The sequence below is a fragment of the Shewanella sp. YLB-07 genome (assembly GCF_009377275.1).
In genome coordinates this window covers 173,015-230,685 of sequence record NZ_VOQB01000011.1, presented here as the reverse complement: position 1 = coordinate 230,685, position 57,671 = coordinate 173,015, and the positions used below count along the sequence as shown (strand labels likewise).

The following is a 57,671-nucleotide window of genomic DNA, read 5'->3' as shown; positions in this document are numbered from 1 at the left end:
TAGCTACTGCACGTTCAAAACGCGCAAGACCTTCGGCGATATCGGCCTCTGGAATGACTAATGACGGAGTGAAGCGAATAACATTTGCACCAGCAATAAGGCTCATCAGGCCTTCGTCAGTACCGGCAACCAAGAACTCTTTAGCACGTCCCTGGTATTTATCATTGAGTACTGCACCAAGTAGTAGACCTTGACCACGAACTTCTGTGAACACATCATACTTGTCGTTTATCTTCTTTAGTCCATCACGCAGTAACTGCTCACGAACCTTAACGCCTTGCAATACTTCCGGAGTATTAACTACATCCAAAACCGCATTAGCGACAGCACAAGCCAGTGGATTACCACCATAGGTAGAACCATGAGTACCTATCTTAAGATGAGCGGCAATCTCTTTAGTGGTCAGCATAGCAGCGATAGGGAATCCACCACCTAAAGCTTTAGCCGTAGTCAGAATATCTGGTACCACGTCACCACGCATGTATGCGTATAGCTCACCTAAACGGCCAACACCCGTTTGTACTTCATCGAATACCAGCAGTGCATTGTGCTTATCACAAAGAGCACGTACGGCTGTTAGGAATTCAGGATCGGCATCTACGATCCCGCCCTCTCCTTGAAGAGGCTCCATCATGATGGCACAGGTCTTATCTGAGATAACCGCTTCAAGAGCAGCAATGTCATTGAATGGTACGTGAGTAATGCCCTGGGGCTTAGGACCGAAGCCATCTGAATACGCAGCCTGACCACCGACACTTACGGTGAAGAAAGTACGACCGTGGAATGCCTTGTCGAAGGCGATGATCTGATCTTTCTTAGCACCAAACTTATCCATGGCATAACGACGAACAAGTTTTAAAGCAGCTTCGTTTGCTTCTGCACCTGAGTTTGCGAAATATACACGATCGGCAAATGTCGCATTGACTAACTTAGTCGCGAGTTCGAGTGCCGGCTCGTTAGTCATGACATTAGATAGATGCCAAATTTTTTCACCTTGCTCTTTCAATGCACCAACAAGGGCAGGATGACAGTGGCCTAAACAGTTAACGGCAATACCGCCTGCAAAATCGATGAACTCTTTACCTTCTTGATCCCAGACTCGGCTGCCTGCACCGCGGACAGGAATAACTGCCGAGGGCGCATAATTAGGCACCATTACTTCATCAAATTGGGCTCTTGTCAGTGTGTTGTTGACGCTCATACCTTCTCATCCTTTATTTTCGTTAATGGCTCTGTGAGCCACTATTGCCGCCTTCTTATCATTAGAAAACTCTTACTGGCGGTACTTGTTTGCATTGCTTAAGAGTCATTAATAGCGAAAATGTGATCAAAATACCAGTTTCTTACACTCATCATAGACGAGCCTCGCATATTTAATGCATAAAGATTGGTCTTTAAGAATTATACAAGCGTTTATAGCGGGGGTTTACAGCATAACTAGTCATAAAAAAAGTTACTAGAGCCATAAACAGCTAGTTATTCATCATATATGAATAGTTAACCGAACTATAACTGCTACTATGACTAAGATAATTGAATAATGCTTATAAATAACTCACTCATCATCAGCGGATAAAAGCCCTTTCCCCAAATGCTACAATCCGGCGAGTTCTGAGTAAATTATTTGCTAAAACCAAGAAAAATGACAGCTTACTAGATGATGTTGAGCTTCTTGTAATTCTGTCCCTTGAGACGAATGACCTCTTGTTCAGATAACTCATAATAGTCAAACATCATCCGCTTCTCCTGAGGAGCAATTTGACGCAACTCTTCCAATAAGACGACCTTAGCGTAACAATTGGCTCGGGCAACCATAGCAGCATCCTCGGAAAGATCTTTATAACTCAAGTTATTATCTAGCTCGGCTAAGACTTTAGTCATTGCACTATCTTTGAAATCGAGATAATGAAGCAGCTGCCAATTGAGCTTATTTCCATGCTCCAGGACCAGGTGGTAGACTTTTTCTGCAGGGAACTCAGTTGCAACGACCGCATCGTAAACTTCTTTGTCCCTACTGCCACTGGCCTCTCTTAGCCAGGTTCCCCAGGTCTTTTCAAACAACTTAGCGCTATTTTTCAGCACAACAGAGGGGCCAAGCTGACTGAGTAAGGTACAGGTATAGACAAAGGAACCGTCCTTCTCGTGTAATTTAGCCAAAGCTTGAGCGGCAATAGCACTCACGACCGAATACCGCCACAGTTTTCGAGTGGTCCAGAGTAAGTTAGCATGCCCGGTAGGCAACCAATTTCGAATACAAAAATAAGGGATCAATAGCTTAATATTTTCGATGCCGATAAAATTAAGCACTAGCTTAATATCGGTGACTTTCACATCGGAACGCTGGGGGCGACGATGACGAAAAGAGGCACTATTAACCATATTAATCAGATCACGAACTAGCCATGACTGCTCTTCTATCAGAGGTTTAAGACGATTGATGTCTATGTTTTTACCTTGCAACAACTCTAACATCAACAACTGATTTTCGTTGATGCCTGAATGCTTCAACACCTGTTCAGGAGAAGAAAGCCTATGTTCTACGGCATTATTAACCGTATTGATAAGTTGTTCCGATACCTCCTCAAACACCTGCTTCGCTTGGATCTGCTTAGCTAATCGCTCTAAAACCGCCTCTCTCTCAATAGCCAATTTATTTGCATCATTTTCAAGCTCGGCATCGAGTTCATCAAACATGGAGTTCGATTTCTGTTTACCGACAATAAGTTGTTGATACAACCTGTGCTCAATCTCAATAATTTTTCCAGGCCTTACACCACCGGCTACCGATATTGCCACGTTTAGCTACTTCCTCACAAAAAATCTATATAGTTACAATTTAGCATTAATCTGATTCATTTAGCAGAAATTACAGAGAATTAACTGTGTTTGAATACTTTTTGCCTTACGATTAACCATCGAATTTGGGCTTGCCACCCATCCACTTAAAATGAGTGGCCACATTCTTCCCTAGAGTAATATTTGTCTTCGGGAAAGAGCCCGTCAACAGACAACTTATCTCAATAGATATAAGTGCCTGCACTAAAGTTCATTATAAAAAACAGGCCTCATAGAAGAGGCCTGTAAAATGATTCTAGATAAGATTATTTAAGCTCTTGCTCAAACAGTTTATAGATACGACGATACTCATCCAGCCAGCTCGATGGCTGCTTGAAGCCATGGGGCTCCACCGGATAGATAGCCGTTTCAAACATAGGCTTCTCAAGTTCAATCAAACGCTGCACCAGACGTACGCTATCCTGGAAGAAGACATTGTCATCGAGCACACCAGACATGATAAGCAGCGGCTTTTCCAAGCCTTGAGCGTGCTCTATAGGGGAGCTACGTTCATAGGCTATGGCATCGACATCCGGCGTATTTAAGATATTTGAAGTATACGGCGCATTATAATGAGCCCAATCAGTCACAGGACGCAAGGCTGCTCCAGCCTGAAATAACTCTGGCTCGGTGAACAAGGCCATAAATGTCAGGAAGCCACCGTAAGAGCCACCATAGGTTCCCACCTTAGCCGTATCGACATTGGTATTGGCTGCCATCCAGCTCACACCATCTTTAAGGTCTTCCACTTCGGGATGACCCATGTTGCGGTAAACCGCAGTGCGCCAATCACGGCCATAGCCTTTAGATCCCCGATAATCCATATCCATTACCACATAACCTTGCTGAGTAAGCAGGTTATGGAACATGAACTCTCGAAAATAACCGGAAAAGCCGTAGTGAGCATTTTGCAAATATCCGGCACCGTGATTGAAAATCACCGCTGGGTATTTTTCAGCTCGAGTCTTATCATAACCTTGTGGCAGATATACCCGGGCATATATATCATCCGCTCCATGGGTGGATGGGACGGCAACCACTTCGGGAGCCTGCCATGGATAATTCTTAAATGCCTCACTGGTATAATGAGTTAACTGCTTACGATCGCCACCAATCACTTTTAGAAACAGTTCAGCGGGTTCGGTGCGGCGAGAGGCATTGAGCAAGAGGCTATTGCCGTCAGGACTGAGTTCATAATCGAGCTGGCCATCCCACTGAGTCAGCTGCTCATCTTTACCCGTGACAATATTGACGCGATAGACATTATCTATGCCAGGATGCGCCTTGTTTGCCTTGTAATAGATGAACTGGGCCTTAGGGCCTAAGGTTACGCTACTCACCACAAACTTACCTTGGGTCAAAGGCTCCGCCTGTTTTCCTTTCTTTTTTAAATAAAGATGGGAGTAGCCAGTTTCTTCCGATAGATAATAAAGAGAATCGGTACCCGTTACCCAACCGAACTGGTTAAAAGTGTAATTAACCCAGGCATTGTCATGAAGTCTGTGCTCAGTCTTCAATGAGCCATGCTCCATATCAAGGCTAGCAATCCATCTGTCTTTGTTATCTAGGGCTTCAAGCATGATAACCAGGTTATGGCCCGAGCCTTGCCATTGAATCGCGCTCTGTGACCAGCCCCAGTCTTGCATCAACTGGATCTTACGCGGCGCCTTCTCACTCTTATAAGACTCACCCTTCGCCTTGGCATTTTCGCTCTTTACTTTAGCCAGTACGTCTTCATCGAAGTCGATTAACCCTTCGATTGTGATGTCTTTCTTAATGTGATTGTCCAGATCCAGCAACACCAACCTCTCTCCCGGAGGATTGTCTTCTGCTACACGCGCTCTTGCAGGGACAGCATCCACATAACCATCTTTGCCCAAATAATTAGGCATGATGTCATGCTCGCTTCGCCAGCTGTACTCCTTGTCGATCAGAGACAAGAGCACATAACGCCCATCGGGAGAAAGACTTAAGTCGGACACTACTTCCTTGTCGCCTAAGTACCAGGTATTAGATGCCATGCTTGGATCGACCTTGTTGAGATCTTCCTTGTATGCTTGTTTCCTTTTGGCTTTATCCTGTTGCAGGGCAACGTATTGAATCAATCTTTGCTGCTGTTTAGCAATATAGCTCTCTGGCTCTTGAACACCTTTTGGCTTAGCTGCCATCTCAATATTAGCAATTTGTTCCAACATTCCGCTATCTTGATGAATTCGAAATATCTGATCGCCTTGCCAAAAAGCTAAGTCACCGCCATCGAGGAAACGAACTCCATCGACGTTAGTGTTCTGCCTGGTTAACTGAGAGATCTTTTCCGAAGCCAACTCCTTAACGAACAGGTTACCTTGATAGATATAGGCTTTACGTGTCTTTTCTCGATCGATAACTCCATCTTGCTGATCTGCAAGATGAAGCTGATTTAGCGATAACGGGGAAGCAATTGCTTGATCCACGCCTTGATTGTAATAGTCTTTGATAGGTGAAGCGTGTGCTTGACGGGCAAAATACACTGACTGGCTGTCATCACTCCAATAGGCCCCCTTGGCGAATAGCCCCATCCAATCAGGATCTGCCATGATCTGATTTAGCGTGAGTAGCTCATCGACTTGAGGAGGGGTTGCGAGTGCCGGATTGACCACGGCTTGATTCACTTGGGCAAGAGACTGAGTATTAGAGTTAGAGTCTGATACCGCACAACCACTTAAGATGGCGATTGTGAGTACACTAAGAGCTGAATTTCGCAGCAAACCTGTCATTATCCTTCCTTCTGTTATTTCAATGATCCTGACTCGCTACTAATAAGTAAGCCATACTTGGTCATTGATATTATTTTGCAAATATTTATATCACAAAAGGGATAAGGATTAGTTAGTGTTTTTTAGAAAACTTGTAACAAGCTAACAAGTTTTAGGATTCATGAATCTGCAAAGAAAGTAATAAAGGCAGGAAAACCATCAAGGCTAGCAAGTTCTGGTTTGAGTACCTAGATCGAGAAAATTCTGTAATAGCTCAAGTCCCTGCTGAGTGAGTACAGATTCAGGGTGAAACTGAACACCTAATATAGGCAGGCTTTTATGACTCATGGCCATGATCTCTCTTCCATGCACAGGATCATCGAACCAGGCATCTAAGATGAAATCTGCGGGTATAGTTTCAACAATCAATGAGTGATAACGTGTCACAGTCAAGGGGTCGTTCAGGGAGGAAAATAGACGAGTATTTGTATGGTTAATCAGACTTGTCTTACCGTGCATGACTCGCTGAGCCCGAATAACCTTGGCACCGAATACCTGAGCGATAGCCTGATGGCCAAGACAAACACCTAATATCGGCAGTTTCCCCGAGAAATACTCGATAGCAGCAAGAGATATCCCAGCCTCATTCGGTGTGCACGGTCCGGGAGAGATAACCAAATATGAAGGATTTAAAGCCTCTATCTCTTCCAAGGTGATCTCATCGTTACGCTTAACCAAGATCTCTTGACCTAGTTGCTGAAAGTACTGCACTAAGTTAAAAGTAAAAGAATCGTAGTTATCGATCATCAACAACATGGAACAAGTTTTTCCTAACAATTAAAGCCGGCGGCAGATGCTATCACAGCCACAAATAATAAAAAAGCCAGTCATATGACTGGCTTTAGTGATTCACATGTAAGTATTACTTAACAAGTGTCAGATGACCTCGACGCTTAGGCTCTGGATCTGGCGACGTCTTATCAGAAGGAGAGTCAGCTGCTGGAGTATCACCTAGTGAAGACTCGACAGACGATAACTCACTCTTTGTATCTGTTAATGGGGCTTGTTCAGGCTTCACCACAGATAAACCAGCTTCTTCAGACTCAGCCTCGACTTGATAAGCATCTTCCATATCGAAGACTGTTCCGGCACCATTCTCTCTCGCATATATTGCTACAATCGCAGCCATAGGCAAGACAACCTGCTGAGGAACACCACCAAAGCGAGCATTAAACTCAATAAAATCGTGACCTATCTGTAGGTTACCTACAGCGGTCGATGTGATATTGAGCACAATCTGACCATCTTTCACATATTGTTGTGGAACCTGAGTCCCCGGCACATAAGCGTCAACGACGACATGTGGGGTAAGATCATTATCCATCAACCAATCATAATATGCTTGCAACAAGTATGGGCGATTTGGTGTCATAGGCTTCATTAGATACCCATGCGCATTTCGCGCTCGGTCTCAGTAAGAGAAGCTTTAAATGATTCACGATCGAATAGACGTGTCATATAGGCTTTTACTTCTTTAGCCGCACGGTTATCTAATTCGATTCCCAGTACAGGTAGGCGCCATAATAATGGCCCCAAATAACAGTCGGCTAGGCCGAACTCTTCAGCCATAAAGTAAGGCATCTCGGTAAATATCGGTGCAATTGCAGTTAAGCTTTCCTGCAACTCTTTACGAGCCGCATCGGCACGATCGCCACTTCGGATTCGCTCAACCAGCGAATACCAATCATTTTCGATGCGGTGCATCATCAAACGAGTCTGGCCACGCGAAACCGGGTATACAGGCATAAGTGGTGGATGCGGGAAACGCTCGTCCAAGTACTCCATGATGATACGTGAGTTATAAAGTATTAATTCACGATCGACCAGAGTAGGAACTGTATTGTATGGGTTTAGCTCGATCAGATCTTCAGGCATCTCACTTGGGTCCGCCTCCAGTACATCGACGGTGACTCCTTTCTCAGCCAAGACGATACGAACTTGGTGACTATAAAGATCGTCAGCACCTGAATACAGGGTCATGATTGAGCGTTTATTGGCAGCAACAGCCATTGATACCCTCCGGGAATTTGATGTCAAAAGCAAAAAACAGAAAGCAAACGAGGGGCAATGCCCCCCGTTTACAATATGCGGATGATACATTCTAACCTTTAAAGGGGTTAGTGTACATCTCTCCAGTATTCTTTCTTCAACAAGTAAGCTAACACGAAGAAGATAAACAGGAAGCCCATCACCCATAAACCTAAGCTTTCACGCTCAAGTTTTACCGGGTCGCCAGAGTAAACCAGGAAGCCGGTGATATCACGAACCACTTGGTCATATTCTTCGGCATTCAGAGATCCACCAGTCGCAACTAGCGTACCATCATCTTGCTTAACCGGGATGCCTTGCAGATGCTCAAGCACATGAGGCATACCCACCGACGGGAACACGATATTGTTCACGCCAAATGGACGATTCTCATCTTTATAGAAACCTTTAAGGTAAGTGTAGATCCAATCTTCACCACGAACACGGGCGACCAAGGTGAGATCTGGTGGCGTTGCACCAAACCACTTAGCCGCAGCATCTTCTGGAATCGAATTTTCCATCAGGTCGCCAGGCTTAGCATCTTTATCGAACATGTATTTTGTACGCATGTCGTCGAGAGAAATACCTAAATCATCGGCTACTCGGCTGTATCTCTGATATTGAGTGCTATGACAACCCGCACAGTTGTGCTGGAACAAATCAAGACCACGTTGTAATGACTCTGTGTCATTGAGATCTATGTTAGCACTCTCTAGATGGACCGACGAACCCGAAGCAAATGCCAATGTGGGTACTAAGGCAACTAATGCAATAAGTAATTTTTTCATTAGTGAGTCAACCTCTCTGGTACAGGTTTAGTCTTCTCGTTCTTACTGTAGAGCCAAAGGAAGAAGAAGAAGCCGAAGTAAGTCAGAGTAAAGATACGCGCAGCAATCGTTAGCTCAGGCGTCGCCGGAACAGCACCTAAATAACCAAGGATGACGAATGAAATCGCAAACTGAGCTAAGTTCAGCTTATGTGTCAGGCTACGGTAACGAACAGACTTAACCTTACAACGATCTAACCAAGGCAGTACAAACAGTACAGCAATCGCTAGTCCCATGCCCATTACACCGATCAGCTTATCGGGAATCGCACGTAATATCGCGTAGAAAGGCGTGAAATACCAAACCGGTGCAATATGCTCTGGGGTCTTCATCGAGTTAGCCGCTTCGAAGTTTGGTCCTTCGAGGAAGTAACCGCCACCTTCAGGCATAAAGAAGAGCACATAACAGAAGACAATCAGGAAGCCAGCGGTGCCAAAAATGTCTTTGACTGTGTAGTAAGGGTGGAATGGGATACCATCGACAGGCCATCCATTTTCATCCTTATTCTTCTTGATCTCGATACCATCCGGGTTATTTGAACCCACTTCGTGCAAGGCAATCAAGTGCAGGAACACCAAGACAACTAAGACCAAAGGCAGTGCAATAACATGCAGCGCGAAGAAGCGGTTCAGAGTCGCGCCGGAGACAACGAAGTCACCACGTATCCAGAGTGTCAGGTCATCACCAATAAAGGGGATGGCACCGAACAATGAGATAATAACCTGAGCGCCCCAGTATGACATCTGTCCCCATGGCAGCAGATAGCCCATGAAAGCTTCGGCCATCAGCACGAGGAAGATAAGCATACCGAATAACCAAAGTAGTTCTCTTGGCTTCTGGTAAGATCCGTAAATAAGACCACGGAACATATGCAGATAGATCACCACGAAGAATGCCGAGGCGCCGGTGGAGTGCATATAGCGCAGCAACCAACCATACTCGACATCACGCATTATGTATTCGATTGACGCGAATGCGCCTTCTGCTGTTGGCACATAGTTCATTGTCAGCCAGATACCTGTCAGTAACTGGTTAACCAGAACTAGCATGGCAAGTGAGCCGAAGAAGTACCAAAAGTTAAAGTTTGTTGGCGTCGCATATTGACCCACATGACGGTTATAAGTCGCCGTCATCGGGATGCGAGCATCGATCCAATCAACTAGATTCTTAATCATTACGCTGCCCCTTGATCGACACCGATGATGACATTGCCTTCATCGATATACTGATGTGGTGGAACAACTAAGTTCAACGGTGCTGGTACACCTTGGAAGACGCGACCAGCCAAATCAAACTTAGAACCATGACACGGGCAATAGAAGCCTGAAGGAACGCCTTCAACTTGCTCACTGAACGTATCCGGTAAATAGGTAGGAGAACAACCTAAGTGAGTACATAGTCCCACCGCGATAAAATACTCCGGATTGATCGAACGAACCGCATTTTTAGCATAAGAAGGCTGTTGTTCTTCTGCCGATGCTGGATCGCGGAGTTGACTGTCGAGTGTGGCAAGATTTGTTAAAATCTCTTTAGTACGACGTACAACCCAGACAGGCTTTCCACGCCATTCGACACGGATTAACTGACCTGGCTCTACTTTACTGATGTTTACTTCAACCGGTGCACCTGCAGCTTTCGCTTTGGCACTCGGATTCCATGACTTTATAAAAGGAACCGCTACAGCGACGGCACCTACACCACCTACTACGGCGGTTGCTGCGGTCAGAAATCTGCGACGTCCGGTATCGACTGGCGCATTGCTCATCCACTTATCTCCAGAGAGTGTTGGAATTTTTGTTTTAAATTATTTTTAAAGTTGGGGGTTTACCCCAAAACTCAAAAACGAAACTTGAGGCGGGGCTCATTATAGCCAAAAATCAGAAGCAGATCATAGTAAATCGAATAACAAAGTTAACTATGTTAGGAAAATAGCCTTTCCAGCGCATTAAATAGTCATCTAGTTATGGAATTAAAGATCATATATGCACAGATAAGTGAAATAAATAAATAACATAGGATGCTAAATTAGTGACTTGGAAGTTTAAAGTAAAAAAAACCCGGCATACGCCGGGATTTTCATCCAAATAGACTTATTTGCCTAAAGGGCTCTTCATATATTTGAAGAAATCACTGTCAGGCTCAAGCACCATGACATTCGAACCACCTTCGAAACTGACCTTATAAGCCTCTAAGCTACGCAAGAAGCTATAAAACTCAGGATCTTGGCTAAATGCATCTGCGTATATCTTAGCCGCAGTCGCATCGCCTTCGCCTCGAACTTCAAGCGCTTTACGTTGAGCCTCGGCTAACATGATAGTGACCGAAGCATCTGTCTTAGCCTTGATGATCTCAGACTGTTCCATGCCTTGTGCTCTGTGCTCTTTCGCTACCGCTGTACGTTCTGCACGCATACGTTGATAGATACTCGAACTCACATTAGCCGGCAAGTTAATCTGCTTGACTCGCACATCAACCACTTCGATGCCTAAGTCTGCCGCACTCTCAGATGCATTTCTCAATGCATCTTGTTGTAGCTCATCACGACTTCCGGAAACAATCTCCTTAATCGTGCGACGGCCGAACTCGGTGCGAAGGTCGTTATTGATCTTACGCTGTAGTAACGACTCGGCGTTAGCCTTGATGCCACCGTTAGTCGACAAGTAGTATTTCTCGAAGTCCTTAATACGCCACTTCACATAGGAATCGACCATAAGATCTTTCTTCTCTGAAGTCACGAATCTGTCTGCTGCACCATCCATAGTCTGGATACGTGAATCAAGAAATTTGATCTTATCGATCATAGGTATCTTGATGTGCAAACCAGGCGCGTAGATACGAGTGATCCCATCATCCTTTAGGATCTTACCGAAACGTGAAACGATCGCTCGTTCACCTTCGTTAACCACTAAAATTGACGACAAGAATACAGCCACTAGCACGGCAGCAATAACCGCTATTAGTCTACCCATGATTAATTCCTCCCCTGACGTTCGCCACGAGTCGGGCGTGTATCCAACGGAACATTAGTTTGAGCCGAAGAGCTATAAGAAGAACTCGTAGTAGAACTAGAGTTTATACTTCTAGGCTTAGTATTCGACTGGCTCTTCTGCATCAACTTATCTAAAGGAAGATACATCATGTTGTTGCTATTCTTAGAGTCAACTAGCACCTTACTGGTGCCGCTCAATACGATTTGCATAGCGTCTAAGTACAAACGCTCACGTGTCACATCGGGCGCAGCCTTATACTCAGGTAACAAGAGGCTGAATCTAGCCACTTTACCTCTAGCCTCTAAGACTTCACGTTCTTTATAGGCTTTAGCTTGCTGCTCCATGCGCTGAACTTGGCCACGAGCCTTAGGCTCGATAGCACGGGCATATGCCTCAGCTTCACGAATGAACCTTTGCTCATCTTCTTGTGCCGAAATCGCATCATCGAAAGAAGCTTTAACTTCTTCAGGCGGGCGAGCAGGCAGGAAGTTCACATCGACAATGGTAATACCTAACTTGTAAGGCTCGATAATACGCTCTACTTCTTCCCAGGTATCACGACGGATCTTGTCTCGGCCTGTGGTCAAGATATCATCCATACTATTATGGCCAACAACATAACGCAGCGCACTGTCCGTCGCCTCACGTAAGCTCTCATTCGCATCGACTGCACTGAACAAGAAATTATATGCGCTGGTCACTCGGTATTGAACGTCAAGCTCAACCAAAACCACGTTTTCATCTGTCGTCAACATGCTACCAGAGGCAGGAATTGAACGAACAGTATTCACGTTGACAGGGAACACTTCATCGATAAACGTCGCTTTCCATTGAAGACCAGGATCGACCTCACCTATGTACTCACCAAATCTAAGTGCGACACCTTTCTCGGCTTCTTTTACCGTATAGAAACCAGAAAGGCCCCATACGACAACGGCTATGCCTAAGACAATAATAAGGGCGAATGAACTAAAAACAGGCCCCTTACCATTCCCTTTACCACCGCCGAAACGCTTCGAAAGATTACGAAAAACTTCATCTAGATCTGGTGGTCCCTTATCGTTACCACTTTTATTTCCCCAAGGGTCTTTATTTCCCTTGTTACCGGGCTCGTTCCAAGCCATTTATCACTCCATAGGTGTATGAATTAAACGAGATTAAAAAATTACTCTACCGCCGAGTCTTCGACAATAAAGTCCTCTAAGTCCCCTTGGCTCTGCTTCACTAATCGGAGCCAATCGGCCTCCAATAAACGAACAGATAAGATACAGTCCCCCAGATCATCAAACTCTTTCTGCTGTATCGCGTCAAGTCGGTAAAACTGACCAAGATAATGCCCGGCTGTTGCCGGGATCCGCAAAGTCAGCTCCAAAGTAGCCCTACCAACGATGTCGTTGATGGCCTCTCTAAGCTGATCTAAGCCTTTTTGTTGCTGCGCCGAAACCCAGACTCTGGTGGGTACACCTTCGTCGTTATAATCTATCCTTGGGTTGACATCCTCTAACAGATCGATCTTATTACAGACAATCAGCTGAGGAATTTCATCGGCACCTATCTCTTTGAGCACCAACTGAACTTGCTCAAAGTTATCCCCCATATTCTCATCATGACAATCGACAATATGAAGTAACAGATCCGCTTCGCGGGTTTCTTGTAACGTCGACTTAAACGCCGCCACTAAATCATGAGGCAAGTGACGAATAAAACCTACGGTATCGGCCAAGACAATCGCGCCATCCGGTAGCTCTAACTTTCTCAAGGTAGGATCTAAGGTGGCAAACAGTTGATCTGCAGCATATACCTCTGAAACTGTAAGCGAGTTGAACAGAGTTGATTTACCCGCATTAGTATAACCGACTAATGAAACCGTAGGCTGCTCACTGCGACGCCTTGCCCTTCGACTCTGTTCTCTCTGTTTATCTACCTTCGCCAGACGCTTGTTGATGGTGCTCATTCTGCCACGGAGTAGACGTCTATCAGTCTCGAGCTGGGTCTCCCCAGGTCCTCTCATGCCAATACCACCTTTCTGGCGCTCCAGATGAGTCCAACCCCGTATTAGACGAGTCGACATATGGCGTAACTGCGCTAGCTCCACCTGCAACTTGCCTTCATAGGTGCGTGCTCTCTGGGCAAAGATATCTAAGATAAGTGCTGTACGGTCCAAGACCCTACATTGGCAAATCATCTCAATATTTCTCTCTTGAGCAGGACTCAATGCATGATTAAAAATCACCACATTCGCTTCTGTCGCTGCGACCAAAGCAGCGAGCTCATCAGCCTTCCCCGAACCAAGGAAGAATTTTCGGTCCGGTGAACGACGGCTCGCAGTGATCAAACCGACTTGCTGAGCACCTGCCGAATCGACTAATAATTGTAGTTCGACTAAGTCTTCCCTACGGTCTTCATCGGCAAAGTCGATATGTACCAAAATGGCATTTTCACCCGCCTCATAACGATCAAACAAAAAGCATACTCCTCAACAACTACTCGCTCGCCTCATCTTGCTGACCATTAAAGCCAGCGGCTTGAGTTGGTGTCGCGTGATGGGTGCTTACAGTGAATGGACGCGCTGGCACAACTGTAGAAATAGCATGCTTATATACCATTTGGCTAACCGTGTTTTTAAGCAAGATAACAAATTGGTCAAATGACTCAACTTGTCCTTGTAATTTAATACCATTAACAAGATAAATTGATACAGGAACGCGCTCACGGCGAAGTGCGTTCAAAAATGGGTCTTGTAAAGATTGCCCCTTTGCCATTTTATAATTTCCTTTTTATTAAAAATAAGTAGTAAAACTAATACAACATAACTTTCTTGTTTAGATTTAGTATTATATAGCGAGGATGAATTAGCTAGCGACAATGTCGCAATACACTCGTTAGATTTGAATCTAACCCAGTTTCCAGCCAATTTAACTCAGACCATCCTCTTAACCATGTTAATTGACGCTTAGCTAATTGCCTAGTAGCAATTACCCCCTTATCGACCATAGTATTATAGTCATAGTCACCATCAAGGTACTGCCAGCACTGCCTATAGCCTACACATCTCATTGAGGGAAGCGCTAAATGCAGATCATTTCGCTGCCTAAGCGTACGAACTTCTTCAACGAAACCTTGATTTAACATCAATTTGAATCTTTCTTCTATAGAAAGATGTAACACTTTTCGATCTTTCGGTGAAATTGCAAATTGAATAACCTCATATGGCAGAGGAGGAGACTTAATTTGCGTCAGCTGCGTTAAACTTTTACCACTGATCCTAAATACCTCTAACGCCCTGGATAATCGTTGAGGATCATTAGGATGAATACGCTCGGCCGAAACCGAATCGACTCGCGTTAACTCATCATGCAGATGTTGCCACCCATGGGTCTGTGCTTCAGCGGCGATCTCAGCCCTTATAACTTCGTCGGCTGCCGGTAGGGGTGATAATCCCTCTAGCAGAGCCTTAAAATAAAGCATGGTGCCCCCTACAAGCAAGGGCGTTTTACCGGACTTTACAATATCGGCAATCTCTCTAAGCGCATCGGTTCTAAAATCCGCCGCAGAGTAACTCTGCAAAGGGTCGCGTATATCGATCAACCTGTGCGGCGCTACCGCGAGTTCTTCTGCCGTCGGTTTAGCGCTGCCTATATCCATGCCACGATAGATAAGAGCCGAATCGACGGAGATGATTTCACAATTGTGCTCTTTGACCAGCTCAATCGCTAACGCCGTTTTCCCTGAGGCTGTGGGGCCCATCAGAGTAATAATTTTCGGTAAACTCGCTTCACTCACTCGTATATACTTCCAACGTTCCAGTACCTAACAAAAAATAGACTCAGTAAATCAGTGCCCTTTTTCCAACCAAACTTGCCAGGGTAAGCTAATGACGTCCGTCATCAACTCCTCTCTCAGGCTCTGTTCCGCTAACATCAAGTCTTGCCAGATTTGAGCCGGAGACTCGAAATTTATTTCGCAATGCTTGGCAATCCAGCTTGCCAACGCCTCCTGGCCTGGCTCTTCAAAACGAAACCACTGTAATAGCTCGGGGATCACACTGACCAACTGACTCTGTCTTAAATATGGGGGCACTTTCTTTATTATCAACTGCCCTAGGCGAATTGTTAGCTCAATTCCTATCTTTCTTAACACTAACTCTCTGTGCTCAATCGTCTCCTTCCAGTCATCATCCATAGGTATTGAGACTGGCATCAGCAGCGGCTGACTGATCAAGCCGCCATCGAGCTTAGCGAATATGCTTATTTGTAAGAGTCTGGAGGCAATTGCTTCTATCGATAATAATGTGAGTTTATCCCCTTGGGTTAACACCCAATATCTAGCGTCCAATACTGGTGGCATGGCTTGCTGCTCATTAGCAAGCTCACTACGCCCTAAGGATGGAACCACAGGAGTGGTCAATAAGGCCCCATAAGAAGCGATAGCCGCAGCCGAAGGTAACTCAGCTTGTGGGCGTGCAGTAGAACTTGGCCTTAAGCCACTTTTGCTTCCAGAGTAGGATGAAGACGATGCAATCGAATACTCATGCTGAGAACCCACAGGGCTTGTACTTGGCCCTTTATCCAAAGGAAGATGAGCTGTAGTGCTGACCTTGCGGCCATCTGGTTCGTTGACTCTCTGAGATTCCTGCACGCCTGCTTGATAAGAGCTTGGGAAAACCTCTAGGTTGCCCTGTTCTTCTGCAGAAAAGACGGGGTTGCCGACTTGTGAGAGTGCCGATTGCAGTGCCTGTAAAATATAATCATGGACATAGCGGCTCTGATGAAACCTCACTTCATGTTTAGCCGGATGCACATTGACATCGACTTGATGAGGATCGAGTTCGAGCATCAGCACATAGCTAGCCTGAGCTCCGGTAACATGCTCGGCGAAGGCTTGTCTAACAGCATGATTGACGAGTCTGTCACGAACCAGTCTGCCGTTCACATAGAAGTATTGGGTGTCACTGGCCGGGCCCTCGAAGTAGGGCGACTGAATATAGCCTGACAAATTCAAACCTTCATGTTCGCACTTGACCTCTAGTGCCTGCTGCGCAAACTTCTTACCACTAATCTGAGCTAAGCGTTGAAGATATTGATCTGAGGTTTTTGCCGGTCGATAGTTTCTCACTACCTTGCCATTGTTTTTTAACGTGAAATGTATGTCTCCTCTCACCAAAGCAATGCGTTTAAGCCACTCATCGATGTGAGTAAATTCGGTCTTGTCGCTTTTAAGAAAACGTCTTCTGGCTGGAGTATTAAAAAACAGATCCACGGCCTCTACAGTTGAACCTACTGGGTGGGCCGCAGGGATCACCTTAACGGCCATATCAGAGCCTTCGGCATAAGCCTGCCAAGCTTCACTCTGCTCAGCCGTGCGTGAGGTCAAAGTTAATCTGGAAACAGAGCTGATACTCGCTAACGCTTCACCGCGGAAGCCAAAACTTAAGATAGCATCGAGATCGTCTAAGGTGCTGAGCTTAGAGGTGGCGTGTCTGGACAGAGCCAAGCTCAGCTCTTCTTTCGGGATCCCCGAACCATCATCATGAATTTTAATCAGTTTACTGCCGCCCTTCTCGATCTCTATATCGACTCGGGTCGCACCAGCATCTAAGCTATTTTCAACTAACTCCTTGATGACTGAAGCCGGTCTTTCGACAACTTCACCCGCCGCAATTTGGTTAGCTAACTGAGGTGGCAATATCTGAATAGTCATAATTTTTAGCTCTCAAAACAGGGGGAACTCACAAGATCACTTAAGATAAATTAAGCTCTTGGAATAACTAACTTTTGACCGATTCGAATGTTGTTAGACTTTAGATTATTGGCTTTCTTAATGCTAGTAACTGACACTTGATACCTGTGAGCAATAACAGACAGGGATTCACCCTTGCGAACATTATGCTTTCGCGAACCTTTACTTGCCATCAAAGAATTAACCGGCGGATTATTCTCGAAATACTTGACAACACCCTTGTGTACCGCATTGGCAATATTATTCTGATGCTGTCTTTGAGACAACAATCTCTCTTCTTTGTGATTAGAGATAAAGCCAGTTTCAACCAAAATGGAAGGGATATCGGGTGATTTTAGTACTGCAAAACTTGCCGATTCAGGCTTGTGCTTATGCAGTTTGGTCACTTTACCTAAGTTAACAAGTACATCGTCGGCTATGTTATGGCTAATAGCCATAGATCTATCCATAGACATATCCAGCAAGGTCATAGCCAAATATTGTTCATTATCGGTATTTTGGATAATCTCACCGGCACCACCCAAGAGCTCTGAATGCTTCTCTTTATGCTCTAGCCAGCGACCGATTTCACTATTCGCACGCCTCATAGACAAGACCCAAACCGATGCGCCCCTAGGTTGTGGCGAGGTAAATGCGTCGGCATGAATTGAAATCAGAAGATCCGCTTTACTATTTCTGGCAATTTCAGAGCGCTTATTTAGATTCACAAAGTAATCACCAGTGCGAGTCATGACGGCTCTCATGCCCGGTGTTGCGTTGATTTTAGCCGCTACTTTCTTAGCAATTTCCAGTACCACTTTTTTCTCATAGATCCCCGATGGTCCGATAGAGCCAGGATCGTCTCCCCCATGACCCGCATCTATGGCGACAACGACGTCTCTCAGCTTCTGGGTCGGTTTACTCGGCTGACTCACAGTGACAGAAGAACGACTGTCATCCAGGTCTACCACTAAGCGATTTCCATAGGGAGCCGTTGGCGGCAGCGAAAATAGGTTCGCTTTTACCGGTTTTACCAGATCGATAACTAGACGTAAGGTCCCCTTAGAAGGCGGTTTACTTATCCTCACCCTCTTAACCAATTTACTGTTATTAGCCAATTTGCTGAGATTTAATGAGGTCGTGGTTCCCTTGAGATCGACGACGAGTCGATAAGGACTAGTCAGATTGAAATGCGTATATTTAGGTGCATGAGTGAGATCGAAAACGACTCGAGTCGACTCTGGAGCGGCCCAGATACGCACACCATCTAGCTTGTTGGCACTATGGACAACAAAAGAGGTACTTAGTGTCAGCATCACAAGTATAGCTTTGAGAAGATTTTCGATTTTTATCATTATTATTTAAGTTTACTTAGCAATACTTGCCCTTTGGTTGATCCTGAAGTTATTTCAACTTCTCGGCTAGTACCCACATATTTAATTGCAATACTGATATCGGCTACAGGCATTAATCCATGCCCCCTATCAGGCCACTCAACGAGACATATACTCTTATCGGTGAAATAATCTCTGATACCCATATATTCAAGCTCTTCGGGATCGCTCAACCTGTATAGATCGAAATGAAATAGCTCAATATCACCTAACTCGTAGGGTTCAACCAGGGCGTAAGTTGGGCTCTTTACCGCTCCTTCATGACCCAATGCCTGAATCAAGCCTCGGCTTAAAGTCGTTTTCCCTGCACCAAGTTCACCCGATAAATTCAGTGTTAAAGGCGGGGTAATGACGTGCGCTAATCGCTTACCCAGCTCCACTGTATCTTGCTCATTATCTAGAAAAACTTTAACCGATGCCATTGTATTAACTTTACCCTTTTTATAGCTGTTTCGAACCCGCTACTTTATACCAAATTGCTTATCAGCTAAACAGGTTTCACTAACATAGCGACAATTCATTAATTAAAGATGATTAACCAGAGGGCGAATATGGGGCATCAAGTCACTCGCGAGCATACCACGCTCTCCTGCAATAGCCGCTCGGTCAGCTGCCTCACCATGAACCACAACCCCCATTATGGCTGCATCGAATAGGCTAAAACCCTGAGAAATCAATGCAGCAATTATACCTGACAGCACATCCCCACAACCTCCGCTCGCTAAACCAGGGTTACCCACAGGAGCCACAACACATTCTTTTCCATCATATACTAAGGTTCCTGGACCTTTTAGGACAACAATGCCACCGTATCGTTGCTGTATATTTTCAACCGCAGCAAACCTATCCCGCTCAACTTCAGCAGTAGTGATTCCCAGTAATCGGGCCGCTTCTCCACTATGGGGAGTCAGTACCCAGTTATCATTATTACAAGGCTCCTCACTCAGCAAGTTAAGGGCATCAGCATCCAGTACGCATGGTTTATCACTCAATCCCACCGCCTTAAGTAGGTTATAGCCCCATGCCAGCTTCCCTAAACCTGGCCCTATGAGTAATGTGTTCGCCCATCCCAGTCTGAAATAAACTTCCATATCGACTAGCTCACATCCCCAAAACATCAATTCCGGTCGGCCGGCATTGATCGTGTGCTGATGCTCAGGCCTTGATAACACAGTGACTAACCCGGTACCCGCTCTTAAGCAAGCTTCTGCCGCCAGTCTAATAGCTCCTGCCATGCCCTTATCACCACCAATAACAGTGACTTTCCCCGAAAGACCTTTATGTGTATCTCTTGCTCTGGGGGAGAGCATGTCGGCGAAGAGATCACTCGAAACACGAGTCACCTTAGATCCTGGCAAATAGGGCAAGAGTCCAAGCTCTGCAAAGACCAACTCGCCGACACATTGTCTGGCATGCCCAGTCAGCAAGCCTTGCTTCAAACCGCCAAAGGTCAGGGTCATATTCGCTTGAACAGAGCAGAGACCACTGCCTGTATCGGCATTTAGACCCGATGGTACATCCAAACTAAAGACCCAAGCTTTACTGCAATTGATCGCAGCAATGATATCTCGAAATGGGTCTCTAGGCTCTCCCTTCAACCCTAGGCCTAATAAACCATCTATGATGACTTCCGCCGCCACTATTTTCTCTATATTTGGAGTCTCTATGACTCCAGCTTCAGCCTTAAAACCATCACGAGCATGGATAAACTCAGCAGCGATCACCTTAGCCTCTTTGGGATTAACAGGTCTAGACACTGCCATCAAGGAGACATCGAAACCTGCTTCTAACAAGTATCTCGCACAGACGAAGGCATCGGCACCATTATTACCGTAACCAGCAAGCACCAAGACAGGGGTTGTACTGTTTTTCCTTTTGACTAGCTGTCGATAGGCCGCCTCGCCAGCTGATTCGACTAAATCTATATAACTAGCGAGGCCACTACTAACCAGACCCAGCTCAGCCTCTCTTATTTGTGAAGCCTTATACAGTTCACAAGGGAGTACCGAAGCATTTTCTAACATGACGAATCTTCCTCGAGGGTGAATGAGTACATCATATTGATATAAAGTAAGATTAGTAGAGTTAGAACCTAAACTCGTCAATAGATTCAGTCATCCTTGTGCCTATTTAACCATGATTTGATCTGGCACAAGAAATGGAGAACAAGAATAGAGAGTAGAATGGAGAGTAGAACAATGTAATGAATGACAAAATGAAGAGGTAACTGCAGAGGAAACTGATGACAGTAATAAAAGATATGTCTTAAGTTATCGAGAAGCAATAAAGGCACCCTCAGGCACCTTTATCAAATAGCTTAGCCGTCTAATACCTATTGATATTAGATGTCATCCATACGTATACTGCTATGAACCAGTCTTTGCTGTTGAATTCTCTCGACACGCACAAGCTCATTTAACGTTCCAGCGATATCCACAGAGGAGGAATGCTCGGCGGTTACCTGCAGAAGATCGATCAATAGATTGTCTAATTTCAGGTGCAAATCTAAGATATCTTCTTCAGACATATTTGCTGTCAAGACGGTGTCGTGACATCTCTTTATAAAATCTTCAAAAACAATGTCTTTATACCAGGTATCCAGTACTTTTTTAGGTGCTGAATCAATATAGTTTTCCAGCTTCTGTGATACCCCTCTCTGATGCTGCTGGAAATATTCAAGCATCATTTTCACTCTTGTAGAGTCCGCCTCGGTTTGCAGTCTGCTATAGAGTTTCGCCATCTCTACTCGGCAAGTAGCAACATAACTTAATAGTTCACTTAGTTGTTGAAATCGCATGTTTGCACTCCAAAATCTTGCCAAAAGTTGGCTAAAGTAATTTTTTACTGCAGCCATTATGGGGACAAACACTAATGGAATACTTGAACAAGCTCTAAGTTTGTTACATCCGGGCTGGCTACATTAGGAATAGTTAAAGAATTTCGCTATTCATCACGCAAATGGCAAGAAGGTGATATAGGCATGAAATAGCAGGGGAATGAGATCTGTGGAGAGCTATGAACGAATAATGAAGGTTAGTACACTTTGTGTTTTGAGAATTCTAATACAGAGATATTGAAGCTGAGATAATAGGAATGTTGAGACTGGAGTTTTTAGTAAGAAGGAAATTGGAGCGACATATCGGGTTCGAACCGATGACCTATACCTTGGCAAGGTATCGCTCTACCAACTGAGCTAATGTCGCTTAAAACTTTCTTATTGAAAGATTTTGGTAAATCTTTCAATCGAGATTGAAACGATATATCAGGTTCGAAAAAAACAACCGATGACCTATACCTTGGCAAAAAAAAGTATCAACTCTTTCAAGTAATCAACTGAGCGAATGCAGCTTTCAATCTTTTAAATTGGAGCGACATATCGGGTTCGAACCGATGACCTATACCTTGGCAAGGTATCGCTCTACCAACTGAGCTAATGTCGCTTAAAACTTTTTCTTAAAGACCTTGGTAAATCTTTAAATCTAGATTGAAACGACATATCGAGTTCGAAACAAACAACCGATGACCGATACCTTGGTAAGGTATCGCCCTTTTGCTCTAAACAAAAGAGTCAACTGAGCTAATGTCGCATAATCTTTTAAATTGGAGCGACATATCGGGTTCGAACCGATGACCTATACCTTGGCAAGGTATCGCTCTACCAACTGAGCTAATGTCGCAAATCTTTCTTTCGAACAACTTCAACTGTAAACATCACTAAAAGTATCGTCTTTCTGCCTTTAACAACTGAGCTAATGTCGCTTAAAATTTTTAGTCTCGAATATTTGGCGTATCCAAAACGTTTTTAAATTGGAGCGACCATTCTTCACATAAAGAGTGGATTCGAACCGATGACCTATACCTTGGCAAAAAAAGGTATCAACTCTTTCAAGTAATCAACTGAGCGAATGCCGCTTTCAATCTTTTAAATTTGGAGCGACATATCGGGTTCGAACCGATGACCTATACCTTGGCAAGGTATCGCTCTACCAACTGAGCTAATGTCGCATTCATACTATTTACTAACTTACTTGTCAGCAAAAGTTGAGGCCGCATTATATGAGAATTTCATATTGCTGCAACCCCTTCTTGAAAATAAATGTCTGTTTGGTCAAATTTTGAATACTTTTGCGCGATAATACTGCAATTCGGCAATAGACTCCTGGATATCCACGAGTGCCTTATGGGTTCCCTGCTTAGTAAACCCATCCATAAGCTCTGGCTTCCAACGCCTGGTTAGCTCCTTGATAGTACTTACATCTATATTACGATAGTGAAAGTAATCTTCTAGCTTTGGCATGTACCGGTTCATAAAACGTCGATCTTGACCTATGCTGTTACCACACATAGGTGATGTGCCTTGAGGAACATATTGAGAAATAAACTCTATCGTCATGGCAATGGCATCGTCTTCACTATATTGACTGCTGCGCACTCGCTTGACTAATCCTGACTCCCCATGATGCTTTTGGTTCCAATCGTCCATTATAGCGAGCTGTTCATCAGTCTGATGAATCGCAATAACAGGCCCTTCAGCAAGAATATTTAACTCTTTATCTGTCACTATTGTTGCGATCTCTATGACCCTATCGGTCTCTGGATCTAACCCAGTCATCTCTAAATCTACCCAAATGAGATTGTTTGCATCTGCAACCATAGATCTGCCTTATTCTTCCTGTTTGCCTAAATTCAGGCTTTTTTGTTTAAGACCGTGTATCATACTGCTTTTTTAAGCTACACAAAATCACCTTATTTACGATGACAAAACTGTGAGTAAAAAGAAACCCCTAAGTCAGGGTCAAAGACGCCGTATGCGAGCCAATCAAGAGAAAAGGCTACAACGGAAAGATTCAGGTAGCAATGCCCCTGAATTACAGGATAGTTCACTTGAGCCAGAACAGCTCGGAACTGTTATATCTCGTTTCGGCCAACATGCCGATGTAGAAACCGAATCAGGACAAGTTGTGCGGTGTAATATTCGCCGTAATATTCAAAGTCTGGTCACTGGTGACAAAGTGATCGTGCGTTTGGCTGTAGAAATGTCGACCACGATAGCCGGCGTGGTCGAAGCCGTCCACCCTCGTCATTCGCTGCTTTCGCGGCCAGATCTTTATGACGGCATCAAGATCATTGCGGCTAATATCGATCAAATCTTGATTGTCTCTTCGATTGTCCCAAGTTTTACGACTCAAATAATCGACCGTTATTTAGTTGCAGCAGAAGACACTGGCATTTCACCGATAATCGTCCTCAATAAGATCGATCTCCTCACCGACGAAGATCGCCCTGAAGTAGAGGCTGCACTCAAGCGTTATCAAGATATAGGCTATCAAGTCTACCAAATAAGCAGTCATACCGGCCAAGGCGTCGATGACATAAAAGCCTTATTGAATGAAAAAGTCAGTATTTTTGTCGGCCAATCAGGTGTAGGTAAGTCATCAATCATTAACGCTATGATGCCTGATGCCGAGCTAGCAATTGGTGATGTTTCTCAAAATTCAGGCCTGGGACAACACACGACCACGACAGCCAAGTTAATGCATTTTGCTAGCGGAGGCGATCTGATTGATTCTCCGGGAGTTCGAGAATTTGCGCTATGGCACTTACCAGCCGAAAGAGTGGGTGAGTGTTTTATCGAGTTCCGGGAATATCTAGGCACTTGTAAATTCAGAGACTGTAAACACAAAAATGATCCTGGTTGTGCCATCACCGAAGCATTTCATGATGGCAAAATCGCAGAAGATCGATACAACAATTATCATAAAATTATCGCCAGCTTAAATGAAATGCGCCATGCCAGACAGTTTAGAGCCAGTGATGAATAACAGGGTAATCGCAATATTTTGAAGGGAAGTACACGTGGATAAAGTAAAAATTGCATTGCAATATATCATGCCTAAACATTTAGTCTCTCGCCTGGTGGGTAAACTGGCAGCGGCTGAATTAGGTTCGGTAACGACCGCTGGAATAAAATGGTTTATTAAGCAATACAAGATCGATATGAGCGAAGCCGCACAGAGCGAACCTGAAGCTTATAAGACGTTTAATGCGTTTTTCACTCGAGCCCTCAAGCCTGGTATACGTCCGCTTTCACAAGATCAAAATTATATTGTCCAACCAGTAGATGGCGCGATAAGCCAATGCGGTCCTATTAATGACGGACAAATATTTCAAGCCAAAGGACATGAATATTCATCACTTGCACTACTTGGTGATCAAGCCGATGATGCCAAACGTTTCGAAGATGGTGATTTCGCTACCATCTACTTAGCACCAAAAGACTATCACCGAATTCATATGCCAGTGAAAGGCACCTTGTCAAAGATGACTTATGTTCCCGGTGAGTTGTTTTCCGTCAATCCATTAACCGCAGCAAATGTTCCCGGGCTATTCGCCCGAAACGAACGTGTTGTGGCCATTTTTGAGACCGAAATAGGTCCCATTGCCATGGTATTAGTCGGTGCAACCATAGTCGCAAGCATAGAAACCGTCTGGGCAGGTACAATTACCCCCCCCGGAGGTAAAAAAGTATTTACCTGGGATTACCCGACCGAGGGGCCAGAGGCATTAACCCTTGAAAAAGGTGCCGAAATGGGAAGGTTCAAGCTAGGCAGTACCGTTGTCATGCTGTTCGCTAAAGATGCTTTAGATGAATTTGCCGACGGTGTCGTGCCAAAAGCCGTGACCCGCATGGGTCAGACTTTCGCAAAAATAGAGGATTAATCTGATCTAAAATAGCTTTTGGTCAGTATACGGAGTTGTAATGAACCAGACGGCTAGTAATAAACAATCAGGTTTATTAGAGTTACATCTCGCTGTGCTGCTATTTGGTGGCACGGCACTCTTCTCAAAACTTATTCCACTCAGTGCGTTAAATATCACTCTGTTGCGCTGCGTAGTCGCCGCTTTTGTCTTAGCCTGCATAGTCAAAGTCAGCAAAAAAAACTTATCACTCAACTCCACTAGAGATTATTTCATCGCCCTGGGCCTAGGCATTGTCGTAAGCCTACATTGGGTCACTTATTTTGCCTCTATGCAGCTCTCTTCCGTCGCTATAGGTATGATAGCCTTCTTCACTTACCCCGTGATGACAGTCTTAATTGAGCCCATCTTCACAGGTAATCGAATTCAACGAGGTGATATTGTTAGTGGGCTCGCCGTGCTACTTGGAGTCATACTACTGATCCCCGAAGCCAACCTGGGTAATGATATTACTATGGGCATAGCGCTGGGAATCTTATCTGCTGCGTTTTTTACCGCTCGCAACCTGCTACATAAGAGATATTTTTCAGCCTATTCTGGTCCCCATGCTATGTTTTATCAAACAGGTGTAGCCGTCTTTTTCCTCGCTCCTTGGCAGACAATAGAGTTCAGTCAAGTAGAACAAAATACTTGGTGGCTGATACTATTACTCGGAGTGATATTCACCGCTGCTCCCCACGCACTTTTTACAGCAGCCTTGCGTCACCTTAGTGCCAAAACTGTAAGCTTAGTCTCTTGCCTGCAACCTTTCTATGGTGCTGTTTTAGCTCTGCTATTCTTAGGTGAACAGCTAGATATCAAGACAACAATAGGTGGTTTATTGGTCGTCGCAACCGCCATTTTTGAGACTCAAAAGCATCAAAAAACATCCAGGTAACTCTCCTTTTCTTAACTGGTCAGTGAGAAGTTCGGTACTTACCATGATGATTTTGATTTATATTTCTATTTTCTGATATAAATTGAAAAAAAATGCAAAAAAAAGAAGCTATATTTAGCCACTTTTATTGATAAGATATCTCCGACTCTTTCTCTAACCTGCATCCGAATATGTTTCCAACTATGCGCACTATTTTTCTGCTTCTCATGGCATTCACCGGTTTCAGTGCAGCCGCAAGTTCGCCACTCGAACTCAATAAGCGCCTAGGACTCACTCAACCTGCTTCGGCCACTTTAACGGCCGAACAAAAGCTGGCATATATCCAGCACAGTATTGAAGAACAAGTTTTAATAGAAAAAAATCACCTTAAGCTGGTCAATAACTATCAAGGACATAAGCTCAGCCTGGAGCGGCAACTGCAAGAGGCTAAATCACCTCTCCCTTGGTCCAAGACTAATGATCCCACTCAGCAGGCTTCCCTCGCCTATTTAAGACTGTCTGAGCTCAAAGAGATAGAAGCTGAACTCAATACAAAGGTGACAGACTTAATCAAGCAGCATAATCAACTACCATCTGATATTGCATCTGCTCGACAATCTCTGAATCAACATAAAAAAAATCAAATAGATAACTCTGACGGCAATCAAGATATGCTGCTTAGGGCACAGCGTCAGCTCTATATTCAAATCTTGGCGACATTAGAAGCAGAGCAGGCGAGCAGCCAAAAACGCATCAACCTCAATCAACAACAGATGTTGCTGGTCAGGCAGCAACTATCGCAACAAGAAAGCCTGATCGAAGAGATCAATAAGGCCACTGCTAAACAGAGGCAAAAGAAGACAGATGCCACTATAGCGAAGAGCCTTTTTGAGACTTCAGCCGAGCAGTCCCCCCTGACTCAACAACTGAGTCAGCGAAACCTAGGTTATGCCAACAAGTTAACAATCCTCACTAAGGACACCAATCGAGCCGTTCTCGCACAAGAAGCTGCCGAAAACCTCTATCAAGTTCAAGCAAAACAGCTGACTAACATCCAACAACAGGTAGGCCTGATCAAATTAAATTCTGCATTCGGCGAGCGCTTCCTGCAGATGCTGCAATCTCTACCCGCCCCACCGAATCAGGATAAACTACAAACAAAAATAGCCCAGGCTAGGCTGGAAAGATATCAACTAGAGCAAGAGCTCACGATAAATAACCAGCAGCAGCTAGCCAATGAGCCTTTAACTAAGATTCAAATGAGACTGCTCACCTCGCAAAATGACCTGCTCACGCAACTCTTGCTGAGCCAAGATCTTTATTTGAGTGAGCTCACAGATTTAAGAGTGATATATGAACAGTTAACCCAACAGAATATCGCCCTAAAAAGTATCCTCAATGAACACCTATTTTGGGTACCAAATGCTAACTCCATCGATAAATTATGGGTCACAGATCTTTTTCAGAGTGTGAAGTGGCTTATGGGCCAAACTTTTTGGCCTGACATCTCTGTTTCCTTCGATGAACAGAGTGAATACTGGTCTTGGTGGATTATCTTGTTTGTGCTCTGTTTAGTCGCCCAAGATCTGTTAACACCTAAGTTCAAATCAGCCATGGCCAATGACATCACATTTGTCGGTAATGTTACCCAAGATCTGTTCAGCTACACCTTCAGGGCCCTGATTAACTCTCTACTCTACTGCGTGATTAAACCACTGCCAGTGATTGCCGCCGGTGCCATCTTACTCTTATCCAGTCTGAACCTAACCGCGGCAATCGGCATGGGGGTGTTAGTCATAGGTTTACTCTACCTACTCTACCGTTTCACCTATCTTCTCGCACTGAATCGAGGCCTGCTCATAGGTCATTTTAAAGGTGAAAAAGAAATAATCAGGCAAGGTCAACTCAGGTTTAAAACCTTCATAATCATGGCGATACCTTTCTTTTGGATCATGGGATTTACCGAATTTATCGATAATTCAGTACTGAGAAATAGCATTGGCCGTGGCGCCTTCATTATTTTCAGTCTTTTCCTGTTTGGATTCTATAAAGATATCTTATCCTTATCTAAGAAAAATAAGCATCAGCACCAAGATGACAAAAATAAAAAATTACTCCAAAGATTTCTATGGTCGGTGCTGCTACTCGTCCCTCCGGTCTGTGCCATCCTAGCTTTTAGAGGTTATTACTACACGGCATTTCAGGTACTACTACAACTGCAACTTTCCCTGTTAATATCTTTAGGCTTCATGTTGCTCTATCAACTGATAAAACGTTGGATGCTCATCGAAAGAAGACGCATCGCCTTCGATCGTGCCAAAGCCAGACGCGCAGAGATATTGCTTCAACGTGAGCGAGATGAAGATCCACAAAGCAATACCGACCCCCTCGACACCTATGAAGAGCCAGTTGTCGATCTGGAAACCATATCCAGCCAATCTCTGGGACTGGTGCGTTCACTATTACTACTGGCTTTCTTAGCAAGTTTAATCGGCCTCTGGACTCAGACCCACACCGCATTATTCTCATTACTCGATGGCGTGACTCTCTGGACCAGCAACTCTCTGGTTAACGGCATCGAGCAACAGCTCCCTATTACCTTAAAATCATTACTACTCGGGCTGGTCATAGTCGGCTTCTCACTGATGATAGCCACTAACCTCCCCGGTTTACTCGAGCTCACCATATTGCAGCGACTCGATTTGAGTCAGGGAACCGGCTTTGCCATCACCACAATGAGTCGCTATCTAGTCGTGTTTTTCGGTATCTTGAGTGGCTTTTCAACTTTAGGTATGGAATGGTCCAAGTTACAGTGGCTAGTAGCTGCACTCTCTCTGGGACTAGGTTTTGGATTACAAGAGATCTTTGCTAACTTCATCTCAGGCTTGATCATCTTATTCGAAAAGCCGGTGAGAATTGGTGACACAGTGACCATACGGGATCTCACGGGTACCGTGAGTAAAATTCAAATCCGTGCAACGACCATCATTGACTGGGATAGGAAAGAGATCATCATCCCCAACAAGGCGTTTATTACCGAACAACTCATCAACTGGTCCCTCTCAGACCCTATCACACGCGTTATCGTCTATGTTTCTGTCGCGAGAGACTCTGATCCCGCTAGGGTCGAAGCGGCTCTATATCAAGCTGTAAAAGGATGTGATGATGCATTAGAAAGCCCTGAGCCTGAAGTCTGGTTTGCGGGATTTGGTAAACACACCCAAGACTATGAAGTCAGAGCCTATGCCAAAGATATGAATACCCGTTGGCCTCTTCGTCATAAATTACATAAAGCCATCAGTAAGAAACTTCAAGAAAACCAACTGGAACTCGCATATCCACAACTGGAAGTACATATCAATAACACTCAGAGTAAAGAAGCTCAGGGAGTCATCAGAAGCTAATGATTATTTTTGCCCATAGAGGTGCCAGTGGATACGCGCCGGAAAATACTCTGGCGGCCATGAAAAAAGCGATCGAATTAGGCGCGCGTGCCATCGAGTTCGATATTCATAATGTTGAAGGTGAACTCTATGTTTTCCACGACCGTCGCTTAGATAACAAGAGCAATGGCACAGGCTTAATAGAAGAGGTGAGTCGCAGTTATCTCGACTCCCTCAGAGTCGACGGTGAACCTATCCCCACTCTTTGGCAGGTGATGAGCTATCTAAACCAGCATAACTGCCTGGTTAACATAGAACTCAAAGGAATGAACTGCTTAGAGATATTTATCGATACTTACCCTAAGCTAATCAATCAATTAAATTTCTCCACAGACAAGCTAATTATTTCATCCTTTCACCACGGGTTCCTGGCAACATTCCGCCAGCGTTTTCCTCAAGCTCTGCTGGCACCTTTATTCGAAGGTGTTGCTTTGAATAGTCAGGAAACAACCAGCCGGCTCGATGCATACTCACTTCATCTGAGTCTCAGTTTCCTCACTCAAGACTGTGTGACACAAGCTCAGTCACGTGGGCTAAAAGTCTTTGTATACACAGTCGATAATGAATCGGATATGACTCAGTTACAGAAAATGGGGGTAGATGGCATATTTACTAACTTCCCGGATAGAGCCATGAAGGCTCTGCAAGCTTAAGCCTGATATAACCAGGGTCTTAGTTAAACCTCGACTGGAAATGAGTCCCAGTACCACTAACTTGATGCTCACAATGAAAACGGAATTTGTCGCGCAAAAACTCACTCGCAACCTAAACTATATGTAAACTCGGCTAAATTTTCCTATGTCGCTGAGCCCAAATACCAATAAATATAAAGAAGCCGATGATGAGAAATAACAACCAATGGGCCGACACTTGAGCCATTTTGTTAGCAAGAATGGGACTAGCAGTCACAATTAACAGCCCATAACCAAATGCATTGATCAAAACAAAGACTAACGTACGTAATACAAATGATCGTCCGATCAACTTCCGGCTTAACAGCCGATTAATATCAGCGCCAAACACAATCAAGAAGCAAGCAATAATGGCTGTTGAAATCTCATTGAGCCAAGGATAGAGCAAAGACCCAACTTGATGAAATACTGAAATAATATGTTCCACACTCGGGTCCTTAATTGGTCCATAGACAGAATCATTCAGTAGAATAAGGGGAGTGAAGATGAGATACAAGCTACTATTACTCACCGGTGATAATGAGCGATATAGATCTTTACTGGAATCCTGTCATCTGCCAGAGGTTGAAATTCTGGGTGATGAAACCCATCAGATTTCACAAGCCAATATTTGGCTGGCAGAGCCTTCTCTCGCCGCACCGTTACTGCCTCATGGGAAGCATATCATCTGGATGCAATCGACCGAAGCTGGCGTCGATGCCTTGGTCAAGCCGCGCCAAAGAAAAGATTATCGGCTGACCAATGTCAGGGGAATATTCGGCCCCTTGATGAGCGAATACTTGTTTGGATACCTGCTTGCTCACCAGAGAGAACACACGCTATACAGATCGCAACAAGCGCAGAAAATTTGGCACCCAGGCAGCTTCAAGACCCTTCAAGGTCAACATTTACTTCTGCTTGGAACGGGCAATATAGCCAAACATATAGCCAAAACAGCGAAGCATTTTGGCATGCATGTCACAGGGATAAACCGAGGTGCTAAGCCAACGATTGGTTTCGATGATGTCAATACCCTATCAAATCTGCCCCACTATCTGCCTCAGGCTGATGCTATTGCCAGCATACTTCCAAGCACGCCAGATACGAGAGGAACGCTCAACGCCCAGACCTTATCACTGATAAAACCCAATGGTATTTTATTTAACCTCGGAAGAGGAGATGTACTGGATCTCGATGCTCTGTACTTACAGCTAAAAGAAAACAGCGGCCAGAATGCAATATTAGATGTCTTCAACCAGGAGCCATTGCCCCAACATCACCCCATATGGTCACTGGACAATGTTATCATCACACCACACATTGCCGCCCCTAGTTTTCCCGAGCAGGTGGTCGAGATCTTTGCCGATAACTACCATAAACTGCTAAGAGGCGAGCGGCTCTCCTATGAAGTCAACTTCGAACGCGGTTACTAGCCAAACAACTAATCACAATAGCGATTCATAGCAAATTACCAAGCTCAATTACAGCTTTTAGCAATTAGATTACATCTGCTTCTGACTACGCTTCAGGAACTGCTCGACCAACATCTTCTGTGAATTGATATTATCGACAACCTCATGATTTATGCCCACCATCTCATCCCCTAGATCATTACTCGAGCCATTAAGTTCTGAAATTGTAACCACACTTCGATTGACCTCAACGGCCACACTGGACTGCTCCTCTACCGCGCTGGCAATGTGGTGAGTCATATCGGTAATGGATGCCACCGCATCCCTTATGGTTCGCAGCGCACTGCCAGCCTGATCCGCTTGCTCTGAACATAACTGAGCAGAATCGACGCCTTGATGCACACTGTGTACAGCCTTGCCCGTACCTTGCTGCAACAAGTTAATCATAGTTTGAATTTCTGTGGTCGATTCATGAGTCCTCTTTGCCAACGCCCTGACTTCATCGGCAACAACGGCAAAGCCTCGTCCCTGTTCCCCGGCTCTAGCCGCCTCGATAGCCGCATTAAGCGCCAATAGATTTGTCTGCTCTGCGATACTCTGAATCACATCTAGCACGGTTCCAATCCCCTTACTCTGCTCTTCGAGTTCGGTGATCACTTCAGAGGTATTGGTCAGTTGCTCCGATAAGGACTGAATCGATGATATAGTTTGAGACACGATTTTATCCCCTGCATCGGCTTCTTCTGAGGCGGCCTGAGATGAGGTTGCAGCATCGGAGCAGTTAGAAGCCATGTCGCCGAGTGTAGCCGTCATCTCCTGCATGGCTGTGGCCACTTGCTCAACTTCTTTAGTTAACGAATGACTATTGGTTTTCACATCCTCACTCTTAGCCACCGACTCCAGCGACTTTTTAGCCGTTTGCTCACAAGAATCCAACGCCCGGCCAAGCATGGCTTTCATCTCAGAGTTTTGCATCTGTAAGGCAAGATCTATCTGTGCCACGTCATCGACGTATCCTGTATACAGGTATGACATCAAGGGATTGGAATAAATACCCTTACATTTATCCACTATGACCTTAAAACGAGACAATACGAGATTTCCACCGATAAACAAGGCCATTAAAGTGATAAGTAACAACCCAATACCCAGTACACCCGATTCAATAGCTAAATACAGCATAGGCAATAGGGAGAAACATGCTAACAAGGCTAGTTTCATCGACAGACTCAGAACACGTTTAAGCTTAGATACCCTTCCCTTCTCGTTAAGCTCCTTATAAGCCTCTTCGGCTCTTTGTACCTGCTCATTCTTAGGCTTAGATCTGATAGATTGAAACTCGATCACCTTGCCATTCTCTGCTATTGGAGTAACAAAGGCATCCACCCAGTAGTGATCACCATTAGCACAGCGGTTTTTTACTAAGCCTTTCCAGGGATTACCACCATTGATCGTGTTCCAGAGATCTTCGAAGGCTTGTGGTGGCATGTCCGGATGGCGGACCAAATTATGGGGCTCGCCCATCAGCTCATCTAAGCTGAAGCCTGCCACCTCACAAAATGAGTGATTGGCATACTTGATCACGCTCGAAGTATCTGTCGTTGATAACAAGATCCAGTCTGAAGGATAGTCATAATTTTTTTGGGTAACAGGCAGGTTTTGTCTCATTTTTCACTCCAAAGAATGTTTTGTGCGATTAGTTCCATTCCTTTATCGGACCCAATCACGCACCTAGCAGCTCGAATTTTATTCAGGGTATTATAAATTCTATATCGAATAGTCAGAAGCGCCAGTTTTTCCTTTTTTTAGCAGCCGTTCACACTTTGGTATAACCCCCTCACACAGATTCATATTTGACTTATACATTTTTGATATTAGCATTGAGAATCATTTTCATTTATAATTCGGTCATCTCATTAGGGGGCCTATCTCAATGTACGTTTGTCTTTGCTTCGCCGTTACCGATACACAAATAAAAGAAGCCGTTAGCCAGGGTGATGTCTCACTTGCTGATGTGAAAAAGCGTTTGGGTGTAGGGAGTCAATGCGGTAAATGTACTAAGATGGCTGGCCAAATAATCCAGAGACAACTGGACATAGAGCCCAACTTTTACGAAGTGGCCTGATAAGCAACGAACTAATTCTCCCAATTGATATAAATAAAAAGCTGCCATCGGCAGCTTTTTTTATTTCTGGCTAGAGACTAGCTTAGTCGCTAGCCTCACTATTACCATCGCCTAGCTCTACACTATCGACACGTTGTAATCCCCGTGGCAGTTTCGCCCCTCTCCGGCCTCGCTCACCACGATAATGCTCCAAATCGCTTGGTTTCAGGGTTAGCTTGCGCTTACCTGCCCAGAGAGTCACTGAGGTATCTTCGGGTACCACATGCAGGTGGATTAGCAACTCTTCTCTATTCTTCGCTTTTTCAGTTGGGATACCTATGATCTTATTGCCCTTGCCCTTAGATAGCTGGGGCAGGGCTTCCATAGAGAATAACAACATTCTGCCTTCATTGGTGATAGCCAGAATCGACTCGACTTTCGACTTATCCACCAACTGAGGCTTAATCACTTTAGCGTTAGCCGGTAGGCTGAGCAGGGCTTTACCGGCTTTATTCCTGGACACCATATCTTTATATGAGCCAACAAACCCATAGCCAGCATCCGATGCCAACAGATAGAACTTCTCATCATCCCCAAGCAAGAGATGCTCCATCACCTCGCCGGGTGACAGATTAAAACGTGTGGTTATTGGCTCTCCTTGGCTTCTCGCCGAAGGCAAGGTATGAGTCTCGGTGGCAAACGCTCTACCGGTTGAGCCTATAAATACCGAAGGCTGATTGCTTCGACCTACCGCAGAACAGAGAAAACCATCACCGGACTTGTAAGACAGAGTATTACCATCGATATCATGTCCCTTGGCGCAGCGGACCCAACCTTTCTCAGACAAAACGACAGTCACGGCCTCTACCGGAGCTAACTCTTGCTCAGTCAGGGCTTTAGACTCGGTACGCTCCACCAGAGGAGAACGTCTATCATCGCCATAGGTCTCACCATCTTGCTTTAACTCTTTCTTAATTAAGGTCTTCAGGCGTCTATCTGAACTAAGCAGCAACTCTAGCTTGTCTCGCTCGACTTCCAGCTCATTCTGCTCCGATTTGATCTTCACCTCTTCAAGCTTGGCCAGATGGCGTAACTTAAGATCTAAAATAGCATCGGCTTGAATCTCGGTGATTTGGAACCGTGACATCAATTCAGCCTTAGGATTCTCCTTATAGCGGATGATCTCGATCACCTCGTCGATATTAAGGAAGGCAACCATCAAGGCATCTAAAATATGTAACCTGGCTAAGACCTTATCCAACCTGTGGGTGATTCTTCGAGTCACAGTCGTTAAACGAAACTCCAACCATTCAGTGAGGATCTGTTTAAGCCCTTTGACTTGAGGCCGACCGTTCAGCCCCAGAATATTCAGGTTCACTCGGAAATTTTTCTGCAGATCCGTCGTCGCAAAAAGGTGGGCCATCAGTTGATCACAATCGACACGATTTGAGCGCGGCACCACAATGATACGAACCGGATTCTCATGGTCAGATTCATCCCTGAGATCGACTACCATAGGTAGTTTCTTGGCCTGCATCTGCGCGGCAATCTGTTCTAAAATCTTGCCGCCACTGGCCTGATGTGGCAAAGCGGTGATGACGATTTCGCCACTCTCAACAGCATAAACGGCTCGCGCCTTTATCGAACCTTTACCTGTCGAATAGATCTTAGTGATATCCGCCCTGGGGGTAATGATCTCCGCCTCAGTTGGATAGTCGGGTCCAGGCACAAACTCCATCAAGCGCTCGAGATCTGCTTTAGGGTTATCCAGTAATTCGACACAGGCAGCCACTAATTCACGGGTGTTGTGTGGCGGTACATCTGTCGCCATACCCACGGCTATGCCGGTAATACCATTGAGCAAAATATGAGGCAGACGAGACGGTAGCACCAATGGCTCTTTCATCGTGCCGTCGAAGTTAATTCCCCAATCGACAGTACCTTGGCCTAGCTCACTGAGCAGGACCTCTGAAAACTTCGATAATCTCGCTTCGGTATAACGCATGGCGGCGAATGATTTGGGATCATCCGGTGCTCCCCAGTTCCCCTGACCATCGACCAAGGGATATCGGTATGAGAAAGGCTGCGCCATCAGTACCATAGCCTCATAACAGGCACTATCTCCATGGGGATGGTATTTACCTAACACATCACCTACGGTACGGGCTGATTTCTTATGTTTAGACTGAGCCGATAGGCCCAACTCACTCATGGCATAGATGATACGACGCTGAACCGGTTTCAATCCGTCACCAATATGTGGCAAGGCCCGGTCCATGATGACGTACATTGAATAGTTTAGATAAGCATCTTCCGTGAAACGGCGCATCGACATCTGCTCTACGCCATCGAGACTTAAATCTATCGCATCACTCATTTTTCATTTTCCTCTGCTTGCGCAGCTTGTTCTGTTTCTTTCTTAACAATATCTTTGTAATACAAACGGTAAATATTGCCTTTAAGATCATCTGATATATACATGGCTCCATCGGGAGCCGTTAATAAAGCGTAAGGCCTAGCTACGGGAAAGCCGCCATCTAAGAAGCTGACCACAGTACTGCGCTTGACGACTTTCTGCTGTTCAATCTCTAACATCACCACCTGGTAACCAATTTTACTCGAACGATTCCAGGAACCATTCTCGGCGACAAACATCTGATTATGATATTTAGCAGGAAACGCCTGACCGCGATAAAAATGCAAGCCCATTGGGGAGACGTGAGCTGGTAATTCGAAATTAGGCAAAGTGATCTTCAGGTTCTTAGGTTTATCGTAGGCAGGCTCTATGACCGAAGCGGCGTGAATATAGGGAAAACCAAAGTGCTCCCCGGTTTTTTCCAGCCGGTTAATCTCATCGGGAGGAAGTCTGTCTCCCATCCAATCTCGCCCTAGATCGGCAAACCATAAGGCATCATCCGTAGGCGACCAATCGAAGCCCGTCACACTGCGAATGCCCGTTGCGACTTGCTCACTACTGCCGGTCTCCATATCGATGGCGATAATACTGCCGAAAGGCGCTACAGCCTCACACACATTACAGGGTGCACCGACAGCAACATACAAGCGACCATCCGGGCCAAAGTGCATCGCACGTCGGCTCTTATTGGTCTGTCCTGGGAGGCGGTCATAGACCTCCTTGCCCCGTCCGGGGCGGCGCAAGCGGTTCTCAATATCGACAAACCTAACTATCTTTTCATCGACGGCGACATAAAGATCACCAAGATGAAAGGCGATGGCTTCAGGATTATCTAAGCCTTTGGCTACCGTGTAGCGCTTATCGACTCGGCCATCGGCATTGCTATCGACCAGAGCCACTATGGTGCCCTTCTTATGGGAACCCACAAATAGCGTGCCCTTATCTCCCAACGCCATCTGCTTAGCATCACCAAGTCCAGAGGCATAGAGGGTTAAGCCGAAACCTTTGGTCACAGTGATCATCATGGGCTGTGTGGCCAGTAAATTTGGGCTAAACAGCACTGCGACATAAGCTAACAGTAAGCTCCACCTTCGTTGATTTTTTTTCTGATTCAACAACATTATTTTTTATAAGCCTAATTATTCTAATTATTCTAATGACTGGAGGCATTTCACTAAATATCAGCAAGATCACCTTTAGATTCTAACCATATCTTACGATCACCAGAGCGTTTCTTGGCCAGTAACATATCCATAAGCGCTATGGTGTCTTCAACATCATCTATGGTCAACTGCACTAAACGACGTGTATTAGGGTCCATGGTGGTTTCTCGTAACTGAAGTGGATTCATCTCACCCAGCCCCTTGAATCGAGTCACCTGAACCTTACCTTTCTTCTTCTCGGCAGCAATACGATCCAGTATGCCTTGCTTTTCCGCTTCGTCTAACGCATAAAAAATCTCTTTGCCTACATCGATACGAAACAGAGGTGGCATAGCCACATAGATATGGCCCTTTTCGACTAAAATTTTGTAGTGCTTCATAAACAGAGCACATAACAAGGTCGCAATATGCAGTCCATCTGAATCGGCATCGGCTAAGATACAGATTTTTCCATACCTTAGTTCGGAAATATCACTGCAATCGGGATCACAGCCTATCGCGACCGAGATATCGTGTACTTCCTGAGACGCTAATACCTGACTGGCATCCACTTCCCAAGTATTAAGAATTTTACCTCGCAGAGGCATAATAGCTTGAAACTCTCGATCACGAGCCTGTTTCGCACTGCCTCCCGCCGAGTCTCCCTCCACCAGAAACAGCTCTCCACGCATAGGGTCTTGACCACTACAATCGGTCAACTTACCCGGCAGTGCCGGACCAGACGTCACCTTCTTACGGGCCACCTTCTTAGCCGACTTTAAGCGCTTATGAGCATTATTGATGCACATCTCCGCCAACGCCATAGCCTGCTCGGTATTCGTATTAAGCCAGAGGCTAAATGCATCTCTGACAATGCCTGAAACGAACGCTGCACTCTGACGACTGGAGAGTTTTTCCTTGGTCTGGCCGGAAAATTGCGGATCAAGTAACTTGATAGACAAGATAAAACTGCTGCGATCCCAGATATCCTCAGGGGTTAGTTTAACGCCTCTGGGCATCAGGTTACGAAATTCACAAAATTCACGCATTGACTCGAGCAGACCTTGCCTGAAGCCATTCACATGAGTACCACCTAAGGGAGTTGGAATAAGATTCACATAACTTTCGTTAAGATACTCTCCCCCTTCCGGTAACCAGGTAATTGCCCAATCTACCGCCTCATTATTACCTTGTAAACTGCCAATAAAGGGCTCTTCAGGCAGCATAAGCGCATCTTTAACCGAAGATTGTAGATAATCAGTTAAACCACTCTCATAGAACCACTCTTGAACTTCGTCCGTCTGCTTGTTAGTGAATTTAATCTTAAGGCCGGGACAGAGAACCGCCTTAGCTTTCAATAAATAAGTCAGCTTAGACACAGAAAAATTAGCTGAATCGAAATAGCTGGGGATGGGCCAGAAATGAACTCTGGTACCCGTGTTTCTGCGGCCACAAGTTCCGGTCTCCCGCAGCTCTTCGACCATATCACCATTCTCGAAGGCAATGTCATAGACAATACCACTACGTCTCACAGTAATTTCCACACGACTCGAGAGCGCATTCACCACTGAGATACCAACCCCGTGCAAACCGCCTGAAAATTGATAGTTATCGTTAGAGAACTTACCGCCCGCGTGCAGCTTAGTGAGAATAAGCTCTACTCCGGATATTCCCTCTTCAGGGTGAATATCCACCGGCATACCACGACCATCATCGATAACCTCTAACGAGTTATCCTTATGTAGGGTTATTTCAATTTTAGTTGCATGTCCCGCCAATGCTTCATCGACACTATTATCGATAACTTCTTGTCCCAAATGGTTTGGGCGCGTGGTGTCGGTATACATACCTGGACGGCGTTTAACGGGATCTAGCCCATTCAGGACTTCAATGGCATCAGAGGTATATTGATTTGTCATGGCACACACAATTTATAGTTATTAAGGCCATGTTGCGGCCCGATATGGTTACTTGTCAAGAAAACAGAAACTGGCAGATAGAGTGCATCTGCGTTTCATAGCCCACGAAGCTATGATCGCCACCGGATTGGATCAACAGCTGACAACAGTGATATTTCTGTACTGCTTGTCGATAATCCAGGACTTCATCGCCCGACTGTAATAGTACTAAAAATCGGTCGGGATTAAGAATAACGTCAGTATTAAAAGCGGCAACCTGATCTTTATGTTCAGGCAGAACTTGGTAATACTCCTCGATGTAAGGATTATACTGCTGCCCGATAAAGTCATCGAATAGCTCGAAAGGCGTCACAGCAGGATTAACCAACACCGCCCGCCCACCGTACTTCTCGGCTAAATAACTCGCAAAATATCCGCCAAGAGAAGAGCCTATGTAGGTAAGTGTCTCTCCATCCTCGAGTGCAGACTCCACCAGTCCCGACAGTAATTCCATCGCCTCTCTGGGAGTGGATGGTAATTGAGGCTGATGGAAGTTCAGATCGGGATAGTGTTCAGCGAAAAATTGCGCAGTTACAAGCCCTTTATCTGATAACGGTGAGCTATTGAACCCATGAATATAAAGCAGCATATTTCCTCACACACGGATCTTTCCCATCATCGAATAATCACTCTGAGGAGTGAGAGAGTAATTTTAATAAATGATTAATGAGATGCTAACACTTGCTTACGTTTCTACCAAGTGATTAGGCTTCAAAGAGAGGGAAAGCCGCAAATTTTTACGTTGAAACACCATTAGACTCTGGCATCAACTCCTAAACAAGTTGACGATTTTAGCTTTAATAGCCACTGACATTTCTATCGGGGGAGAATTTATCTCCCGGGACGCGATATACATTGGTTATCATGCTGCCATCGGCTTTAAGCTCCAACAGTCGATATCCGGGTTGTTGCGCGTCCAGCGCAAAATAAGACGATAAAGGCTTAAATTGAATGCAGGTTGAAGGCGTAGACATCAAGTGGATAATGCCATGCATACCTTGGTGCTCTATATCCAACTCTTGATGTACATGACCCCATAGCAAGCCTTTGACTTGTGGGATCTGAGCAACTTGCTCGATAAATTCACTGCCATTATCCATCCAATGTTGATCTAGCCAGCGGCACTTAACCAAAATGGGATTGTGATGCATCACTAGCAAGACGTGACGTTCGGGTTGATCGGCAACGGCGCTCTTGATTATCTCTATTTCACGGTCAGACATGTGTCCGCCAGGCTTTCCTCTCACTGTAGAGTCCAGCATGATAATTTGCCAGTTGCCAGCCAAGATTCGACGCTGACCGAATATCTTTGATCCCTGCATATGCAGACTCATAACACGAGGATCATCATGATTTCCGGGCAGATAATGGCAAGGCATATCGAGAGGGGTTATCGCTCGCACAAAATTGTGATATGACTCCCCCGAGTAATCTTGACTGATATCTCCAGTAGCCAACATAAGATCTGCCGGATAATCCACAGCCTTTATGGTATTAAGCACAGACTCCAGACTCTTAGCTGTATTAACACCTAAAAGTTGAGAATTTGGATCGGCAAACAGATGAGGATCGGTCACTTGCACGATTCTCACACTTGCCTTCTCTTCAATAGAATAAGAGATAGCCTCTTTTAACACTATAAATAGACCCTAAGATTCAGCCAAACAAACTACACTCGTGTGGTTATCAATTCTTAATAACTCTTCCAAAAAAGCATTCACTCGATACTTTTCGTCACGATGGTGCATACGTACATTTGGATAATCATATACCGGACTAAGCTGATAAATCTGTCGACTAGTTAACACTTCTGCTAATTTAGCATCATGATACACGCGAACAGTAATTTTAGGAGTATCGACAAAATCGGTTTTACCGACATTTCTTGAGATTTCGATCAATTGGGTATAGCGAGTATTTTCAAGTAAACGAACATCTAACAGCCCGTAATCACCGCCAACTTGCCAACTCGCGCCCTGCTCTGCACCATTGGGCAACCAACGAAGAATATGGAAATAATTACGTCCACACAGGGCGAGAAACCTATTAATATTCGGCTGATATCTCTTTGGGTTTAAGCTACTTGCACTACTCACTTGCCGATTCATCCTCAAGTTTACGCTAGGTTCTAGCAAATTCTGATAATTCAGCTCTAACCACTGCAGGCCAATAACCGTAGACGCATTGTTCAGCTGATACACTCATCATTTACGCAGTTTAGAATTACTTTCTCAATTTCTGATAGTTTAACTCTAACCACTGCAGGCCAATAACAGTAGACGCATTGTTAATTGTACCATCATTTACTAATTTAAAAGCTTGCTCTCGACTGAATACATGAACCTGGATATCTTCATTCTCATGCTCTAGCCCGTGTACTCCGTGTGCCTGACTCGCATCGATTTCAGCCCAGAAAAACTCGAATTGCTCACTGGTTCCACCAGGGCTAGCAAAATAACTGGAGATCTTCGACATCTGTTTAGCCTTCACTCCCGCTTCTTCGACCAACTCCCTGCGGGCAACGGCCTCGGCCGTCTCACCCTCTTCTATCATACCCGCCACTAACTCGAGCATCCAAGGGCTCTTGGTCTTGCCCAATACGGGAATACGTATCTGCTCGATCAATACCACTTCATCCGTCACAGGATCATAGGGCAATACTACAACGGCATCTCCGCGTTCGAAGACCTCTCTCTTAACTTCACCGCTCCAGCCCCCTTCGAACAACTTATGCTTGAACCGATACACATCCAACGAGAAAAACCCCTTAAACACAGTCTCTCTACCTAACAATACTACATCTTGTTGATCAAACTTCTGTTTCATCTCGCTCCCTCACCTGGATCAATCCAGTATCAAATCATCTTCAAAAGTGTATAAGAAACACACTAGACTAGAGTAAATTCTATTTAGATAGAAATAGCATAATAAAAATCAAAAACTGTTACACTTCTAAGTTGACTTGAAAACAGGTAATTTCTTAATATCTATGTCTTAATAGCTATTAATAATTGGCTAGCTGGCTCAGGCCATTAGTTTTGATGTATCGGGAAGCGTCGGGAAGCGCAAACCGCCTCGCTATTATGCGTGGTATCACTTAACTCTATAAAAGTTAAACGGCTCCTCCACTGGAGGATTTTGTCTAAAAGGACGACCAATGAAATTCAAGATCCGCACGATATGCGCAGCACTCACGCTGGCATTCAGCACTTCTGCTGTACAGGCCGACGATTTACTGCAGATATATCAACAAGCGCTAACCAGTGACCCTATCGCACTGCAGGCTCAGGCTCAACGTGACGCCCTGTATGAACAGATTGAAGAAAACCGTGCCCCATTATTGCCAACCATAAGTGCAAGTGTGGGATATGACAAGAGCTGGCGCAATGAAGATACAATGTCTAATACGGATGCAAGCGGCATAAATGCTGGCGTCACCTTGAATCAGGTTATCTATGATCACAGCGCCTGGGTAGGATTAAGCCTAGCCGAGTTAGCCGCCTCTCAAGCCGATGCAGCCTACGCGTCATCGCTGCAGACTCTGATTATCCGCGTAACCAGTGCCTACTTCGCGGTGTTATCGGCTAAAGATACCTTTGAGTTTCAGGGCTCGGAAAAGCGCGCGATTGAGCGTCAGCTCGAGCAGACAAAACAAAGGTTCGCCGTGGGTTTAACCGCTATCACAGACGTCCACGAAGCCCAGGCTCAGTATGACTTGGCCCGCGCGCAAGAGATCTTAGCCGAAAACGAACTGATCAATAGTTATGAGGCGCTGCGTGAGATAACAGGCATAGAACATAAGACCATCAATATCTTAGATACCGAGCGTTTCAGTGCCGTTAGCCCCTCACCAGCCAGAACGGCTGATTGGCTTAAGATGGCCGAAAGCAACAGTGTCGATCTACTGACAACACGTATTGGTAAAGATATCGCCCAAGAGACTATCAGTCTCTATAAAGCGGGTCATATGCCTACACTGAGTCTAAATGCGGGTTACACAACCAATATTCAGCAAGAAAACAGTAGTGAGAGTGAGAGTGTAAACGATTTTGACAACGGCACAGTAGGCCTGACCTTGAGCATACCTATTTTCGAAGGTTTCAAGGTCAGCTCTAAAGTCAATCAGGCGCAATATCAGTACGTAGAAGCAAGCGAGAAGATGGAACAGACTCACCGTAAGGTAGTCAAGGATGTTCGTAACAACTTCAATAACGTAGGCGCTTCAATCAGCTCAATCCGTGCCTATGAGCAATCAGTTATCTCATCAGAGAGTGCACTTAAAGCGACTCAGGCTGGTTTTGAAGTCGGTACTCGTACCATAGTCGACGTACTTAACCGTACGCGCGATCTATATGATTCTAAGCGAAAGCTGTCTGATGCCCGTTACGGTTACATCAACTCAATACTTGCACTTAAACAAGCTGCCGGTACCTTGAATGAAGATGATGTTATCGCCATCAATAATGGTTTGACTGCACAAGCGACACAAACAACGACTCAGTAACGAGTTCTTTAATGTGTAGCTAAGTTATCCGCTTTGGATAACTTAAGTAGAAACCGCCACTCTTAATCGATGGCGGTTTTTTTATGACTGATAAAAATCAACTTTATACCAAACAAGTTATCGGATCTTTCAGTCATATCTAGTGGCCATATAATTTCCCCAATAAAAAACCGCCGAATGGCGGTTCTTATATCAAGCTTGAAACAGTAAATTTAGCAGGCTAGATTTAGAAGACCAATTCGACACCGGCGAAGTAACCTTTAAATTGAGTGTTAGCCGTTACGCCATCGAAGTCGTTCACATCGAAGTTAAAGTCACGGTAACCCACACGCACCTTAGTATCCAGAGCCACGCCATCAAACTGCCAGCCTAGACCGACAGAGTAATCATAAACACTAGACTCATCAACACCTATCATAACATCGGCGAAGCCATACAGACCAAGGCCTGGAATGCCGACCTGTGCATCGGCATAAGCCATCACTATACCGCTATCTAGCTCAATTTCTGAATTTACACGGCCGCTTGTCGCTTTATCGTTAACACGGAAAGAGCCGTGCATCTTCTTATAGGCCGCACCAACATCTAAAGCAACCAGATCATTATCTAACAGCTCATAATAAAGAATAAAGTCTGTGTTACTTAGATCTGAGTTTGTATTGATATCGCCATTGTAAGTCTGACCACCAAACTCAAAGCCATCGGCAACACTACTACCACTCGCATCAAGTCGGTTCTCTCTGATTTTCACATTGGGTACCAAAGGGATCGGATGCTCTATGGCAACCCAAATGCTACCTTGAGAAGATGAGCTGTAGTTAAAATCTTGCTGTGGTTGACCATTCTCTGCAAAAGTACCACTGGTATCGGCCTTCCAGTAATCGCCACCGACCTTAAAGCCTATCAGTGATGCAGCCTGTGCAGAAGTGCCTACCAAGCTTGCCAAAAGTGCACATGCAACTAATGTTTTTTTCATTATCTAATTAACCTTTAATCAATAAATTTGTTAGATCAATCACCGCAGCATTTGCGCGGGAGATATAATTTGCCATCACCAAAGAGTGATTGGCGACTACGCCGAAACCCGAACCATTTAAGATTATCGGGCTCCAAACAGACTGTTGTGTCTCTTCCAGTTCACGTATGATTTGCTGCAAACTGACTTCGGCATTCTTTTTACGTAAGACATCGGCAAAATCAACTTCAATAGCCTTCATAAAGTTTAATAATGCCCAGGTAGCACCTCGAGTCTCATAAAACACATCGTCTATCTTCCACCAACTGGTCTTAATCTGTTGGCTAGCTTGCTTAGGTGTAGACTGAGAAGCCTCACTGTCGCCGGCTAAATCTGTGTTTAACCTATCTTGCCCTACACTGGCAGAGAGACGCTGAGACATGCTGCCTAAACGTTTCTGCACCTCTTTGAGCCACTCATTGAGATTATCCGCTCGAGCATAAAATTGCGCTTCTTGGTTGTTGGGATCTGATATTTTAGCGCGATAAAGTTTCAGTAATTTGATGGCATCTTTATATTCACCTTCGGCGCTAGGCACAAGCCAACTGGTATGCTCGATATTGAGCTTAGAGTGGGCGGCTAGCAGATCTTTATCAGCCATGGATTGAGACTGGGAACGACTGAACTCTTTACGCATGATTAATGCGAGATCCCGCGCCTGCTCCAAGGCACCAAACTCAAAGGCTGGCATATTGTCCATAAAAATTGAGGGAGGAGTCACATCGTTAGATAACCAGCCACCTCTCTTGTTAAGCAAGGTTTCCATCGTCATTATGAGTGACGTCGTCGTCGCATAGCCCACGACTCCAGACTCTTGTCCCGCACTAAACTGCTGCGGCTGAATCACATCCGGCGCGACGCTCCACCAAACACTGATGAAGTAGCCAATCAATATGATAAAAACCGCGATACCCGTCCACTTTTTCCATGTCATTTGCATTTGATACACTCCGTTGAATCCCACATTAAATTAATGATGATGGTGATGACCTTCCGATTTAGTCATGGCTTGCTTACTCACCATCAAGCTCACAGGAAGCTCTGAGCCATTATCGAACTTAAGGGTTAAATTGACTGACTTCCCCGAGACTAATGGCTGTTTCAAACCGAGCAACATAATGTGTTTACCCGACTCGCTCAAAGTTAACTGACCATGCTGGGGGATAGTGAAGCTTTCCACTTGGCGCATCTTTACCATACCGTCCTCTTCGATAACGGTATGTAACTGAGCCTCTTTGACAAAATCGGCCTCTACGGCAACAAGTTTTATCGAAGGACCATGATTTTCCAGGGTTAAATATGCCGCAGTATTTGGCACGCTAGGTGGCATAGCTCTCACCTGACCGTCGACAAGCATAACATTGGCCATGGCAGAGAAAGATGCCCCAAACAGCAGGACAAAGTTAAACATGTGTTTGAATATTTGCTTCAATGTCTTAAACTCCATTTAACCCCATTCGCTTAGAGGAGAAAACGCAATGAGTACAATTCAGGTTAAGGATGAACAAGGCGTAAGAATTATCACAATTAATCGCCCTGAAAAGCGTAATGCTCTCAGCCTTGAGATGTATACTAACCTCACAGAATACCTTATCCAAGGTGAGTCAGACAACGCAATTTACTGCTTTTTAATCAAAGGTCAACAGGACTGTTTTACTTCGGGTAATGATGTAGCAGACTTTTTAAAAAATAGTAACTTAGACAGTAAACACCCGGCCTTTAACTTTCTCTTTCATCTGTTAGATCTCAAAAAACCAATCGTTGCAGCAGTCACAGGGGCTGCAGTTGGTATAGGCACCACCTTACTACTGCATTGCGATCTGGTTTATGCCGATAACACTGCAAAGTTTCAGTTACCTTTTGTTAACTTAGCCCTAGTACCGGAAGCCGGAGCGAGTCTGCTGCTTCCTCAACTCGTTGGACCACAAAAAGCAGCCGAATTACTGTTACTCGGCGAAAGTTTCGATGCTCAAACGGCTAAAACACTCAATATTATCAATGATGTGATCCCTTCGGAGACCATTTTTGACTTTGCTTTAGCCCAGGCGATCAAACTCGCTAAGCAACCACCACTGGCACTTCAGGCATCTCGTGCATTGATGCGCTCAAATAAAGAGCTGGTACGTCAACAGATGAAAGATGAGCTAGCGCAGTTTTCTATAAGACTAAAGAGTGATGAAGCCAGAACTCGCTTCGAAGCATTTCTCAAAAAATAATTGGCTTAATCTAAAAGCCCAGCTGACTGGATAAGATCAGGGTCCTCGTGGACTCTGCATCTTGATAGAGAAGAGATATCAAACTCTGGAGAACTTTAAGTCGGTTCTTCAATCAAACTGACTCGACTTACCAACCCCCCATGCAGCCAATAGTAATAAGAGTACAGGCCAAAGCAGAGAGAAGCCGCTAACAACCATAATCAGAGCCGCAAGGATACATAATGCAGAGACCAAAGCTAAGACACTAAAAGCGACTGTCAGCCAGAGTAAAATAACCAGTAGCATCACAGAGGTGACAAGGACACTCCATAAGCTAACATCCATCCAAAAAAGTGGCTCTACATTCAAAAATTTACGAGAAACAAACTCAGATACTCCCCAAATCTCCAACGCCATAACCAGAGCAGCTATCACCAAGATGGCGGTACTTAGACCTAACAATATCGCTAGCGTTCGGCTTGCCTTACTCTTATTTACACGACTTTTATTTATATAGCTTTGCTGACGATTCAAGAGTTAGCTTCCCATTTAGGAAGTACTAAGGCGAGTACAAAATAGATCAAGAGTCCCATCGCCGGGTTCAGCAAGATCACTGCCGCCCACACCACTCGAGTCCATAAACAAGACCAGTTAAACTTATCGGCCATCATTGCAGCTACGCCACATACCAAGCTAGTCGGTCGCTTCATACGACGCATATATCTATCAGTTGAACTAAAGGCACTCATTCTCTTCTCCATTTAAATCTACTTGCCAGACTTACTTTAGTCTTGAACCTTGTGCCAGCTAAAACTGCAAACTAACAGAGCGCAAAAAGTAAAACTGAGTACTGGCATGAGTAGTAGAGTCACTATATCCGCTGTAAACCACATATTTAATCCTTAACCATAGCGCTAGTGATCACTGCCTTAGATTGCTGCTTAACTAACTCACTTGTCTTGCCACTGTCTTCTAGTTCAAACATGGCTTCTGAAAGCTGTGTTTGTAGTGAGAGGCTGAGCTCGCGTTGGGCGACTTGCATCATATCTTGCATTTGGGCACTGATGTTCTGCTCTATATTGCGAGTCAAATCAGTAAGAATAAGACCATCTGCATGGGCCCCCATACTCGCTCCCATCAATACTGCGACCACTAGAGATGCTTTTGCTATTTTGCTAACAGTTGAATTAAACATGATGTCTTCCTTTTCATTGGTGTCTTTCGACTTAAGTGATTTACAAATTAGATAATGCGAGCAGCGTGCCAACTTTGACAAAACAATTAAAGTAGCTAAATAACAATAACTTGGGAATGGATGTGTCAAATTGGCTCGAAAATGATATGAAAAGGTAAATAAGGTTTTAGTAATTTTAACCATGGGCTGGTTAAATTCACTAAGTGAGGGTATAGAGAACTGATTTATCTGCAGTGAGATCAAAAAAACCGCCAGTCTGGCGGTTTTTAAAAGCTAAATCGAGTCTAGCAATCCATTTTTTTTCTAGCCTGTTCAATCACTTCGATTCCAGCCCCTTGTTTATGAGCATTCTCACTAATATAGCGTCTCCAGGCTCTGGAGCCTGGCTCTCCTTGAAACATTCCTGTCATATGGCGAGTGATATGGTTTAACCTGCCACCGTCGACAAGGTGTTTCTCTATATAAGGAATAAATTTCTCTAAAACAGCATCTCGGCTCAACACAGGTTTATTGCTACCGCAAAGTAGCTGATCGACCTCGGCCAATATATAGGGGTTTTGATATGCTTCACGGCCCACCATGACTCCATCTATATGCAGCAGATGCTCCCGACATTCATCGAGTGTTTTAACCCCACCGTTGATGGAAATATGCAGCTTAGGATAATCCTGCTTCAGCCGATACACACGCTGGTAATCTAAGGGCGGGATTTCACGATTCTGTTTAGGACTTAATCCCTGTAACCAGGCCTTTCTGGCATGCACAATAAAAGTATCACAGCCCACATCACTGACAGTATCTACAAACTCAGTCAGAAACTCATAGCTATCCTGATCATCGATACCTATACGCGTCTTAACCGTCACAGGAATATCCACGACTTGCTTCATCGCGGTGACGCACTCGGCGACGACTTTAGGCTCGGCCATAAGGCAAGCGCCGAAGCGACCACTTTGAACCCGATCCGAAGGGCAACCCACATTTAAATTGATCTCATCATAACCGCGTTCTGCAGCCAGCTTAGCGCAAGTGGCCAAATCCTGAGGGTTTGAACCACCTAACTGCAATGCTAATGGGTTCTCTTCACTGTTATACGCTAGATAATCCCCTTTACCGTGAATAATCGCACCTGTGGTCACCATCTCGGTATATAACAAGAGTTCTGTAGACATGATCCGCGCCAGGTAACGATAATGCCGATCCGTCCAATCCAGCATAGGCGCGATGGAGAAGGTGCGATTGATTGCAGGGCTTGGTGTAGCTGGCTTTACGCCTGATATATATGATGTTGTCATTTGTCTCAATTGCTCTGAATTGCCTTCAATTTCTTTGGATTTCCTTGCAAGGTGATCCATATGGGATCCATAATGCAGTAGGACGATTCAATAACTTAGTGACTAACATGGCATCATTCACAATACAGAAACGACCAAAGGCAAATGGTGAATTAAGCTTTCGCTGCTTAATCAGAATTAAAAAGTCGAGCGCTATTATACATTCAGAGTCGAAAACATTCAGTAAAAAAGAAGTGGCTCGTACTTGGGCATTGGCGCGCGTTAACGAACTGCAAAAGTCTGATGCGTTAAACACGAGGAAAGTCATCTCATTAGGTGCACTGCTTAACCTGTATTTTGAAGAACCTGATTTATGGGCAGGTACGGGTCGCACAAAGCGCTACGTCATTAAGATGTTAATGGACTGCGACATTGCCAGAGTTGCCAGCAATTCACTGAAAACTAGTGATCTGATTGAGCACTGCAAGAACCGCCGCGCGGCAGGCACTGGGCCTGCAACCATCTATCACGATATCGCCTATCTACGCTCGGTAATGAAAAAAGCCCTACCTATTTGGGACGTCGATGCCAACTACCAGATTTTTGAAGATGCAGTGCCAGTCCTTATCGAAATGGGCCTAGTGGGTAAAAGCCAGAAACGCACCAGGCGACCTACCGAGGACGAACTCGACCGGCTTAAAGACGGCCTGAAAAAACGCATGGAGTACAGACCCAACGGTGACAAGCGGATCCCCTTTTTGGATATCTTGGATTTTAGTATTTTAACTTGCATGCGAATTGGCGAGGTTTGTAAGCTGCGCTGGGAAGATCTGCGCCATGATCACAAGACGATAATTGCCCGTGACCGTAAAGACCCGCGCAAGAAGACCGGTAATCATATGATAGTGCCACTGCTGGCAGGTTCGTTTGATATCGCTCTGCGCCAGCCGCAAACCGATGAGTTGATATTCCCCTACAACCCGAGATCAGTAACTGCAGGCTTTCAGCGAGTGCGTAACGAACTTGGCATTGATGATCTGCGTTATCATGATTTACGCCGTGAGGGTGCAAGCCGATTATTTGAAAAAGGTTACTCTATCGAAGAGGTGGCTCAAGTCACCGGCCACAGAAACCTAAACATTCTATGGCAAGTCTATACTCAGCTTTTCCCACACAAGCTGCATGATAAGTTTTTAGATGAAAATTGAGTTTAATATTGTAGTTTTTTTGGACGCGGTTCGAGCCGCCGCTCTCTACCAATTAAAACAAAGGCTAACCCTTTGTCACATCTAAATGGCGACAGCAGTTTTAGCTCTCACTACCAATGACCACAAGTTACTCTTACTTTTGTCGTAAATTTTCTGACTTCCAGTCAGAACAAAGAATCATCCCTTTTCGTATTAGAGCAAATTTCATGTGATTCCTGTTCAAATGTAGTTACTAAAATTTGCTAATGAGTCATTAGGTCAATAATGGCCAAATAAATTTATTTTGAGAAAATACGAGAATTTCGTCACAAAAAAATTACTAATAAATAGCTAAAATTGTTACAAATAGATTGCAATTTAGTTCGTTAAAGTCTGTGATTTTTTTATCAACATTATCTGTACTGCATCACTGGAGTTAAATTTGAGTAATAAGACAATTTCCCCTATTTCGCTTTTTTCCATTCGCCTTGAAATGATTAGAGGAGGCGAAGACATTGGAGTTGGTACTGGCTTTATATATTTTGATATAGAGTCAGACTCTCACTACCTAATTACTAATTATCACGTGTTAACGGCTAGATCACCGAGCAGGCCTAGCTTTCTCTTACCAGGTTATCCAGATTCTCCAGATGAAATACGCTGGAATGTATTAAATAAAAATATGGACAGTGTGATTTCTGGCAGCATAAACTTACTAGAAAGCAGTGGCATTGAATGGCTAGAGCACTCTAAGCGCAAAGAAGGGGTTGATATTGTAGCAATTAAGATTCATTTCCCTAGTGATGTGACAATCGTTTCTCAAGATAAGCTAGGTCTTATTGATGATATCGAATTAGAAGTTGGTTCTGATCTATTTATTGTCGGGTATCCACATGGAATTGCAGTCGAGGATATTTTCCCATTATGGAAAAAGGGAACAATAGCTAGCGAGCCCTTGATTAGGCCTAAAGGCTTGTCTCGCTTTTATATTGACGCAACAACAACACCAGGTATGTCCGGGTCACCTGTATTTGCAGTTGAGAATAGACAATTAGTAGATTTACAAGGGCAAGAAACTAATGCATTTAAGGGTTTTCAACAAGGAAAGGTATCAGCATTAGATGCAATAAATAATATTGATATATCAAAACTACAGCCAACTAACAAAAAACATTTCCAATTAGTTGGTATATATTCTGGCCGACTGGTTGATGGGAAAAAGGACCCAAGTATCGGCATTGTATGGACTAAGCAGCTCATTGAAGAGCTTTTCTCAAATCAAATACCCACAATGCATCCATACCCCCCACACAAATTAGGTGATTAACAAGGCCGTCACGCATATCTAATTACCGTACTATCTCTAATTAACCAACCTCAAGTTAGAGCTATTACCATAACTCATCTCCGTCCAAAAATGGGTTAACACTTTGGGGCTTCATGCCCCATAAGTATCTTTTCCATTCCAGTTTCAATTTGTATTAACTATCTGTTATTACTTATTTATAATTTTCATATCAGCTAGCTGACGTCTGAATGAAAGTCACGTAATCCAGACAAAACGCCGTATTTATATGAGCTTAGCTTCAGTGCTACCTGACATTGAACACTGCTAGAACTGAAAAACACTGAAATAAACTGCGATCCTTTCAGATCTTCGATCCTTGCAAAGCCCTTACAGCGGCGTGGGCTGGCGATATGAACTGTAGTAATCAAAAACTGCAAAAAAACGACGATAAAGAGTGCGCAGGAGGGTGAGGAAGAGTGCGGATTCCGTGACGGAAGGATTCTGTGGCCTGAATTGCGTGGCTGAAAGCCCTGTGCTCAATTCTGTGAGGCTTATCGATGATAGATGTTATGTCTATACTGCAGGCATTAAAAAGCCCTGAGAGATTCAGGGCAGATGGACAAAGGCTACGTTATTCTTTTGTGATGGGGTCGAGCCTCCCCTTCTGGCTACTTGCTTGTGATGCTTGGCTACTGAAGGCACTCGCCTGAACTGGTGGTTTGGTATTACCTAGTCCCGACTTGATGCCTGAATGAGTGTGGCTGGCACAGCTTGTGGCTAATGCTTTTACTGTGGCCATGAGCTCAGATAGCAATGTAAGGACATTCTCCCCTTCACTGCCTAGCCAAGTCTTAGGGCTGCGGTGGTCTTGCTCTACACTGGCGCTAACCTTCCGCGTTTGGCATTGTAGCTCTGCCAGCTTACCTATGATGTCGGTGAGCGACTCATCGGTTTTGTTTTCTAAGTTACCCTTATCATCTATGTGCTGATAAACCCCTTCACGCACTTGGTTGCGGGTTTCGCCCTCTTTGATGGCGGGTAAGTCCCAGCCGAAAGGCAGCACGCAGCGAATGAATGGCTTATCTGGCCTGCCATAGGCAAAGCCAATTTCAACTATCGAACCGATAGCCGGCGGTTCTAATCGGCCTGCTTTATTACCTGCACCTGGTAGTGGTAATGGTACGGCTTGAAGTGGTTTCGATTTGGTTGCTGTGCCGTTTTCGTCAAGCAGCTGCACGTCAACGGCATAGCGTGGGTAAAATGGATCACTACTGCGTTCGCCCTCTTCTGTCGGCAATTCTGGCAGTGCAATCACTTTGCCCCAAACAGGCAGATGATAATCAGCCGACAGCTCAGGGAATATATTAGTAATGCGACGCCTTTCGCTGCGTTCGTCGGCCTTGGTGGCTGTCCAAGTGATTGTCATGGTGTCGTCTGCAAACTCTACTTGCTTAACTCGCTTACCATTTACCATTGCACCTGGTCGCATGGCTGGCATCGCCATTAGCTGCCAACTATTACCAAACTGTTTTTTGCTGAACCCTTGGTTAATCTCTAATGGCTTTGACGGCCAGCGGCTGTTTTGGTAGCTGCCAACAAAGATTTGGCCATCAGGTTGTTGGTACCAAATACAGTCATCAATCCCAAACACACCGCTCAAGCAGGCGAGTAACTGATAGCCGGTGCCTTGGCTGGTAAAGTTCGGTACTTTGATATCAAGGTAAATTGCATTATCGGGGATCACAAAGCTTAAGCCTGTATCTTCGGCTAGCTGCTTAATTACCTGGCGGAATGTTGCGTGACGAATGTTTATCGGGCAATGCTCAGCTAATAGGCTAGATAACTCCCGGACCACAATACGGTTCATACCCATGCTGCTCGGCGTGGTTTTGGTGATATATCCGCTAAAGTAACGCTGTAGCTTATTGTTGTAACCAATATCAAAAGCAACAATTTGACCACGCTTTACCTCGCCTTCAACCTCAAATACGCCGCGGCCTGCCGATGACAACTCAAGCACTAAATGGTGATCCGTTATCGCGAGTACTTCGGTACCTACGGTTAAGCGTTTACTCAATTTCATGCGGGATCACCTATGATGTTGTCGACCCCCGTCAAAAACTTCTCCATCGATGACACTTCCACTTTCGGTGGTGCCTCAGTAATTGCAGCCGTGGGGATCACACTGGCAGTTTGCTCACTGCTCTGCTCGGTGCTGGCATCACTTTGCGGTTGGCGCTGCTCTGCCACTTCTGGAATACTTAAATACTCACGCAATTGAAAACTCACGTTCCACGCTAATAATGTGGGATGCTCTGGCGCTGTAATTTGGCCAAAAAACTTCACCTGCCTGATTTTAACTGCACGTGCTAACTTGGAACCAATACGCCTCACCAGACGGTTACCCATTTCGTCTTTAGCAATCACCAGCTCAAACAAACGAGATAATTGCGCCGCATCGGTAAACGGGATTAATCCCGTCACTTTAAGCTCTTTGGCCTTATCCCCTTGTTCACTGCTCGCGGTGCTTGAGGTTTGCCCCGACATATCTTGTTCAGCTAATTGCATCGACAGCTCAACTTTACAGCTCTTCAAATTAATTAGCTCACCGTCTAACGCAATTTGGCTCATAGCAATGCATCCTGATAAAGGTCAGTTATACAGCTACCAGAGGATAGCGCGACTTAATATTAGACATCTTGTCCAACCACAATTGCTTATAGCTATCGGCATCCGGATTTTCCGTGGCGAGTTCATACTGCCATTCGATATATAAAGGATCTGACTCTTTCGCATATGCCGCTTGACGCTTTACTGTTGATTGTGAAGATTCAAACTCCATCTGCTGCAGTGTTGATGATATCTGCTCATCATTCATGCCTAAACTGGCCATAAACTCAGGTGTTGTGTCGATGTGGGTTTCACCGCTAAAGATATAACTAAACATAACTCGCTCTCCTAAATGGCTCTAAAAATAGGGCCATTTTTAATATTAACTAGCTGGTATTAATAGCGCTGCGCTATCGCACAGCAACCAAAGCTCCAGTGCTCACTAAACAAAGAAAGCTGGACGGAAACCAACGTGACTGCTCGCAAGCGAGCGCGCGTTATAGAGGTTGAGTGCGCCGAGGCCGGCAGTGGACCCCTCGTGCCAGTTGCCTCCACGGCGCGGGAGCCGATCGCCATAGTTACGCGCATAGATGGCCCCGGGTACATTGGTCGCTGATGCCGATTCGATCAGCAAGCGGCGCAGTATCTCAGATGGCGTATAGCTCACCCCTTTAGTAATGCCTGCAAAGTTGCTGCCGTGCATGTAAGGGTAGTCATGGCTGTCATCATCGACCGGACCGTTGCGCTTAGTAACTGCATTGTTGAGGATCGGCGCGCCTACATTGCCATTGCCAGTTTGGCTGTCGCTGGGCGAGTCAAAATAAGCGCCGTGGCGATGCCAGTTGACCTCGGCTATGCTGGGGTCGTTATCAAGCGTGGTGATAATCTGGCCATCGTCCAGCTTCATTTGGTCTAGCCACTCCCATACATTACCGACTAAATCCTGAACCCCCCAGGCACCATGATCGTGCGCCCAAGTTTTCGGCCCTTTACCTGTATCTGTGCGGCCAGTGCCTGCGGTGTCGCCTGGCATGCCATTATCGTGACGGCGAGCTGTTTCTAATTTATTTTCGTGACTGCGACCATAGTTAGTATTTCCACGCGGCACAGTGCCATTGGCTAGCGACCACAACGCAATAGCGGCCCATTCATGGATTGACATCATATGCCAGCCATCACCTTTACTAGAACACAGGTCTTTGGCTACATCGTAATTCACCAATGTGCGAGGCTGCGCACCACCTACAACACTGCAGCCGCCATTGGCACCAGCAGAAGCTAGGTATTTAGCAATATACACTTCCCCACGAGGCACTCCGTTAGTCTGGAACATGGTCGGAATGCCGCTACCCAGCTGCAAATCTGCACCGGTAAGCTCCAGTATTTTGGCATTGAGATCTTCATAGTTAAATCGCGGCACCCGAACCATAATGTTCGAGTTGCCCTGAGCATCAATTAAAATAGTGTTTCGGCCACCGCTCGCATCTTCAATGGCCTTTTTATGGCCCTCAATCGCATGAGTGGTGAGCTCGCCGACCTTGGTATTGTAATCAGCCTCGGCGCGAGCGATAGCATCATCGGCTTTAGCGTCAAGCTGGCCCATCTTGCCTGCCACTTCAACCGCCAATTCATTAGAAGCGTTTGTCTGCTCATTTGAAGCCGTAACTGCCTTGGAGACTTCATTCATTAAATCATCTATTTGCTGTGTCATCTTTCATCCTCTAGAGCTCGGATCCGCTCGCTCAATGTCATATTCCAGTGCACATTTTTTACGATTTTTGCATTGGCGTTAATAATGGTGGTTGCGTTAATAGTCGTGCTACTTTGAATTTGCACAATCTCATTTGAATAGTCATACATCCAAGATTCTGCTGAGACTTCAACGGGAACGGCATCAGCCAAGCCTAAATGCTCTAAGACAAAGTTGCGGCTGATGGTGTTACCCTCAGTGCTCCCTGCTGTTTTTACTTTCTGGGTTGTGGGGACATAGGCAAAAGCAATTAGCTGGTTATTATGAGCAAGGCCTATCCAGTTAAAATTAAAATCACCCACATCGGGTAGCAACATCTGACTAAATGTCACTCTGTTTTTATCGATGATGCCGTACTTTAGCGGCGCCGATTTATTCACTATTTGACTAAGCGGCGGCATAGGCTCATCCGACGGCTCTGGCGCCCTAAAATCCAAACCTGGTATAAAAGCGAATATAAACTCATCAACAATAAAGTCGCTTACATTGCCAACCGCCAGCGCAATGTATTGCTCACCATGGGTCGTTAATCGTGCCATTAGGCCCTCCTTACGTATAAATGTTGGTAGTCGTTACTGCACTCGGTCGCAGGCACTGCAATAGAGCCATAATGCGCAAACTCGCTACTGCTTAGTGTTGTGATGGTAAATGTTTGAAAATCTTGGCACGCCTCGGTAATAGCCACGCTATTTACCGCCACCCGTGACGACAAGTGGTCGTATCGTCGACAGGTTCTGCCATAGCTTTGAATGAGTTCGGCTAGCAAAGCCTGATTAGTCGCTATTTCAGTGTCGTCAATTTCGATTGAAACCCTGTCCCAATCAAGCCCTTCTTGACGCTCTTTTATGTTGACCACTCGCAGACCCAGCCTGCTCATGATCTTGAAAAAGCCCTGAGTACTGCCCGCATCTTTTGCATTAATAAAGGCATAGGCCACCCGTTTACGGTACAGCCACAAGGGCTCATCTCTGAAACGGGTGATGTTACATTCCCACGCCTTTAAATTGAGCATATCGAGTGAACAGGTCAGCGGGTCTTGCTGCACCAACGGCCAGATAAACCAGCCGCGCACACGTTGCCAGAATGACTGCATGCCATTGCCTAGCATGGCGGGTTCTTGTGGCTCGGGGGCGGTGGGCAAAGTGACCCCATCCATCCACCAGGGAAGAGTCAGCTGCGGCAGCTTGGGATTATTGTCTTCAGGCATCACGCCACCCCTCTGTTGTTGATGGTCAGGCTGCCGATCCGTGGTATTTCAAGGTCGTTTATTAGGTCACCATTGGTGAAGCGAACGCTCTTGAGGTG

The 57,671-nt window shown here is 45.1% G+C and carries 54 protein-coding genes and 4 tRNA genes (2 of these 58 running past the window's edge); 11 read left to right on the top strand and 47 right to left on the bottom strand.

All coding sequences use genetic code 11. From position 1 onward, the window contains the following. The 24 genes from FS373_RS22390 to orn all read right to left on the bottom strand — a co-directional run. Nucleotides 1–1,201, bottom strand: the 5' portion of a protein-coding gene (locus FS373_RS22390; RefSeq protein WP_144044902.1) for an aspartate aminotransferase family protein. The gene continues 17 nt to the left of window position 1, outside the view; only the first 1,201 of its 1,218 coding nucleotides appear in the window; its start codon is at nt 1,199–1,201; its stop codon lies beyond the left edge, outside the window. A 452-nt stretch (nt 1,202–1,653) separates the two neighbouring features. After that, on the bottom strand, nt 1,654–2,796 hold the full coding sequence (locus FS373_RS22385; RefSeq protein WP_144044901.1) for an HDOD domain-containing protein: 1,143 nt from the start codon (nt 2,794–2,796) through the stop codon (nt 1,654–1,656). A gap of 305 nt (nt 2,797–3,101) precedes the next feature. Further along, nucleotides 3,102–5,591: a S9 family peptidase gene (locus tag FS373_RS22380; protein ID WP_152830647.1), complete on the bottom strand. Its 2,490-nt coding sequence runs from the start codon at nt 5,589–5,591 to the stop codon at nt 3,102–3,104. Between the two features lie 204 nt (nt 5,592–5,795). Continuing rightward, on the bottom strand, nt 5,796–6,386 hold the full coding sequence (locus FS373_RS22375; protein ID WP_144044899.1) for an anthranilate synthase component II: 591 nt from the start codon (nt 6,384–6,386) through the stop codon (nt 5,796–5,798). 106 nt (nt 6,387–6,492) lie between these two features. Then, nucleotides 6,493–7,011 (bottom strand): ClpXP protease specificity-enhancing factor, encoded by a 519-nt coding sequence (locus FS373_RS22370; RefSeq protein ID WP_152830646.1) that lies wholly within the window; start codon nt 7,009–7,011, stop codon nt 6,493–6,495. Continuing rightward, nucleotides 7,011–7,640 carry a stringent starvation protein SspA gene (sspA, locus tag FS373_RS22365; protein WP_144044897.1) on the bottom strand — a complete coding sequence of 210 codons (630 nt, stop codon included), beginning with the start codon at nt 7,638–7,640 and terminating at the stop codon, nt 7,011–7,013. Before sspA ends, FS373_RS22370 begins: the two co-directional genes overlap by 1 nt. Nucleotides 7,641–7,747: 107 nt before the next feature. Next, nucleotides 7,748–8,446: a cytochrome c1 gene (locus tag FS373_RS22360; protein WP_144044896.1), complete on the bottom strand. Its 699-nt coding sequence runs from the start codon at nt 8,444–8,446 to the stop codon at nt 7,748–7,750. Next, a complete protein-coding gene (locus FS373_RS22355; protein ID WP_152830645.1) occupies nt 8,446–9,660 on the bottom strand; it encodes a cytochrome b in 1,215 nt (404 codons plus the stop codon). The genes FS373_RS22360 and FS373_RS22355 overlap by 1 nt, the downstream gene beginning before the upstream one ends. Next, the gene (gene petA / locus FS373_RS22350; protein ID WP_144044894.1) at nt 9,660–10,250 is read right to left on the bottom strand and encodes a ubiquinol-cytochrome c reductase iron-sulfur subunit; all 591 of its coding nucleotides are present in this window, start codon (nt 10,248–10,250) and stop codon (nt 9,660–9,662) included. The genes FS373_RS22355 and petA overlap by 1 nt, the downstream gene beginning before the upstream one ends. Nucleotides 10,251–10,575: 325 nt before the next feature. Next, a complete protein-coding gene (hflC, locus tag FS373_RS22345; protein WP_144044893.1) occupies nt 10,576–11,454 on the bottom strand; it encodes a protease modulator HflC in 879 nt (292 codons plus the stop codon). 2 nt (nt 11,455–11,456) lie between these two features. After that, complete coding sequence (hflK, locus tag FS373_RS22340; protein WP_144044892.1) at nt 11,457–12,599, bottom strand: FtsH protease activity modulator HflK; 1,143 nt, start codon at nt 12,597–12,599, stop codon at nt 11,457–11,459. 41 nt (nt 12,600–12,640) lie between these two features. Next, entirely contained in the window at nt 12,641–13,939 is a 1,299-nt protein-coding gene (gene hflX / locus FS373_RS22335) for a ribosome rescue GTPase HflX (RefSeq protein ID WP_144044891.1), read from the bottom strand. Nucleotides 13,940–13,958: 19 nt separating this feature from the next. Continuing rightward, nucleotides 13,959–14,237 carry an RNA chaperone Hfq gene (gene hfq / locus FS373_RS22330; RefSeq protein WP_144044890.1) on the bottom strand — a complete coding sequence of 93 codons (279 nt, stop codon included), beginning with the start codon at nt 14,235–14,237 and terminating at the stop codon, nt 13,959–13,961. Nucleotides 14,238–14,331: 94 nt separating this feature from the next. Next, a complete protein-coding gene (gene miaA / locus FS373_RS22325; protein ID WP_144044889.1) occupies nt 14,332–15,258 on the bottom strand; it encodes a tRNA (adenosine(37)-N6)-dimethylallyltransferase MiaA in 927 nt (308 codons plus the stop codon). Nucleotides 15,259–15,309: 51 nt separating this feature from the next. Further along, the gene (gene mutL, locus FS373_RS22320; protein WP_144044888.1) at nt 15,310–17,175 is read right to left on the bottom strand and encodes a DNA mismatch repair endonuclease MutL; all 1,866 of its coding nucleotides are present in this window, start codon (nt 17,173–17,175) and stop codon (nt 15,310–15,312) included. Between the two features lie 50 nt (nt 17,176–17,225). Then, nucleotides 17,226–18,548 carry an N-acetylmuramoyl-L-alanine amidase gene (locus tag FS373_RS22315; protein WP_144044887.1) on the bottom strand — a complete coding sequence of 441 codons (1,323 nt, stop codon included), beginning with the start codon at nt 18,546–18,548 and terminating at the stop codon, nt 17,226–17,228. Nucleotides 18,549–18,550: 2 nt separating this feature from the next. Next, nucleotides 18,551–19,009 (bottom strand): tRNA (adenosine(37)-N6)-threonylcarbamoyltransferase complex ATPase subunit type 1 TsaE, encoded by a 459-nt coding sequence (tsaE, locus tag FS373_RS22310; RefSeq protein WP_144044886.1) that lies wholly within the window; start codon nt 19,007–19,009, stop codon nt 18,551–18,553. Nucleotides 19,010–19,111: 102 nt separating this feature from the next. Continuing rightward, nucleotides 19,112–20,611, bottom strand: coding sequence for an NAD(P)H-hydrate dehydratase (locus FS373_RS22305; RefSeq protein WP_144044885.1), 1,500 nt, complete (start codon nt 20,609–20,611; stop codon nt 19,112–19,114). Between the two features lie 317 nt (nt 20,612–20,928). Beyond that, on the bottom strand, nt 20,929–21,384 hold the full coding sequence (locus FS373_RS22300; RefSeq protein WP_144044884.1) for a hypothetical protein: 456 nt from the start codon (nt 21,382–21,384) through the stop codon (nt 20,929–20,931). Between the two features lie 330 nt (nt 21,385–21,714). Further along, nucleotides 21,715–21,790 (bottom strand) — tRNA-Gly (locus FS373_RS22295). A 161-nt stretch (nt 21,791–21,951) separates the two neighbouring features. Beyond that, a tRNA-Gly gene (locus FS373_RS22290) sits at nt 21,952–22,027 on the bottom strand. A 161-nt stretch (nt 22,028–22,188) separates the two neighbouring features. Next, nucleotides 22,189–22,264, bottom strand: a tRNA-Gly gene (locus FS373_RS22285). Nucleotides 22,265–22,516: 252 nt separating this feature from the next. After that, a tRNA-Gly gene (locus FS373_RS22280) sits at nt 22,517–22,592 on the bottom strand. A gap of 103 nt (nt 22,593–22,695) precedes the next feature. After that, complete coding sequence (orn, locus tag FS373_RS22275; RefSeq protein WP_144044883.1) at nt 22,696–23,241, bottom strand: oligoribonuclease; 546 nt, start codon at nt 23,239–23,241, stop codon at nt 22,696–22,698. Between the two features lie 112 nt (nt 23,242–23,353). Here orn and rsgA point away from each other — a divergent pair, with 112 nt between their 5' ends. The 5 genes from rsgA (at nt 23,354) to FS373_RS22250 (ending at nt 30,298) form a co-directional block, all read left to right on the top strand. Further along, nucleotides 23,354–24,409, top strand: coding sequence for a small ribosomal subunit biogenesis GTPase RsgA (rsgA, locus tag FS373_RS22270; RefSeq protein WP_144044882.1), 1,056 nt, complete (start codon nt 23,354–23,356; stop codon nt 24,407–24,409). A gap of 34 nt (nt 24,410–24,443) precedes the next feature. Next, a complete protein-coding gene (gene asd, locus FS373_RS22265) occupies nt 24,444–25,307 on the top strand; it encodes an archaetidylserine decarboxylase (protein ID WP_322619552.1) in 864 nt (287 codons plus the stop codon). Nucleotides 25,308–25,347: 40 nt separating this feature from the next. Then, nucleotides 25,348–26,223, top strand: a complete 876-nt coding sequence (locus tag FS373_RS22260) for a DMT family transporter (protein WP_152830644.1) — start codon at nt 25,348–25,350, stop codon at nt 26,221–26,223. A gap of 182 nt (nt 26,224–26,405) precedes the next feature. After that, nucleotides 26,406–29,606 carry a mechanosensitive ion channel domain-containing protein gene (locus FS373_RS22255; protein WP_152830643.1) on the top strand — a complete coding sequence of 1,067 codons (3,201 nt, stop codon included), beginning with the start codon at nt 26,406–26,408 and terminating at the stop codon, nt 29,604–29,606. Beyond that, entirely contained in the window at nt 29,606–30,298 is a 693-nt protein-coding gene (locus tag FS373_RS22250; protein WP_144044880.1) for a glycerophosphodiester phosphodiesterase, read from the top strand. Before FS373_RS22255 ends, FS373_RS22250 begins: the two co-directional genes overlap by 1 nt. Nucleotides 30,299–30,431: 133 nt before the next feature. Here the strand turns inward: FS373_RS22250 and FS373_RS22245 are convergent, their stop codons facing one another. Further along, nucleotides 30,432–30,764 carry a DUF3392 domain-containing protein gene (locus tag FS373_RS22245; RefSeq protein ID WP_144044879.1) on the bottom strand — a complete coding sequence of 111 codons (333 nt, stop codon included), beginning with the start codon at nt 30,762–30,764 and terminating at the stop codon, nt 30,432–30,434. A gap of 58 nt (nt 30,765–30,822) precedes the next feature. On the opposite strand from FS373_RS22245, the gene FS373_RS22240 reads away from it, so the two are divergent. After that, nucleotides 30,823–31,749, top strand: coding sequence for a D-2-hydroxyacid dehydrogenase (locus tag FS373_RS22240; RefSeq protein ID WP_152830642.1), 927 nt, complete (start codon nt 30,823–30,825; stop codon nt 31,747–31,749). A 69-nt stretch (nt 31,750–31,818) separates the two neighbouring features. Here FS373_RS22240 and FS373_RS22235 read toward each other — a convergent pair whose 3' ends face one another. After that, nucleotides 31,819–33,396 carry a PAS domain-containing methyl-accepting chemotaxis protein gene (locus FS373_RS22235; RefSeq protein WP_152830641.1) on the bottom strand — a complete coding sequence of 526 codons (1,578 nt, stop codon included), beginning with the start codon at nt 33,394–33,396 and terminating at the stop codon, nt 31,819–31,821. 265 nt (nt 33,397–33,661) lie between these two features. On the opposite strand from FS373_RS22235, the gene FS373_RS22230 reads away from it, so the two are divergent. Beyond that, nucleotides 33,662–33,853: a bacterioferritin-associated ferredoxin gene (locus FS373_RS22230; protein WP_144044876.1), complete on the top strand. Its 192-nt coding sequence runs from the start codon at nt 33,662–33,664 to the stop codon at nt 33,851–33,853. A gap of 82 nt (nt 33,854–33,935) precedes the next feature. Here the strand turns inward: FS373_RS22230 and parC are convergent, their stop codons facing one another. The 7 genes from parC to nudF all read right to left on the bottom strand — a co-directional run bounded on the left by parC (nt 33,936) and on the right by nudF (nt 42,174). Beyond that, nucleotides 33,936–36,209 (bottom strand): DNA topoisomerase IV subunit A, encoded by a 2,274-nt coding sequence (gene parC, locus FS373_RS22225; RefSeq protein ID WP_152830640.1) that lies wholly within the window; start codon nt 36,207–36,209, stop codon nt 33,936–33,938. Then, nucleotides 36,206–37,369: a PQQ-dependent sugar dehydrogenase gene (locus FS373_RS22220; RefSeq protein ID WP_144044875.1), complete on the bottom strand. Its 1,164-nt coding sequence runs from the start codon at nt 37,367–37,369 to the stop codon at nt 36,206–36,208. The genes parC and FS373_RS22220 overlap by 4 nt, the downstream gene beginning before the upstream one ends. A 53-nt stretch (nt 37,370–37,422) precedes the next feature. Beyond that, nucleotides 37,423–39,309, bottom strand: a complete 1,887-nt coding sequence (gene parE / locus FS373_RS22215) for a DNA topoisomerase IV subunit B (protein WP_144044874.1) — start codon at nt 39,307–39,309, stop codon at nt 37,423–37,425. Nucleotides 39,310–39,364: 55 nt separating this feature from the next. After that, entirely contained in the window at nt 39,365–39,937 is a 573-nt protein-coding gene (locus tag FS373_RS22210; RefSeq protein WP_152830639.1) for a YqiA/YcfP family alpha/beta fold hydrolase, read from the bottom strand. A gap of 208 nt (nt 39,938–40,145) precedes the next feature. Next, the gene (gene cpdA, locus FS373_RS22205) at nt 40,146–40,985 is read right to left on the bottom strand and encodes a 3',5'-cyclic-AMP phosphodiesterase (protein ID WP_322619551.1); all 840 of its coding nucleotides are present in this window, start codon (nt 40,983–40,985) and stop codon (nt 40,146–40,148) included. A gap of 12 nt (nt 40,986–40,997) precedes the next feature. Continuing rightward, entirely contained in the window at nt 40,998–41,444 is a 447-nt protein-coding gene (locus FS373_RS22200) for a DUF1249 domain-containing protein (protein WP_144044872.1), read from the bottom strand. A gap of 127 nt (nt 41,445–41,571) precedes the next feature. Then, nucleotides 41,572–42,174 carry an ADP-ribose diphosphatase gene (nudF, locus tag FS373_RS22195; protein ID WP_152830637.1) on the bottom strand — a complete coding sequence of 201 codons (603 nt, stop codon included), beginning with the start codon at nt 42,172–42,174 and terminating at the stop codon, nt 41,572–41,574. A 331-nt stretch (nt 42,175–42,505) separates the two neighbouring features. Here nudF and tolC point away from each other — a divergent pair, with 331 nt between their 5' ends. Further along, entirely contained in the window at nt 42,506–43,852 is a 1,347-nt protein-coding gene (gene tolC / locus FS373_RS22190; RefSeq protein ID WP_144044870.1) for an outer membrane channel protein TolC, read from the top strand. Between the two features lie 226 nt (nt 43,853–44,078). Here the strand turns inward: tolC and FS373_RS22185 are convergent, their stop codons facing one another. Genes FS373_RS22185 through FS373_RS22175 form a run of 3 tightly spaced genes read right to left on the bottom strand, consistent with a single transcriptional unit; the run spans nt 44,079 to nt 46,314 of the window. After that, complete coding sequence (locus tag FS373_RS22185; RefSeq protein WP_144044869.1) at nt 44,079–44,828, bottom strand: TIGR04219 family outer membrane beta-barrel protein; 750 nt, start codon at nt 44,826–44,828, stop codon at nt 44,079–44,081. 7 nt (nt 44,829–44,835) lie between these two features. After that, nucleotides 44,836–45,807: a DUF2333 family protein gene (locus tag FS373_RS22180; protein ID WP_144044868.1), complete on the bottom strand. Its 972-nt coding sequence runs from the start codon at nt 45,805–45,807 to the stop codon at nt 44,836–44,838. Nucleotides 45,808–45,837: 30 nt separating this feature from the next. Beyond that, a complete protein-coding gene (locus FS373_RS22175; protein WP_144044867.1) occupies nt 45,838–46,314 on the bottom strand; it encodes a copper chaperone PCu(A)C in 477 nt (158 codons plus the stop codon). 31 nt (nt 46,315–46,345) lie between these two features. Here FS373_RS22175 and FS373_RS22170 point away from each other — a divergent pair, with 31 nt between their 5' ends. After that, a complete protein-coding gene (locus tag FS373_RS22170) occupies nt 46,346–47,083 on the top strand; it encodes an enoyl-CoA hydratase-related protein (RefSeq protein ID WP_152830636.1) in 738 nt (245 codons plus the stop codon). Between the two features lie 108 nt (nt 47,084–47,191). Here the strand turns inward: FS373_RS22170 and FS373_RS22165 are convergent, their stop codons facing one another. From FS373_RS22165 to dusA, 4 genes are all read right to left on the bottom strand, one after another. Then, the gene (locus FS373_RS22165; RefSeq protein ID WP_227993141.1) at nt 47,192–47,596 is read right to left on the bottom strand and encodes a hypothetical protein; all 405 of its coding nucleotides are present in this window, start codon (nt 47,594–47,596) and stop codon (nt 47,192–47,194) included. Further along, the gene (locus FS373_RS22160; RefSeq protein ID WP_152830635.1) at nt 47,593–47,811 is read right to left on the bottom strand and encodes a PspC domain-containing protein; all 219 of its coding nucleotides are present in this window, start codon (nt 47,809–47,811) and stop codon (nt 47,593–47,595) included. Before FS373_RS22160 ends, FS373_RS22165 begins: the two co-directional genes overlap by 4 nt. 146 nt (nt 47,812–47,957) lie before the next feature. Then, the gene (locus FS373_RS22155) at nt 47,958–48,257 is read right to left on the bottom strand and encodes a hypothetical protein (RefSeq protein ID WP_144044864.1); all 300 of its coding nucleotides are present in this window, start codon (nt 48,255–48,257) and stop codon (nt 47,958–47,960) included. 284 nt (nt 48,258–48,541) lie between these two features. Beyond that, nucleotides 48,542–49,552: a tRNA dihydrouridine(20/20a) synthase DusA gene (gene dusA, locus FS373_RS22150; RefSeq protein WP_152830669.1), complete on the bottom strand. Its 1,011-nt coding sequence runs from the start codon at nt 49,550–49,552 to the stop codon at nt 48,542–48,544. Between the two features lie 107 nt (nt 49,553–49,659). Between dusA and FS373_RS22145 the strand changes: the two genes are divergently transcribed. Next, nucleotides 49,660–50,739 carry a site-specific integrase gene (locus tag FS373_RS22145; protein ID WP_152830634.1) on the top strand — a complete coding sequence of 360 codons (1,080 nt, stop codon included), beginning with the start codon at nt 49,660–49,662 and terminating at the stop codon, nt 50,737–50,739. 421 nt (nt 50,740–51,160) lie between these two features. Then, on the top strand, nt 51,161–52,045 hold the full coding sequence (locus FS373_RS22140; protein ID WP_152830633.1) for a S1 family peptidase: 885 nt from the start codon (nt 51,161–51,163) through the stop codon (nt 52,043–52,045). Between the two features lie 592 nt (nt 52,046–52,637). Here the strand turns inward: FS373_RS22140 and FS373_RS32240 are convergent. The 7 genes from FS373_RS32240 to FS373_RS22105 all read right to left on the bottom strand — a co-directional run. Next, nucleotides 52,638–54,089, bottom strand: coding sequence for a hypothetical protein (locus FS373_RS32240; RefSeq protein ID WP_227993138.1), 1,452 nt, complete (start codon nt 54,087–54,089; stop codon nt 52,638–52,640). Beyond that, nucleotides 54,086–54,637, bottom strand: coding sequence for a hypothetical protein (locus FS373_RS22130; protein WP_152830632.1), 552 nt, complete (start codon nt 54,635–54,637; stop codon nt 54,086–54,088). Before FS373_RS22130 ends, FS373_RS32240 begins: the two co-directional genes overlap by 4 nt. 25 nt (nt 54,638–54,662) lie before the next feature. Then, nucleotides 54,663–54,953 (bottom strand): hypothetical protein, encoded by a 291-nt coding sequence (locus FS373_RS22125; protein WP_152830631.1) that lies wholly within the window; start codon nt 54,951–54,953, stop codon nt 54,663–54,665. Nucleotides 54,954–55,058: 105 nt separating this feature from the next. After that, nucleotides 55,059–56,327: an SUMF1/EgtB/PvdO family nonheme iron enzyme gene (locus FS373_RS22120; protein WP_227993136.1), complete on the bottom strand. Its 1,269-nt coding sequence runs from the start codon at nt 56,325–56,327 to the stop codon at nt 55,059–55,061. Then, on the bottom strand, nt 56,324–56,905 hold the full coding sequence (locus FS373_RS22115) for a phage tail protein (protein ID WP_152830630.1): 582 nt from the start codon (nt 56,903–56,905) through the stop codon (nt 56,324–56,326). Before FS373_RS22115 ends, FS373_RS22120 begins: the two co-directional genes overlap by 4 nt. Continuing rightward, the gene (locus FS373_RS22110; RefSeq protein ID WP_152830629.1) at nt 56,905–57,573 is read right to left on the bottom strand and encodes a phage tail protein; all 669 of its coding nucleotides are present in this window, start codon (nt 57,571–57,573) and stop codon (nt 56,905–56,907) included. The genes FS373_RS22115 and FS373_RS22110 overlap by 1 nt, the downstream gene beginning before the upstream one ends. Then, nucleotides 57,573–57,671: the 3' portion of a baseplate J/gp47 family protein gene (locus FS373_RS22105; RefSeq protein ID WP_152830628.1), read on the bottom strand. The gene runs 1,089 nt beyond the window's last position; 99 of the gene's 1,188 nt are visible here — the last part of the coding sequence; its start codon lies beyond the right edge, outside the window — the gene reads right to left on this strand; it ends in the stop codon at nt 57,573–57,575. The genes FS373_RS22110 and FS373_RS22105 overlap by 1 nt, the downstream gene beginning before the upstream one ends.

Excerpts from the sequence above, each read along its gene's own strand:
- FS373_RS22370 (WP_152830646.1), bottom strand. The coding sequence starts at position 7,011 with ATGAAGCCTATGACACCAAATCGCCCATACTTGTTGCAAGCATATTAT.
- FS373_RS22115 (WP_152830630.1), bottom strand. The coding sequence starts at position 56,905 with ATGGCACGATTAACGACCCATGGTGAGCAATACATTGCGCTGGCGGTT.
- FS373_RS22240 (WP_152830642.1), top strand. The coding sequence starts at position 30,823 with ATGAGATACAAGCTACTATTACTCACCGGTGATAATGAGCGATATAGA.
- FS373_RS32240 (WP_227993138.1), bottom strand. The coding sequence starts at position 54,089 with ATGAAATTGAGTAAACGCTTAACCGTAGGTACCGAAGTACTCGCGATA.
- FS373_RS22170 (WP_152830636.1), top strand. The coding sequence starts at position 46,346 with ATGAGTACAATTCAGGTTAAGGATGAACAAGGCGTAAGAATTATCACA.
- FS373_RS22375 (WP_144044899.1), bottom strand. The coding sequence starts at position 6,386 with ATGTTGTTGATGATCGATAACTACGATTCTTTTACTTTTAACTTAGTG.
- petA (WP_144044894.1), bottom strand. The coding sequence starts at position 10,250 with ATGAGCAATGCGCCAGTCGATACCGGACGTCGCAGATTTCTGACCGCA.
- nudF (WP_152830637.1), bottom strand. The coding sequence starts at position 42,174 with ATGAAACAGAAGTTTGATCAACAAGATGTAGTATTGTTAGGTAGAGAG.
- parC (WP_152830640.1), bottom strand. The coding sequence starts at position 36,209 with ATGAGTGATGCGATAGATTTAAGTCTCGATGGCGTAGAGCAGATGTCG.
- parE (WP_144044874.1), bottom strand. The coding sequence starts at position 39,309 with ATGACAAATCAATATACCTCTGATGCCATTGAAGTCCTGAATGGGCTA.
- tolC (WP_144044870.1), top strand. The coding sequence starts at position 42,506 with ATGAAATTCAAGATCCGCACGATATGCGCAGCACTCACGCTGGCATTC.
- FS373_RS22230 (WP_144044876.1), top strand. The coding sequence starts at position 33,662 with ATGTACGTTTGTCTTTGCTTCGCCGTTACCGATACACAAATAAAAGAA.
- FS373_RS22220 (WP_144044875.1), bottom strand. The coding sequence starts at position 37,369 with ATGTTGTTGAATCAGAAAAAAAATCAACGAAGGTGGAGCTTACTGTTA.
- orn (WP_144044883.1), bottom strand. The coding sequence starts at position 23,241 with ATGGTTGCAGATGCAAACAATCTCATTTGGGTAGATTTAGAGATGACT.
- FS373_RS22300 (WP_144044884.1), bottom strand. The coding sequence starts at position 21,384 with ATGCGATTTCAACAACTAAGTGAACTATTAAGTTATGTTGCTACTTGC.
- sspA (WP_144044897.1), bottom strand. The coding sequence starts at position 7,640 with ATGGCTGTTGCTGCCAATAAACGCTCAATCATGACCCTGTATTCAGGT.
- FS373_RS22255 (WP_152830643.1), top strand. The coding sequence starts at position 26,406 with ATGCGCACTATTTTTCTGCTTCTCATGGCATTCACCGGTTTCAGTGCA.
- FS373_RS22315 (WP_144044887.1), bottom strand. The coding sequence starts at position 18,548 with ATGATAAAAATCGAAAATCTTCTCAAAGCTATACTTGTGATGCTGACA.
- dusA (WP_152830669.1), bottom strand. The coding sequence starts at position 49,552 with ATGACAACATCATATATATCAGGCGTAAAGCCAGCTACACCAAGCCCT.
- hflK (WP_144044892.1), bottom strand. The coding sequence starts at position 12,599 with ATGGCTTGGAACGAGCCCGGTAACAAGGGAAATAAAGACCCTTGGGGA.
- FS373_RS22155 (WP_144044864.1), bottom strand. The coding sequence starts at position 48,257 with ATGTTTAATTCAACTGTTAGCAAAATAGCAAAAGCATCTCTAGTGGTC.
- hfq (WP_144044890.1), bottom strand. The coding sequence starts at position 14,237 with ATGGCAAAGGGGCAATCTTTACAAGACCCATTTTTGAACGCACTTCGC.
- FS373_RS22360 (WP_144044896.1), bottom strand. The coding sequence starts at position 8,446 with ATGAAAAAATTACTTATTGCATTAGTTGCCTTAGTACCCACATTGGCA.
- FS373_RS22235 (WP_152830641.1), bottom strand. The coding sequence starts at position 33,396 with ATGAGACAAAACCTGCCTGTTACCCAAAAAAATTATGACTATCCTTCA.
- FS373_RS22145 (WP_152830634.1), top strand. The coding sequence starts at position 49,660 with ATGGCATCATTCACAATACAGAAACGACCAAAGGCAAATGGTGAATTA.
- FS373_RS22175 (WP_144044867.1), bottom strand. The coding sequence starts at position 46,314 with ATGGAGTTTAAGACATTGAAGCAAATATTCAAACACATGTTTAACTTT.
- tsaE (WP_144044886.1), bottom strand. The coding sequence starts at position 19,009 with ATGGCATCGGTTAAAGTTTTTCTAGATAATGAGCAAGATACAGTGGAG.
- hflC (WP_144044893.1), bottom strand. The coding sequence starts at position 11,454 with ATGGGTAGACTAATAGCGGTTATTGCTGCCGTGCTAGTGGCTGTATTC.
- FS373_RS22355 (WP_152830645.1), bottom strand. The coding sequence starts at position 9,660 with ATGATTAAGAATCTAGTTGATTGGATCGATGCTCGCATCCCGATGACG.
- FS373_RS22120 (WP_227993136.1), bottom strand. The coding sequence starts at position 56,327 with ATGACACAGCAAATAGATGATTTAATGAATGAAGTCTCCAAGGCAGTT.
- mutL (WP_144044888.1), bottom strand. The coding sequence starts at position 17,175 with ATGACTATTCAGATATTGCCACCTCAGTTAGCTAACCAAATTGCGGCG.
- FS373_RS22180 (WP_144044868.1), bottom strand. The coding sequence starts at position 45,807 with ATGCAAATGACATGGAAAAAGTGGACGGGTATCGCGGTTTTTATCATA.
- FS373_RS22260 (WP_152830644.1), top strand. The coding sequence starts at position 25,348 with ATGAACCAGACGGCTAGTAATAAACAATCAGGTTTATTAGAGTTACAT.
- FS373_RS22160 (WP_152830635.1), bottom strand. The coding sequence starts at position 47,811 with ATGAGTGCCTTTAGTTCAACTGATAGATATATGCGTCGTATGAAGCGA.
- FS373_RS22210 (WP_152830639.1), bottom strand. The coding sequence starts at position 39,937 with ATGCTGCTTTATATTCATGGGTTCAATAGCTCACCGTTATCAGATAAA.
- FS373_RS22125 (WP_152830631.1), bottom strand. The coding sequence starts at position 54,953 with ATGTTTAGTTATATCTTTAGCGGTGAAACCCACATCGACACAACACCT.
- FS373_RS22185 (WP_144044869.1), bottom strand. The coding sequence starts at position 44,828 with ATGAAAAAAACATTAGTTGCATGTGCACTTTTGGCAAGCTTGGTAGGC.
- FS373_RS22130 (WP_152830632.1), bottom strand. The coding sequence starts at position 54,637 with ATGAGCCAAATTGCGTTAGACGGTGAGCTAATTAATTTGAAGAGCTGT.
- FS373_RS22250 (WP_144044880.1), top strand. The coding sequence starts at position 29,606 with ATGATTATTTTTGCCCATAGAGGTGCCAGTGGATACGCGCCGGAAAAT.
- FS373_RS22305 (WP_144044885.1), bottom strand. The coding sequence starts at position 20,611 with ATGTTAGAAAATGCTTCGGTACTCCCTTGTGAACTGTATAAGGCTTCA.
- FS373_RS22380 (WP_152830647.1), bottom strand. The coding sequence starts at position 5,591 with ATGACAGGTTTGCTGCGAAATTCAGCTCTTAGTGTACTCACAATCGCC.
- FS373_RS22110 (WP_152830629.1), bottom strand. The coding sequence starts at position 57,573 with ATGCCTGAAGACAATAATCCCAAGCTGCCGCAGCTGACTCTTCCCTGG.